Here is a 57,671-nt window from a genome sequence, read left to right as displayed (position 1 = left end):
GTCGGTGATGCACAGGGGCTCGGTGAGCAGGTCGTCGCTCATGTCGAGGAAGTTCGAGAGCTCGCCGGGGCGCCGGGACGTGAGCTCGTAGGCCGAGCCGAACGCGACCGTGCACAGCGAGCCGAGCTGGCCGTCGATCTGGTTGCCCATCACGACTTCCAGGCCGAGGCCTTCGGCGAGGTGGTGGGTGCGCTGCGAGCGGGTGAAGCCGGTGCGGGCGGTTTTGATGCTGATCGCGGTGGCGGATCCGCCGAGGACCTCGCGGGTGACGTCCGCCGGGGTCACCGCGGATTCGTCGGCGATGAACGGCACGTCGATCTGCCGGACGAGCCAACGCCGGCCGAGGACGTCATCGGCGGGGCACAGTTCCTCGGCGAAGAGCAGGTCGAGGTCGGCCATTTCCCGCATCGCGCGGGCGGATTCGGCGGCGGTCCAGCCGCGATTGCCGTCGATGTAGAGGTCGACGCTGTCGCCGAAATGCTCTCGCAACGCGCGTACGACGGCGGTGTCGAGCGAGGCCGGGCGGCGGCCGACCTTGACCTTGAACGTGGTGATGCCGTGGGTTTCGCGCATCCGCTGGGCCTCGGTCACCATCGCGGCGGGCTCGTCGAAGCCGAGCATGTGCGACACGCGCATCCGGTCGGTGTAGCCGCCCAGCAGTTCCGTCACCGACACGTCGAGGCTGCGCCCGAGGGCGTCCCAGATCGCCATGTCCACCGCCGATTTCGCGGTCGGGTTGCCGACCGTGCGGGCGAGCCGGGTGTGTACCGTTTCGCGATCGAGCAGGCTCAGCCCGACGACCTGCGGCGCGAACAGGGAGTCGATCACCGCGACGATCCCGGCCTGGGTCTCGCCGTAGGTGAACGGCCGCGGGGGAGCCTCGGCGACGCCGACGACGCCGTTGTCGGCGTGCACCCGCACGAGGACGTGCTCGGCGGCGTCCACCTCACCCGAAGCGAACCTCAGCGGTTTTCGGTAGGGGATGGCGAACGGAATCGCTTCGACGTGCGTGATCTTCATCAGGTGGCCCCTGTGGGTACTCGAACGGAAGGAAAGACGTCCTCGAGTTCGGTGAGGACGGTCGCGACCAGCGGGGACGGGCTCTCGCGGTGCCAAGCCAGGGCCAGCTCCACGGTCGCCGCGCCGGCGAGGTCCCGGAACACGACGCCTGCCAAGGGGAGTGCGCGGGCCGAGGCGGGCACCACGCCGACTCCCAGTCCACCCGCGACCAGCGCGAGCAATACCGCTGTTCCGGGCGCTTCGTGCAGCTGGTGAGGCGTGAGACCCGCTTCCCGGCAGCTGCGCGCGACGGCCTCGTACACGACCGAGTTGCGCCGGTCGTAGGTCACGAGCGGCTCGGCCCGCAGATCCGTCATCGCGACGACGGGCTCGACAGCCAGCCGATGGTCGGCGGGGACGGCGAGTACCAGCGGTTCGCTCTCGATCACCCGGAAGTCGATGTCGTCCCCGGTCACCGGGGGCCGGAGCACTCCGATCCCGAGCGTTCCGGTGCGCAGGTGCTCGCACTGCTCGGCGGTCAGGAGATCGGCGCGGACCTCCAGTTCCACCCGCGGCACCCGCTGGGCGAGCGCCCTGGCGAGATGAGGCAGGTGGGAGAACGCCGCCGTGCCGGTGAACCCGATCCTGAGCAGGCCCAGCTTGCCCTCACCGATCCGCCGGACTCCCCGCACGCCGACGTCCAGTCCCGCGAGCACACGTCGCGCTTCGGCCAGGAAGAACTCGCCCGCGGGTGTCACCCGGACCTGCCGGGTCGTCCGGGCCAGCAGGACGACGCCGAGTTCGTCCTCCAGCTGCCGGATGGTGTGCGAGAGCGCCGGCTGCGCGACGTGCAGCTGCTCGGCGGCCCTGCCGAAATGGCAGGTCTCGGCGACGGTGACGAAGTACCGCAGGTGTCGAAGTTCCATGAGACGCCTCCTTCCTTGTCCCTGTCGCCGATCTCCTCACGGTAGGAAGTGAAATCATCGAAGACAAAGACTTGATTCACCCTGATTGATAAACAGCGCTTATCAATAGCACCCTAGGTCAGGTCTAGGCAGATGTCGGGTGTGACCGGCGGCACCGCCTGTCAGGGTTCTTGGTCATGCCACGGCGAAACGAGTCGCAGGTGGCCGATCCGCGCCGCTGGAGGATCCATGACCGAGATGCTGGAGCACGTGTCCGCCGTCGTCGCCGACGCCGAGGCGGGCGTCTACCGCGCGAACCGGCGGCTCTTCGAACCCCGTCATGCGCTTGGTGGCGCGGGGTATGTCGAACAAGGAGGTCGCCGTGGAACTGTTCTTGTCCGGCAAGATCGTCCAGTACCCGCCTGACCGTTGAGGGGAGGGCCGAACGGATGCTTCAGCTGTAGGAGGGCGCGGCGGCGCCCAAGTACTCCAGGTACAGGTCCAGCGCCGCTTCGAGATGGTCCGCTGAGCCGGTGGACATCAGGATGGTGACGCCGCCCTGGATCGCGGCGATCAACGCGGCCGAGGCGCGGACCGGGTCGACGTCACGGCTGATGAACCCGTTCTCCCGCATGTGCTCGATGCCCGTCTGGACCTGCCGCTGCCACTGCTCCAGCAGTTGCCTGGTCACCGCCTGCGCGGCGGGCGTGTGCCTGCCGATCTCGGTGATCAGCACCCCGAGCGGGCAGTGCACACCTTGCCGCCGGTACCGCTCGACCACGACGTCACGCCACTGGCGCCACGCGTCCCACGAGGTCAGTTGCCCGAGATACGGCTGCTGGTCCTCGATGACCTGACCGGCCTCCCATTCGGCCACGGCCATCAGCAGCTGTTCCTTGCCCTCCGGGAAGTAGTGGAAGAGCTGGCTTTTGCCCGTTCCGCTCCGGCGGCCGATGTCGTCGAGGGTCGCCGCCCCCACGCCGCGGTCGCGGATCTCGTCGGCCGCGGCGTCGATGATCCGCTGCCGTGTCGCGGCGCCCTTCTTCGTGAGCATCAGGACCTCCCGAATGTACTTGCGGGTCCATTGTCGCAAGTCCGGCGATCGGGCGTGGCCATGGTTCCCGCTCAGCTCGATCGACGGCGCACCTGATAGCGCACGTGAAGGACCCGGTCGCCCTGAATCACCTCAGGATCCTCCAACAGATGCTGCGCGCGGACCGACCCGAAGTAGCGCTTGCCGGACCCGAACACGACCGGCACGACGTCCATGCGCACCTCGTCGACCAGGCCCGCGGCGAGCACCTGGCCACCGACGTCGCCGGCGGCGACCTCGACCACGCGGTCACCGGCGAGCTCCCGCGCCTTGGCCACGGCTGCTTCGACGCCGTCGACGAAGTGGAACGGCGCCGAGGGGTCCCAGCCCTCGGGCGCAGGCCGGTGCGTCACGACGACCACGTGGTCGATCCCGCTCGGGGGCTTCCCGTCCCAGCCGTCAGTCAGGTCGAAGACGTGGCGGCCGGCGATCGTCACCCCGATCCGATCCCAGTACGCCCGGGTGTAGTCGTAGGACGCCTGCGACACCTTGAGCGCTCCGCTCTCGTCCAACGGGACCTCGCCGCCGGACAACCAGTCGAACAGCGGTCCGGGCTGGTCATGCTCGTCCGCGATGAAGCCGTCCACCGACACCGAGCTGTACATGACCACCGTGCTCACGGGCACTCCTCTGCTTGGGGGTGTCCAAATTAGCGCGTCGTGAGCTTTCGCTCTTGTAAGAAATCAATCGGCGGGCAGCGGCCAGCCGTCCAGCGTGTGGCCGGGATGTTCGCGCAGGAACCGCCGCCGGACCTCGACGTACCGGGTCGGTGTGAGGCCGGTGAACGCCCGGAATTCGTGGCCGAAGTGGGCCTGGTCGAAGTAGCCTGCGCGACCGGCGAGGTCGCTCCAGTCGATCGGTTCGGCCGGGTCGATCGCGAACACGGTGGCGGCGAAGCGGTAGGTGCGGGCCAGCCGCTTCGGCGTGACGCCGACGAGTTCCTTGAACCGCCGCGCCAGATGAGTGCTGCTGACACCGGCTGCCGCGCCGAGGTCGCCGATCGCCACAGCTCCGCCGGCCGCCGTGATGACACCGCTCGTGTGGCGGACCAGCCCCAGGCCGGCGGTCTCGCGCAGGCGTCGCATGAGCTCGTCCTCCAGCAGCGTCAGCATCGCGTGCGGTCCGTCCGCCGTGGCCAGCCGGTCTCGCAGCTCGGCAACGGCGGCCCTGCCCCAGACCTGCTCCATCGTCACCGGCCGGTCGCACAGCTCGGCCGCGGGCATCGGCAGGAACGGCGCCGGCCCCCACGGCTTGAAGTGCACGCCGACGGACCGGGTCCGGGGCGGGTAGCCGAACTCGTACGCGCGGGTGGGCATGGTGATCACGCAGCCGTCGGCGTACTCGGCTGTCTCGATGTCGGTGGCCGCACGGATGCGGAACGGCTCCCCGAGGTTGACGATGAGCAGCGCCGACGGCCCCGGCGGCAGCGTCAGCCGGGCGTACGGCGGCGCGCCCTCCAGGTAGTAGAGGTCGTCGATCAGCCCGTCCAGGGGCGGTCGCGGCACTCGGGACACGTACTCCACGCGCACAGCATCGCCGACGCCCCGCCTGGATCGCACGCCGGCGGGCGCAAAGGCCCCGGGCACGGAATGTACTTGCGGGTACATTTTTCGCTCGGCATGCTCGGTCGAGCCAAGCGAATTCGGCCGTGTGAAGGGAAAACGATGGACGACCTCGCCCGCCTGGTGGCGACGGAGGACGTGCGGCGCGTGATGGCCCGCTACGTCCACAGCGCCGATCACCACCGATGGGACGATCTCGCGGCGCTCTTCCTGCCCGACGCGCCTTTCATCGCGTCCACAATGGACGGATCGGTGCAGGCGCGGATGACCGGCCGCGCCCAGATCGCGGATCAGCTCAAAGCGCGTAACCACCCGGATTCCGTGCTGGTACACCACTTGTTCTCCAGTGAGATCGACTTCGAGTCGGAGGATTCGGCCACCGGCGTCTGGGCCATGGAGGACATCGTCACCCGGCCGGCCGCCGAAGGCACCGGGATGCACGGCTACGGCCACTACCGGGTGCGCTTCACCCGTCTCGACGGGCGCTGGCTGATCGCCGAACTCCGCATCTCCAGGCTCCGTCTGGACCCGACCCGCTGAACCCCAAGGAGCATTGACATGACCGACACCCTCGAACCATTCGTCATCAACGTCGAGCAGGAGGTCCTCGACGACCTCCGCGCACGGCTGAAGGCGACCCGGTTCGCGCCCGATCTGGACAACGAAGACGAGGCTTTCGGGTTGAGTACCGCCTATCTCAGGCCGATCGTGGAGTACTGGGCCGACGGGTTCGACTGGCGGGCTGTCGAAGCCCGGCTGAACGGCTACTCACACCATCGCGTCGACGTCGGCGGCACGCCGGTGCACTTCATCCGCGAGCCGGGCAAGGGACCCGCGCCGATCCCGCTGCTGCTCATGCACGGCTGGCCGTGGACCTTTTGGGACTGGAGCAAGGTCATCCGCCCGCTCGCCGACCCGGGCGCGTACGGCGGCGACCCGGCTGACGCCTTCGACGTCATCGTGCCCTCGTTGCCCGGATTCGCCTTCTCCACTCCGCTGACCAACGGCAAGGAGAACTTCGTCAGCATGGCGGACCGGTTCCACACGCTGATGACCGACGTGCTCGGCCATCAGCGCTTCGGCGTCGGCGCGGCCGACTACGGCGCGCTCGTCGGGGCGCAACTCGGTCACAAGTACGCCGACTCGCTCCACGGTCTCCACCTCGGGAACGAGATGCTGCTGACGATCTTCCAGTGCGATCGCCACTGGGATCTGACCGGCGGCGCGCCGATCGACCGGCTGCCCGCCGGGGAGCGCGCCGACATGGTCGACTTCGTGAACACCTACGTGTCCCACGTCGCGGTGCACATGCTCGACGGACAGACGATCACGCACGGCCTGAACGATTCCCCGATCGGGATGCTCGCCTGGATCCTGAAGCGGTGGAAGAAATGGAGCGACCAGAACGGCGTGTTCGAGGACTCGTATCCGGTGGACCACATCCTCACCAACGCGACGATCTACTGGGTCAACCAAGCCATCGGGTCGTCGATCCGCGCTTACAAGAACGTCAACCGGCACCCGTGGCAGCCGTCGCACGACCGGACCCCGGCCGTCGAGGCGCCCACCGGATTCACCTTCCACCTGGGCGACGCGGCGCCTCCGGGAGCCCACGACCACGACCAGCGCGTCGCCGCGTTCAAGGAAGCCGCCGGTCACTTCTACGCCGACGTGCGTCAGGTGAACGTCCACGAGAAGGGCGGTCACTTCGGTCCGTGGGAGAACCCGGAGGCGTGGATCGACGATCTGCGCACCACGTTCCGCCCACTGCGCTGAGATCGGTCCGTGTCACGCCAGGCGGAGCTTCGCAGGGACCAAGGTCCCCGGCCGAGTGATCCGAAGATCCCTTGGTGCCGCACTTCGTTCCCGGCAGTATCGGAAACAGATCGGTCGTGGCCGTATCAGTGCCTTCGCGAGGACCGGTCTTCTTCCCGAAGAAGGAGAATTCCTTGCTGTCACCAGCCTCCGCCGCGGTGGTTCGTGCCACCTTGCCCGTCGTACGAGCGCACGCCGTGGAGATCACCGGTGAGTTCTACTCGTCGATGTTCTCCGCGCATCCGGAACTGCTCGATCTGTTCAACCAGGGCAATCAGGCCGATGGCAGGCAGCAGCTCGCGCTGGCCTCGGCCGTGGTCGGCTTCGCCGAATGCCTGATCGGTGACGAAGGGGCGCCGTTCGAGCGAGTCGCCGAGCGGATCGTCCACAAGCACGTTTCGCTGGGTATCCGGGCCGAGCAGTACCCGATCGTCGGTCACCACCTGCTCACCGCCGTCGGGACCGTACTCGGCGCAGCGGTCACGCCTGACGTCTTCGCGGCGTGGCACGAGGTGTACTGGCTGCTCGCTTGCCGGCTGATCGCGGCCGAAGCCCGCCTCTACCAGCGTGGCGACCTCGACCCCGCCGACCTCTGGCGCCGCTGGCGCGTGGCCAAACGCCTGGACGAAGCCGTCGATGCGGTCTCGTTCACCCTGGTGCCCGATGACGGCGCGGCCGTGCCGCATTTCCTGCCGGGTCAGTACGTGTCGGTCATGGTCGAGCTGCCTGATGGCCGTCGTCAGCCTCGCCAGTACTCGCTGTCGCACGGTCCCGGGCGGGGTTCGCTGCGGATCACCGTCCGCCGGGTTCGCGGCCACGAGGGTTCCCCGGCAGGCGCGGTGTCCAACCACCTCCACGATCACGTGACCGAGGACGACGTTCTGCTGCTCGGGCCGCCCGCGGGGGAGACGACGCTCGACACCGGTGACGGACCGGTGCTCCTGGTCAGTGCCGGCATCGGGATCACGCCGATGGCGGCCATGCTCGACCATCTCGCGCGCACCCAGCCGACCCGGCGGATCGTGCTCGCCCACGCCGACCGTTCACCGGCTCACCACGCGTTCCGCCGTGAATGTGCCCAGACGGCGACCGGTCTGGGCGAGGTGGACGAACTGTACTGGTACGAAAGTGACCACGACGACGACTCGCGACCTGGGCGGATGGACGTCGACGCGCTGCCGTTACAGCCGGACTCCATCGCCTACCTGTGCGGCCCTTTGCCGTTCATGCAAGGCATCCGAGCCGGGCTGATCCGTCGCGGTCTGCCTGCCGACCGCGTCCGCTACGAGGTCTTCGGCCCCGGGATGCTCGACCGGGACTGACCGCTCGACTAGAGCGGGGAGCGGAACGGCTCTGCTCCGGTGGGCGTGGGGATACTCAGGATCCCCACGCCCGTGCGAGCTACGGCTTGATGTAGAGGTCCCACGACCAGGTCGACGCGGAGCAGAAGTAAGCCGACCAGCGACCGTTCTGCTGGCCGGAGTAACCGTTGATCCGGCAGTCGCCCTCTGTCGACCAGCTGGACTCGTAGTGATACCTCGGGTCGACGCCCGCGCTGGCAGGCTGCGCGAACGCGATCGTCGACGCCAGCGCGCCCACGACTGCGGCTGTTGCCGCGATCTTCGTCTTCACTTGTGTATCCCCAGTTCTCTCTTGAAACACGTGCACGCACAAACAACCACGAAACGGACATGCTTGTCCTGCGAACGGCTGAATTCGACGTGTCGCCGACGACTCGGGGAGGCCTAGTCGTCCGGTCCGCGCAAGGTCAGGACGACCCGGAGGACGTGCTCGACCGCGGCGGGGAAGGCGGCTCCGCGTAGTTCACCGCGGCTGGCGAGAGTGAGACCGGCGAAGTCCAGCATCCGGTCTTCGCCGAGGCGTCGGACGGTCAGGGTGGCCACTTCCTCGAGGTCGAGGCCGGGATTGTCCAGGCGGGTCAACGCGAACTCGATGAGCAGCTGTTCGTCCGTCACGTCACCACCTCCCGTCCGGTCCAGAGTACGGGGAGCCCTTGCACGTGCATCCATGACGGAGCCGTGGAGTGAAGAAACCTTGCAAAGAGCGAGCAGAAGTCCCGTGTCCCGCAGAACTCCCCATCACGAACGTTTTGCGGATCGAAGGGATTTCAGAATGCTGCCCTGGTTCTTCGGCGGATTCGCCGTGTTCTTCGCCGTGCTGATCGGCTGTGCGACTCACGGCGCACTGTTCCGGCCGGATGAGCGGCACCGCGCGGATGCTTTCCGCGTGCTCAGGTTCGTCTGGGGTACCGCGACCGGCGGCTTCGTCGCGCTCGCGATCCAGCTCAGGAATCTCGGGGTCATCTAGCACGTCGACACTGGTTGCGTCGGCCCGAGGCCCTGCCGGTCGCGCCTCACATCCGGCAGGGCCACGTCGTCGTGGTGGCGAGACCGAACACCCCACCCCCGCGAGGAGTTCCACCATGACGGCCATGACCACCTTCACCGAACTGACCGGTGACTACCGGCTGGACGTCGCCCGGACGACGCTCGGCTTCGTCGCGCGGCACACCATGGCCAGCCGGGTGACCGGCCATTTCGACGAGGTCGAAGGCAGCGTCCGCCTCGACGGCGGCGAACCGTCGAGGTCCGGTGTCCGGTTCACCGTGAAGGCCGCGAGCATCGACACCGGGAACGCGCGACGCGACGGTCAACTCCGCAAGGCGTTTCTCGACGCGGAGAGCCACCCGACGATCACCTTCGTCTCGACCGGGATCCGGCACCTCGGCGGCACCCGGTTCGAGGTCGCCGGGGACTTGGCCATTCGAGGTGTGACCAACCCCGTTCGCGGCATCGTCGTCGAACTGGTCGACACCGCCGCGTCCCGGGTGGCCTTCGCGGGCAGCGTCACGGTCGATCGTCATCAGTGGGGCGTGAACCAGAACTTCGCGACCAGGCTCATGGTCAGCTCGAAGGTGACGCTGCGGTTCACCGTCGCGGTGACGATCGGCCGCTGACCGGACATCGCCTCATCGCGCGACGGCCGCGTACTCCTTCAAGACCAGGGCGTTCGCGGCTTCGCGGACCGGGCGGGCCATTTGTTCGAGGACCCGGTTGCGGCCGGGGAGGTACGGCATGAGCTTGATCAGCCGGGTGTTGATCCACGCGAACATCCGCGATCGCGGGATGATCCCGCGCAATGCCGTCTCGGCCAAGGCCTGGTTCTTCTCGATGTAGGGCCGCATCTCGGTCTCGTACCGGGAGAACGCCACCGGGAAGTCCCCTGACGCGGCCGCGAGTTCGCCTGCCAGGACGTAGGCGCCGGCCAGGGCGAGGCTCGTGCCCTGGCCCGATGCCGGGGACGCGCAGTAACCCGCGTCGCCGACGAGAGTGACGCGGCCTGTCGAAAGACGGTCCAGGTGGATCTGGCAGACCGGGTCGAAGTAGAAGTCGTCGGCTTGACGCATCGAGTCGAGCAGTTCCGGGATTTCCCAGCCCAGGTCGGCGAACTGCGCGCCCACGAAGTCCTTCTGGCTTTCGACGTCCCGGTGGTCGCAGGTCAGCGGCGCGCTGAACCAGAACGCGGCCTTCGCGTCGTCGGCGCGGGCGGTGCTGTAGACGTTGACCATCTTGCCCGCCGCCGCCGAGTGAAGCAGCTCCCAGCGGTCCAGCGTGAACGTGTTGGGCACGGTCGAGATCGAGATGTAGGCGTCGAATCGGCGCAGGTAGTCCTCTTCCGGGCCGAACGCCAGCGCGCGGACCCCGGAATGCAGGCCGTCCGCGCCGACGACCAGATCGAACCGGCGCGGCTCGCCGTGGGCGAAGGTCACCAGCACCCCGTCGTCCCGGTGGTCGAGGCCGGTGATCCAGTCACCGAAGAGGTATTCGGTGTCGTCGCGGGTGTGCTCGTACAGGATCTTCGCGAGGTCACCGCGCAGGATCTCGGTGTCGTCGCCGTGTCGGAAGCCGAAGGTGTCGGCGTCCAGCGTCGCGATCTCCTTGCCGCGCTTGTTCACGAACGCCGCTCCCCGCATGTCGGTGCTCGTCGCCTGCACGCGTTCGAGCAGACCCATCCGGCGGACCACGTCGACGGCGACACCGCGGATGTCGACCTTGTAGCCACCCTCGCGCAGGCTCGGGGCCCGTTCGACGATGGTCGGGCGGAAGCCGTGATGGTTCAGCCACCAGGCGAGGGCGGGGCCGGCGACACTGGCGCCGGAGATGAGGATTTCGCGGTTCGTCGTCATGTCCGGCAGCGTGGACGACGCCGCTGACCGATCACGAACCGAGCGTGAACCGCCGCTGACCGGTCGTCCGGATCGCCTGTTCAGGGGGTGTTTCGCGACCGCGTTCGAAGGCCTCGGCGTACTTGTCCGTGCCGATGCGCGCCTGCACCCGTGTCGTGACGGCGTCGACCTCGGGGTTCCCGATGACCGGCGCTCCGCGCAGGCCGACGGCGACGCCGAGCAGGAACGCGGCCCGCTCGTCTTCGCCCCGTTCCGCGAGGACCCCGGCCAGTCCGTCGATCGCCTGGGCCGCACCCGGCAGGTTCGCGTACTCGATCGCGGTGGCGAGCGCCTCCTGGTGCAGCTCGGTCGCCTCGTCGAGGTTCCCCTCGGCCGCCGCTGTCCAGCCGAAGCCGGTGTACAGGTGGATCCGTGTTTCCCCACCGGTCACCGGATCGACGGTCAGGCCGAGCGCGGAGCCGTACCACCGCCGGGCCGCGTCGAGGTCGCCGGAATACCGGGCGATCTCGCCCAGCCCGCCCCGGGCCCGTGCGAGCGTCAAGGGTGTCCCTGCGACGCGGGCCTGCACGGCGGCGGCTTCGTAGTCGGTCCTGGCTGCTTCGACGTCCCCGGCCCGAAGCACGCCCTCGGCGCGGCGGCAGAGCAGGTCGGCGGTGTCTTCGACGGCGCCGAGTGCGTCGGCCAGCCGGATCGACTCGTCCATCAGATCGCGGAACCGTGAGTGGTCGCCGCGCCAATCCGCGAACTCCGCGAGCTTCTCCAGTGCGCTCGCCTGGCCCCAACGGTCGCCCAAATCGCGGAATCCGTCCCTCGCCGCAGAAAAGTGGGACTCGGCTTCGGTGATCCGCCCGCGGTACTGCGCGCCGAGGCCGTCACCTATCCGTGCGAACGCCTGCGACCAGGCGTCGGGGCCGATCCGCGCGGCGAGCCGTCCGCCTTCCTTCGCCTTGGTGCGTGGCGAAAACGCCCACAGCAGGAAGAGATACGGGTGGCGCAGCGGTTCGTCGGACGACCGCAGGATCGGTTCGATGTCCACGTCCGTGGCCGACGCGTGGATCAGGCAGAGGACGTACTCCTCGGCCAGCCCCGGCGGCGGTTCCGGGCCGAGGGCGGCGAGAACGGCGTCCGCGAACGGGGTCGCTTGGTTCCGCAGCCCGCGCAGCCACCAGTACCAGGTCAAGGACGCGATGAGGCGTAGCGCGGTTTCCGGCGCTTCGGTGACGCTCCAGCTCAGCGCGGCCTGGAGGTCGGCGTGCTCGGCGGCCAGCTCCGCCAACGTCTTCACCTGGTCCGCGCCGCGCAGTTTCGGCTCGGCCGCGCGGGCGAGATCGAGGAAGTACTTCGCGTGCGCCGCACGCCGGTCTTCGCCCTGTTCGCCGCAGAACGCCCGGATGGTCTCCAACATCCGGTAGCGGCCACCGTCGAATTCGACGAGGGACTTCTCGACGAGTCCGGCGAGCAGACCATCTGTGTCAGGGATCGAGCAGACTCGCTCGACCGCCGTGAGCCGGGCCCCGCCCGCGAACACCGCGAACCGGCCGGCCAGCAGCCGTTCCTCGGGCTCCAGGAGGTTCCAGCTCCATTCGACGACACCACGCAGTGTCCGGTGCCGCGGCTCGGCGGTCCGTTCGCCGCGGGACAGCAGCCGGAAACGGTCGTCGAGCCGGTCGGCGACGTCGTCCGCGGACATCGAACGCAGGCGTCCGGCGGCGAGCTCGATCGCCAGGGGCAGGCCGTCGAGTGCGGCGCAGATCCGCTTGACCGCGGCCGGGGCCGGAACGGCATCAGGTGCCACCGCCGCGGCCCTTTCGGCGAAGAGCCGCTCGGCCTGTTCGGTGGCCAGCGCGCCGACCGGTATCAGCGCCTCGCCGGTCAAGCCCAGTGCCTCGCGGCTGGTGGCGAGCACGCGCAGGCCCGCGCACTCGCCGAGGAGCCGCCGGACCAACCCCGCGACCTCGGCGACGACGTGTTCGCAGTTGTCGAGAATCAGGAGCAGCGGTCTGTCGGCGAGCCCTGCGGCCAGGCGATCGGCAGGCTCCGGTGCCGCGCCCGGCACGAATACGCCTTGTTCGCGCAGCCCCAGGGCGGAGAGCGCCGCACGCGCCACCTCGGTCGTCGTCGCCAGCTCGACGAAGCACACTTCGCCCGACACTCGTGCCGAGGCTGCGACAGCCAATCGTGTCTTGCCCGCGCCACCCGGGCCGGTGAGCGTGACCAGCCGGGAATCACGCAAGGCTTCCGCGAGCCGGCCGAGTTCTCCGTCGCGGCCGACCAGGCCGGTGAGCGGTACCGGCACCCGCCGGACCGGAGCAGGCGTGGCGCCGCGAAGGGCGGCCATGTGCGCGTCCGCGAGTTCCGCCCCTGGTTCGGCGCCGAGCTCGTCGCCGAGGCGTTCGCGGATCTCGGCGAACACCGCCAACGCCTCGGCGGAACGGCCGCTGCCGTTCAACGCTCGCATGAGCTGCCCGGTGAGCCGCTCACGTAGCGGGTGTTCACGGGTGAGCTCGCGAAGTTCAGCGACGAGCCGTTCGTGGTGACCGAGCGTCAACCGCACCTCGGCGTGGTCCTCCAGGGCTGCCAGACGCGCCTCGGCCAGCCGGGCCGCGCTCGGCGTGTCCGCGAGCCCGTCGAGCGCGGGTCCCCGCCAGAGCGCCGACGCCTCGGCGAACAACGCGTGCGCGACAGCCGGATCCGCGGTCTCCCGCGCCCGGCCGGTGAGCCGTTCGAACCGGTGGACATCGACGTCCTGGGGATCGACGGCCAGCCGGTACCCGGCGGGGGTGAATTCGATCAGGCCGTCGCGTGCGCCGCCGTCCCGCAGGCGACGTCGAAGCCGCGAGATCTGGGACTGGAGCGCCTCGGCGGCGCCCTCGGGCGGACTATCCCCGTACAGCCCGTCTATCAGCCGCTCGGCGGAGACGACACGAGCGGCGTCCAGAGCGAGGAGCGCGAGCAACCCGCGAAGCTGAGGACCGCCGAGAGCCACCAGGCTCCCGTCAGGACGGCGGGCTTCGATCGGCCCGAGAATGGCGAACTGCACGCAGCAGATTCTGCTGTAAGCCGAGTCGGAAGCCACCGGGTCTCCCTCACCGGCCGTCCGGGTTCTGTCGGACCGCTGGAATATGGTGCCGCTCATCGAAGGATGGGGGTGTTCATGAACGGCACAAGGCCGGGCGAGACGGTCTTCGAGATCGACGAAGCGCTGCACGCGCACGTCCACGTCCGCCGCGGCGGGCGGGTCCGAACGCCCGTGACCCTCGATCCCGACGCCGCGGGTCTGCTGAGATCGGCTGCCGGCCGCGGGACGGGGGTCGCGGCGGAGTTGCTGGCCGAGCCCACGTCGGCGCCGTTGGCCGTCGAGGCAGGCCGGGCGTACCTGGCGGGCGAGGTGACGCCACTGGGCGCGGCGGTGCTGGCCGATTCGCTGGAGTTCGAGGCACTGGTGAGTTCCGGCGCCGCCGCGATCCCGTTCGACAAGATCGATCGGATCGCCGACGCCTGGGTCGTCGAGCATGGGCTGTCGTTCGTGGTCCAGGCGGCGGTGGAGCTCTCCCGGCTGAGTGTGCACCGGTCGCATTCGCCTACCCGCTCGGCGCCGTCCGTGGCCTCGCTTGTTCTCGCGAGCGGGGGCTCCTCTCACCAGCAGCTGAACGGCTACAACCTCCTTCGTCGGCTCAGGACGATCCTCGCCGAGGCAACGGATGAGGATCACGCGACGGTGGCCGAAGCCGTCGCCTCGTACCGGACGAACCTTTCCGCGAAGCTCGTCGTCTCGTACCTCATGCCGACGCGGCTCGACTGGGTTGGCGAACTGCTCGACGATTGGGCGAACCGGCCGTCCGGTCATGGCGACGACAGGGCGCTCTTGCTCATCGTCAGCACCATCGAACAGGTGGAAGCCCTCGGCTCGAATCTGGCGTGGCGGCTGAGCGACGATCAGGTACGAGGCACGTTGCTGGACGTGCTGGGCACCTCGATCGCTCCGGCGCTCGCACGAGCCCTCGACGACGACCCGCAAGGCGGTGACAGCCGCAGACTGGTGCTCGGCATCCTCGCGGGGCTGCCCACGGACGAGGCGATGGAGCTGCTGGTGGACCGGCTCGGGCGGAAGTTCGTCCACGGGACGGTCGTCGCCGTGGCGAAGCGGTATCCAGCCCGTGCCCTGCGAGTTCTTTCCGCGGCCGCGAGCAGCGGCTCGGAACACGCAGGACTGCTGCTGAGGGCACATGCCGCGGCCCATCCGGATCTGCCGGGGGACCTCGCGGCGGAACTCTCGTCCGACCAGGTCGCGGCGATCGAGCAGGCCACTTCCAACGCCGGGCTGCTCCCGGAAGCCCCCGCCGCCACCTTGCCGAAGCCGCTGGCCGAGCCTCCCTGGACGGGTCAGCGAGTGACAGCGAAGCAGGTCGTCCTCAAAGGACTAGAGCCGCCGTCGATCCGGTCGATCGTCTGGTCCGGTGAGGACGAACGCGCACGATGGGCGGGCAGGCGGCGCGTCGTGGAGCAGGACTGGTCCAGGACCGTGGGGTGGTTCCGCCGCGGCGACCTCCGCTCCTGGAACGAGCAGAAGCTCTTCCTCGACGGACCGGAGGAGGTGGTCCGGCCGTTGCTCGCCGACTGGCGGCCCGCCGATGCCTGGGGAGAGGACGGCTGGCTCAAGGCCCTGGTGGCCCGTTTCGAACTCGACGCTCTCCCCGTCGTCCTGCACGTCGCCCGGACGAACCCGGCACAAGCAGGCGAAGCGCTGCTCCCGTTCGTCGACCAGCGAGTCGCCGAGTTGATGGCCGATTGGCATCTTCGCCTCAAATCGGTCCACGCGATCGCCTCGGCCTGGCTCGAAAGGCACGCCGAAAACGCGATCGGGCTGCTCATCCCGTCGGCTCTCGGTCAACGCGGTGCGGCGCGCCTCGCCGCCGAGTCGGCGTTGCGCTCCCTGATGGCCCGGCACGGCGATCATCTCCGGGAGACGGCTGATGGCTACGGCCCACGCGCCCGCGAAGCGATCGACGCTCTCATCGCGACCGACCCGCTCGACATCCTCCCGGCGAAGGTGCCGGTACCCGGCTCGTGGGCGGATCCGGTGCTGCTCCCGCAAATCCGGATCCGTGGCACCGAGCAGGCGTTGCCCGCCGTCGCGGTGAACCACGTCCTCACCATGTTCGCACTGTCCAAACCGGACGATTTCTACGCCGGTGTCCCGATCGTGCGGGAGTTCTGCGACCCACGCTCGCTGACGGACTTCGCCTGGGACCTGTTCGAACTGTGGCAGCTGGCTGACTTCCCGCCGAACGACGGCTGGGTGCTCACGATGTCGGGGTTGCTGGGCGACGACCGGGTGGCCCGCGGGCTCGCCGTGAAGATCCGGGACTGGCCGGGGGACGGCGGGCACGCCCGCGCGGTGGCCGGGCTCGACGTGCTGGCGGCGATCGCCTCCGACGTCTCGCTGATGCAGCTGAACTCGATCGCCCAGAAGGTGAAGTTCAAAGGCCTCAAGCAGCGCGCCCAGGAGAAGATCGGTGCGCTGGCCGCCGAACTCGGTCTGAGCGCCGAGCAGCTCGCGGACAGGTTGGTGCCGGCGTTCGGGCTCGACGAAGCGGCGACGGCCGTCATCGACTACGGCATACGGCGGTTCGTGATCGGTTTCGACGAGCAACTCAAGCCCTTCGTGACCGACGAGGGCGGGAAACCGCTGAAGGCACTGCCGAAACCCGGCGCCCACGACGATTCCGAGCTCGCTCCCGCCGAGTACAAGCGGTTCGGCGCGTTGAAGAAGGACGTCCGGACGGTGGCGGTGGACGAGATCGCCCGGCTCGAAAGGGCGATGGTGGCCGGGCGCAGGTGGAACGCGACCGAGTTCCACGAGCTCATCCTCGGGCATCCGTTGCTGTGGCACCTGGCCCGGCGCCTGGTCTGGCGGACTTCGGCGGGAGAGGGGTTCCGAGCGGCCGAGGACCGCTCGTTCACCGACGCGGCGGGCGATGTCTTCGTCCTGCCCGACGACGTCGAGGTCGGTGTCGCCCATCCGTTGGAGCTCGCGGAAGACCTCACCATCTGGACCGAGATCTTCGCCGCCCACGAGATCGTCCAGCCGTTCCCTCAGCTCGCCCGCCCGACGTACAGCCTCGATGACGGTGAGCGGACGGAGACCAGGCTGAAGCGTTTCGAGGGCGTGACGGTGCCGGTCGGCAAACTGCTCGGCCTCACCAAACGCACCTGGGAGCGATGCCCGCCGCAGGACAACGGTGCCGAGCCGTGGCTGATCCGGCGGGTGCCCGGAGGCGGCTCGGTCTGTGTGGGGCTGGAGCCGGGAATCATGGTCGGCATGGTCGCCGAGGAACCGGAGCAGACCTTGACGGAGATCTGGCTTTCCGAGACCGAAGACGGATTCTGGCGGCCAAGAGATACCAGGGTCTTCGGCGAACTGGATTCGATCACCGCTTCCGAACTGCTCGCCGAACTCGCCGAGCTGATGCCCTGACGGCCAGGGCTTCAGGGGGCTTTCAAGCCTTCGTGGATCTGATTCGGTCGGTGGCCGGGGTTCGGTGGATTCTGATCGGAGAAGTATTCGGGGCGCCTTCTTCGAAATGCGTATAAGAGGTGAGGGTCGGTCGATAGAAAAACAGATCAAAAGGGGTCCGCGCGCTCACTCGAACGGTGGTACCTGAGCCCAGGAGGCGCTGTTCTACTGGTGTGGTTCCGGTCAAGGTCCAGGGGGTACGACGGAACCTGGGGAGAAGTCAACGGGGGAGAATACCTCTGCAGTTCGTCATTGGTTGAGCTGCGCGCTTTGCTCACCTTTCGCGCGACGGCGGTGCATGCCCGCCGGTTGACGCACGGCCGGATTCGAATGGCCCGAGTTTCCCGCGCACGACACTTTCTCGTCCTGTGATAAACGAAAGCGTGTGCGACTCGGGCTCACGGCACCGAGGAGAGGATCCAAAGCACATGATGATGAAGAAATTCGGTACAGTGGCCGCGGCGACCGCCGCAGCCGCGGCGTTGTCGCTCGGGACGGCGGCTCCCGCGATGGCCTGGTTGCATCCCGGCGAGTCCACGCAACATCCGTCCGACGGCGGCACTTGGCGGTACGGTTTCTGGAACGCTCACGTCCGGTCGTACTACCTTCACCCGTCCAGATGTCACGGGTCGACCGTCGAGTACAACGGTTCGCGGGTGAGAAGCATCGACACGGCGGGCGGCTCGACGTCGATCGCCGAGAAGTTCGCGCTCAACACCCCGGGTGCGTCCGATCGCTACTGGTACCGCACCTGCTGACGAAGTCGTCGGCGAGCCGGAGACGGCGGCACCGCCGTCTCCGGCTCTCGTACCTCGTTCCCGCGGAGAAAGAAGCATGACGCAGCGTGTCGTTCTGGGAGCATCGGCGGTACTTTTCTGCCTGCTCGCCCTGATGACCCACCTCATGGTCGACATCCACGACCGCGCGTTCCCCGTGGGGTTGAACCCGTCGAGTCTGGTGAACCTCGATTTCAGTGAAGCCACGCTCAAGGACGATGCCGCCACGAGCGCGCTGCGGTCGTGGGATTCGCGAGCGGGGCTCGGTCTGCTGAAGGAGACGGCGGACCTCGACGGTGATCTGCGGGGCAAGGTCTTCATCGCGTTGAACGACTCCTCGACGCTGCCCGCCGTGGTCGAGTGGTACGGCGACGAGCCGGGCGCGAAGGTCGTCGAATCAGCCGCGCTCGACCACGTATTGCCGAGCGGCACCTACCTGGTGACGGGCCGGACGGACCAGCTGTCCGAGGTCATCGACGACCTCCGCGGGCACCAGGTCTCGGTCACCCGGACCGATCCGACCCTCTTCGAGGACCTGTCAGGGCTGTATTTCCTGCAGAGTCTCACCATCGCGCTCGTCACCGGTTGCGTCTTGCTGGTCACCTTGGTGCTGTACTGGTTCGCCGCGAAATCCCGTGGCCGGGCGTTGCGAGTGCTGACCGGGACGCCGATCGCGCGCATCCAGCTCGTAGACGTCACGCGGTTCCTCTTCCTGCTCACGCTGGCGTGGGCGGCCACGACGGCCACCGCGGTCCTGGTGGTCGGACTGTGGAAGGGGTGGAGCTACACGGGCTTGTTCGCCTCGAGAATGGGCGCGCTCGGCGCGATGGTCTTGCTGCTGGTGATCGTGGCCGCAGGGGTGATCAGCGCGATGTCGGCACCGTCGCCGGAATCGATCGCGCGGCGCAAGCCGGCGTCACTGGGCGTCCGGCGGGCCGCGGGCGGGATCAAAGTGATCGCGTTCGGGTTCGCGCTGCTCGCGATCGGGCCTGCTTGGGCGGGCATCGCGACCGCGAACGAAAGTGCCGCGGAGCTCGGCCAGTGGGACAAACTGGCGAATCAGGTCAGAACGACGTTCCAGGGCACCAGCGAAGACGACTTTCAGCGTCTCATGCCCCCGTTCGGCGCCGTGGTGCGCACCGCCGCATCGTCGAACACCGCCGCGTTGTCCTACCTCACCACCGATCAGCCGGGAGTTCCCGATGCGACCCAGTGGGCGGCGGCACTCGGCCGCTGGTCGAGTTTCGCACTGGTGAATCAGCGCTGGCTGGACCTCATGCGGCCGGAGGGCGGGAAGGTTCCGCTGACGGAGGTGCCCGCGGCAGCGGTGCCCCCGCGGTTCCTGGCCGCGCTGACACTTCAAGTCGAGGTATGGAAACGGTCGCCGGAACCGGCATCGACGGTCATGGACGGGTTTCGCTATCTGACGCCGGACGGCGGTCCGGTCCCGTTCGCGGCTCCCGGCGGTGAGCTCGAATTCCACGACGACACTCTCGTCATCGTGGTACCCGATCTGTGGAAGACGTTCAACGACAGCTTCCTGGTGAGTACTGCGTCCTCCGGGAACCTGCTCTTCACCGGGCTCGGTCCCACGCAGGAACTGATCGCGGCACAGCACATCGACAAGGAGATCAAGGTGCGGTACGCCGCCGCGGACGGAATCCTGCGTGCCCAGTTCGCGGCCTACGACGCGTGGCTCGGCGTGGTGTCCGTGATCGGCCTCGCGGTCGCGCTGATGGTGGCGGCCGCGATCAGCGCTTATCTTTCGGCGTTGCTCGAAGCCAGGAACGATTTCGCGCGAAGGCTCGCCGGCTACGCGTGGCCGAAGGTACTCGCCAGACGGCTCGTTCCCGAGATCGTCACCGGCACGATCCTGGCGGTGCTGATCGCGCTGGTGCAGGCGGAACACGCGCCTGTCGTGCTCGTGGCCACTGTGCTGCTGCTCGGATCGGCGCCGGTGGCCCATGTTTTCGCGGCCCGGCGGGCCTTCGCCGACGTCAGCGCGCGACGCTTGTGAAAGGAGACCGATGAAGATCGACGCGGTGAACGTGGGTGTGCGGATCGACGGCCGCCAGATCGTGGCGGACGAATCGCTGAGCTGTGCCCCGGGCACCATGACGGCGCTGGTCGGGCCGAGCGGGTGCGGGAAGACCACGCTGCTGCACTGCCTCGGGCTGCTGCACCACCCCGACAGCGGGCAGGTGTTCGTCGACGGGACGAGCACCGGATCGTGGAAGGCCAAGCACATTCGCCGCTTTTGGGCGCGGAGCGCGGCTTTCGTGATCCAGGACTACGGAATCGTCGACGACGAATCGGTCGCCTACAACGTCGCGATGTCGGCGGGCGTCTTCTCGAATCGGGTTCAGGCCGACCAGCGCCGCTTGTCGGCCGCGCTCGACCGAACAGGGCTGGCTGGCCGCGGTGACGATCGTGCTTCCCATCTGAGTGGCGGTGAAAAGCAGCGCCTCGCCATCGCCCGTGCCATTTACAAGGACGCCGCGGTGATCTTCGTGGACGAACCCACCGCGTCACTGGACAGCGTCAATCGCTCCCTGGTCGTCGAATTGTTTCTCGACCGCGCGGAGGCGGGCTGCACCGTGATCGTCGCGACGCACGACGACGAAATGATGCGTGCCTGCGGAACACTGCACGCGGTGAATACCGCTCATAGTCCCACTACCGACGTTATGGCGGATTGAGTGAAGAACAAACCAGCCTTGCTCATCGTCGCCGCGGTGGCCCTGGTATGCGCCATCGCCGCGATCACGTTTGTGGTCACCGGCTTTCCCCAAAGCCTTTTCGGGGGCGGCAAGTACGCGATCCCGCCATGCGAGCAACTGCCGAGCAGAGCGGCCGTGACCCAGGCGATCGCCCGGAACGCGAAGCTGACCGACCAGCTCACCCGTGCCGGAAGCGGCGTCCGGATCGACGCGGGCAGCCCCTGCTCGGGTCAGGACAAGTCGATCGTGACCGTGCACGTGACGTCTGACGCCGAAGAGAACGCGGTCAACGACATTCTTGGCAAGAGCGAGGGTTTCGGGGTTCCGGCGACGATCGAAAAGTCCTAGCGGTCTGGCCGCTGCGCGGCAGCGTTCCGGCTTGGATACTCGACACCCTCCAGGAACGCCGTGGACGCTCGTAACGGATAGGTAACGCCCGTCAAATCTTGGCAACTCCGTGCGGTTCGCGGCGATCTTCCGGATGAAGATCAAACTTCTGACTGGAGGGACCCATGGGGTTGAGGTTTCGAGCACGGCTTGCGAGAGCGGCGGTCGTCGGCGTGGTCATCGCCGGAGGAGGGATCGTGGCGTCGTCGCCGGTCCTTGCCCAGGAGCGAGCTGAGGATCAGTGCGCCTGGACGCCGTCGTATCTCCCGCTGCCCGCGGGTGTGACGAGCGGTTCGGTGAGCGCCGCGGGCTCGAACGGCTACTTGGCAGGCCAGGCGCCTGACGGAAGGTTGCTGCTCTGGCACAACGGCCAACCCGTCGCCGTGAACGCTCCGGTCAGCACGTCCATCAGCGTTTCCGGGGTCAATGGCAGCGGCGAGATCGTCGGGTACGACGGGCGTTCAAGCTCGGCTTTCGTGTACCGCGACGGTTCGTTCCAGACGCTTCCCACCCCTGCCGGGACCGTCGTGTCCGCCAAGGCCATCAACGACTCGGGTGACGTCGTCGGTAGCGCCTACGCCTTTCCGGATCCCTATCGCAGCGTCGTGTGGAAGCGGAACCAGCCGGGCACCTACCAGATCGTCGCCGACGATGTGGCGATCGGCATCGACAACGCGGGCAACGTCGTGACCGAGAAGGGTTCGGTGTGGTCGCCGGACGGCACCACCCGCCCGCTCGCCGGTTCGCCCAACCTCCAGGTCCGGGTCTTCCAGGGTGGTTACGCGCTCGGCCAGGCGTTCGGGGACTACGCCGGCCTGCACAAGTGGGACACCACGGGGACCTTGGTACATCGGTACGAGGCTCAGGATCGCCCCAGCCCGAGGAGCGTCAACTCCCACGGGCTCATGGTCGCCTCGTACACCCCGGTCGGTGGCACCGAGCGGGAGCTGGGTGTGTGGCGCGGCGTCACGTTCGCCGGCAACATCACCGCCGAGTACGGGGTTCGAGTCGTGACGGAGACCGACGAGCTCGCCGGGCAGCGCGCTTCGGCGGACGGTCAGACCTCGCTGCCGGCCACTTGGAAATGCTCCTGACGAGCCAGGTTCGCGAGGAATCTCATGATGCTGGGGCTGGGGAGAGCACCGGCCCCAGCCCCGGGCACCTCAGCAGAGCTCACTGAAGATCCGCGGCGAGGACTCCCGCCAGGTCCGCCGGAGACGGGTAAGCGAAGACGAGGGCGACCGAAACCTCGATGCCCAAGGTGTCCTGCAGGCCCGCGGTGATCTGGAAGGCCGCCAGCGAGTCCCCATTGGACTCGAAGAAGTCGCTGTCGGCGTCCAAGGTGTCGTCGCCGAGGGACTCGCGGTACAGCGACACGATCAGCTCGGGGAGGTCGCGGGTCGTGGTCATCGTGATCCGTTCTCGTCGGTACTGGTCAGTACGGCTCGGTCGATCTTGCCGCTGTGGGTGGTCGGTACCCGGGTGATGCGGACGAACCGGCGCGGCATCATGTGCGGCGGCAGGGTTTCGGCCAGGTGCGCGCGCAGGGCGGCGTCCGCGACGTCGGCCAGTTCGCCCACGACATGTGCGCTGAGAGAGATCCGGCCCCGTTCGTCCCTGTCCGCGGTGAGGACCGCGCCGGTCACGGCCGGATGGGTCAGCAGCGCGCCTTCGATCTCGGCGGGATCGACGCGATGGCCGCGGATCTTGAGCTGACGGTCCATCCGCCCCAGGTACACCAGGGTTCCGTCGGCGAGCCGCCGGGCCAGGTCCCCGGTTCGGTACAGCCGCGCTCCTGGTGGGCCGAACGGATCCGGGACGAACCGCTCGGCGGTCAACGCGGGACGTCCGCCGTAGCCGCGGGCGACGCCGACACCACCGATGTGGACCTCGCCGGTGGCCCCGTCGGGGACCGGCCGGTGATCCGGACCGAGCAGCCACACCGACACGCCGTCGATCGGCGCGCCGATCAGGTCGGCCGTCGTCACCGGTTCGGACGGTACCGGGTATCGGGTCGAGGTCATGGTGCATTCGGTCGGGCCGTACTGGTTGACCAGCCTGCCCGGCACCAGCCGCCTGCCGCCCGAGGTCAGGAACGGCAACAGCGACTCCCCGCTCGACACGACCAGCTCGACCGTCCGCAGCGCAGCCGTGGCGGCCTCGTGTCCGGTCAGGAAACCGAGGAAGGTCGGCGTCACGCTGAGCAGGGTGGTGACACCGAAAGCGCGCACGGTATCGGCGAACTCGGCCGGGCGCAGCAGCCTGGCGCGGGGAACCAGGACCACGCAGCCACCGGCGACGAGCGGAGCGAACACGTCGCGGATCGACGCGTCGTAGCCGATCGGGGCCACCTGCGCGGCGACCGTGCCCGGCCCCAGCCCGTTGTCCGTGCCGATGGCGCGCAGGTAGGACCGCAGACCGCAGTGTTCGATCAGCACGGCGTTCGGCGTGCCCGTCGACCCGGACGTGTGGCTGACGTAGGCGAGCGTGCGTGGCGTGACCTCGGGCAAACGCGTCACCGCAGCGGGCGGCGCCGGACGGTCGATCAGGACGACCGGACCGGTCAGGGGCAACGCGAGCCGTTCGGCGAGCGCCGTCGTCGTCACCAGCATCCACGCGCCGCCGGTGCGGCACATGGCTTCGAGCCGTGCGTGCGGGAGACCGGGGTCGAGGGCGAGGAACGCGCCGCCCGCCCGCGCCACGGCGGCCATCGCGATCACAGCGTCCACACCCTGGTCGACGGCGATGGCGCAGACCCGTTCCGCCTCCAGCCCGCGGCCCGCCAGAGTCCGGGCGAGCCGCTCGATCCGGTCGGTCAGCTCCCCGTAGCTCAGCCCGCCGTCCGGGGTTCGGATCGCGGGCGCCCCGGCAGGATGGGCGAAAAGGTCGTCGACGAAGGTCATGTCGGCTCGCCGGCCAGCAATTCCGCCACCTCGGCGTCGGAGAGTCCGGCGATCTCGTCTTCGAGCGCCTGGGTCACCGCCGTGGCCAACGCGGCGACCGTGGTGGCCTCGAACAGGCGGCGCAGCGGAAGCTCCACGGCGAACGCGCTCCGCAACTCGGCGAGAACCCGCGTGGCCAGCAGAGAATGCCCGCCCAGCGCGAAGAAATCGTCGGTCACCCCGATCCGGTCCACCCCGAGCACCTCACGCCAGATGTCGGCGATGAGCTGCTCGGCCGGGCCACTGGGCGCCTCGGCCGGTCCGGTGCCGGACGCGGTCAGCTCCGCCGCGGGCAAGGCCTTCCGGTCGACCTTCCCGCTCGCCGTCAGCGGCAGGGCGGACAGTTTCGCCCAGCGTGCTGGGACCATGTACTCCGGCAGCAGCGCGCGCAGGTGTTCGCGCAGCGTGTCCGCCTCCGGCTCACCGACCACGTAGGCCGCCAGCAGTGGGTCACCAGACGGGTCCGCCGCGATGACCACCACGGCCGCGTCCACGCCGGGATGCCGCAGCAGGGCCGCATCGACCTCCCCGAGTTCGATGCGCAAGCCTCGGATCTTGACCTGGTGGTCGATGCGCCCGAGGAACTCGATCGTCCCGTCCGGACGGTGCCGCACCAGATCTCCTGTGCGGTAGAGCCGTCCTCCCGGCGGGCCGAACGGATCCGGCACGAACCGCTCGGCGGTGCGGGCGGCGTCGTGGTGGTAGCCGCGGGCCAGCCGGACCCCGCCGAGGCACAACTCGCCCGGTACCCCGGTCGGAACCAGGCGGAGTTCGGTGTCCACGACGTAGGCACGGGTGCCCGCGACCGTCCGGCCGAGCGGCATGGCCGCGCCCGCGGGCTGGCCGCCGAGGTCGCCCGTCACCGGGTGCAGCAGCGAGCAGACGGTCGCCTCCGTCGGTCCGTAGCTGCACAGGAACCGTCCGGGCAGGCCGGATTCCGCCCACTTCCGGGCGTCGTCCACCGTGACCACGTCGGCGCCGACGTTCATCAAGCGCAGGCTGGCCAGCAGATCCGGGCCGTAACGCATCGCCTCGCGGTAGTAGGCGGGAGTGGTGTCGATGATCGTCACGCCGTACTCGGCGAGCCTGGCGGGCAGTTCGGCCGGGGCCCAGAACATCGGGTCGCTCACCACGATCGTCGCACCGGCGAGCAGGGTCGCGCCGATCTGGTCCATGGACACGTCGAAGGTGAGCGCTGACAGCAGAACCACCCGGTCGTCGGAGCCGATCGTGTAGGCGTCCGCGATCACGCGGCAGTGATGGGCGTAGGACCGGTGTTCGGTCATGACGCCCTTGGGCCGCCCTGTCGAGCCGGAGGTGTAGATGATGTACGCCAGTGAGCGCGGATCCGGCCGGGGTCCCAGATCCGCGGCGTCACCGTCGGACCACTCGACGCCGTCGACGGCCAGTACGTCGCGGTCGCCGAAACGCCCGGCGAACTCCCGCGTGGTCACCACGAGCCGCGCGCCGGCGTCGGTGAGCATGAAGTCCAGCCGTTCCGCGGGGTGCCTCGGATCGAACGGGGCGTACACGCCGCCCGATTTGAGCACGCCCAGCAGGACGACCACCGCGTCGAGCGAACGCTCCAGGCAGACCCCGACGACGGTTTCCGGTCCGGCCCCCTGCGACCGCAGCAGCCGCGCGAACCGGTTGGCCCGTGCGTTCAGCTCGGCATAGCTCAGCTGCTGGTCGCCGAAGACCACCGCCACGGCGTCGGGACGGCGTGCCGCCTGCCTCTCTACCAGTTCGGGTACGCACAAGGGATGTTCACCGACCGGGTCCAGAGTGGACAGTCGCCGGTGATCCGGATCGGCCCAGTCGTGCAGCAGACGACGGCGTTCGTCGTCGCCGATGACGTCGAGCTCGGCCAGTTCGCAGTCCGGAGCGGAGCCGATGTCGGCCAGCAGGCGCAGGTAGTGCCCGGCCATCCGCTCGATGGTCGAGCGGTCGAACAGGCTGGTCGCGTACTCGAAGACACAACGCAGTTCGCCGCCGTCGCGTTGCTGGACGGACACGGTGAGGTCGAACTTGGCGACCGAGGCGCCCGCCGGGATCGGCCGGACGGTGGTGCCGCACAAGGTGTCCGGCCGGTTCTCCAGGTTCTCCAGCTCGAACATGATCTGGAACAGCGGGTTGCGGGACAGGTCCCGATCCGGCTGCAGCGCGTCGACGAGATGCTCGAACGGCAGGTCCTGGTGGGCGAACGCGTCGGTGCAGTCGCGCCGCACCTGATCGAGCAGCTCGGTGAAGGTCGGCGAGCCCGACAGATCGGCCCGCAGTACCAGGGTGTTGGTGAAGAGACCCAGCAGTTCTTCGGTCTCCTGCCGGGTCCGGCCGGCCACCGGCGTGCCGACCGAGACGTCCGTGCGTCCGGTGTAGCGCCCGAGCAGCACGTGGAACGCGGCCAGCATGGTCATGAACGGTGTCGCGCCCTGCCGGGCGGCCAGCTCGGTCACCGCACGGGCGACCGGGATCGGGACGGTGACCGAAACGGTGTCCCCGCGCGGGTCGCGCTGTGCCGGACGCGGCCGGTCGGTGGTCAGCTCGACCGGGGTGAGCCCGGCGAGCCTGCCCCGCCAGTACCGGAGCTGGCCTGCCATGTCCTCGGCGGACCGCTCGGATCGCTGCCACGCGGCGAAGTCCGCGTACTGGACGGGCAGCGGCTCGGCGTGGATCTCGTTCAGGTCGCGGAACAGGACGGCCATCGACCAGGCGTCGAAGGCGATGTGGTGCAGGGTCAGCGCGACCAGGTGCTCGTCTTCGCCCACCCGGATCACGGTGACGCGCAGCGGATGTTCGCGTTCGAGGTCGAACGGACGGTTCGACACCTGGCGTAGCAGCTCGTGGGCCGTCGAGGGCTCGCCGGTCAGGTCGACGAGACGGAACGCGACCGGCCCCGGCGGGTCGACGATCTGCGCGGGTTCACCGTCCTGGTCGACGTAACGGGTGCGCAGCACCTCGTGCCGGGCGGCGAGGCGGTCCAGCGCCTGCTGGAACGTCGTGACGGAAAGCGGGCCGGACAGCCGCAGCGCCAACGGGATGAGGTACTCGACGCTGCCCGGATCGAGCTGGTCGAGGAACCACATCCGCTGCTGCGCGAACGACAACGGCAGGCCGTGGTCAGGCGGGACCGGCTGGATCGCCGAGGCGGCGCCGGTGGCGCTCGCGTCGAGCCGGGCGGCGAGGCGTTCGACGGTCCGGTCGTCGAACAGTTCGCCGACCGTCAGCTCGGCGCCGAACTCGCGCCGGAGTTTCAGCACGAGCCGGATGGCGAGGAGCGAATGGCCGCCGAGGGCGAAGAAGTCGGCTCGGACCCCGACGTGCTCGACGCCGAGCAGCTCGGCCATGGTCGCGGCGACGAACTCCTCCGTCGGCGTGCCCGGAGCCGTGTGATCGTCCGAAGTGGGCTCGGGGGCGCCGTCCGGTGCGGGCAGGGCGGCGCGGTCGAGTTTGCCGTTGGGACCGAGCGGGAGCGCGTCCAGGGCGTGGACGGCCGGAGGGATCATGGGCGAGGGCAGCCGGGCGGCCAGGTGTTCGCGCAGATCAGCGGGCAATGCACCGTCGGCGGGTACCGCGTAGGCGACGAGAGTGCTGTCCCCGGCCGGTGTCCGTTGGGGGACGACGGCGGCCGCCGAGACGCCCGGATGCGCGCACAACGCGGCCTCGATCTCGGCGGGCTCGATCCGCACGCCGTTGATCTTGACCTGATCGTCGACGCGGCCGACGAACTCCAGCACCCCGTCCCGCCGCCAGCGCACCAGATCGCCGGTGCGGTACCAGCGTTCGCCGGGAACCGAGGGATAGGGATGCGGGGTGAACTGCCGGGCCGTCTGCTGTGGACGATCGACGTAACCGCGGGCGAGGCCGGCTCCGCTGACGCACAGTTCGCCCGGCACGCCGATCGGCACGAGCCGGTCCGAGGCGTCCACGACGAACACCCGTGTCCCGGACAAGGGCGTGCCGATGGGCACGGTGCCGTCCTGGTCGTCGCGCCGGTACCGCCACGCGGTCACGTCGATGGCGCATTCCGTCGGGCCGTAGGTGTTCTCGACCGCCACGTCGAGCAGGCCGGTCAGACGACGGCACAGGGACACCGGCAGTGCCTCGCCCGCCGAGCAGATCAGGCGCAGCGACGCGCACTCGGCGAAGGCGGGCTCGTCGAGCAGCAGCCGCAGGACCGACGGGACGAGTTGCAGGACCGTGGCGCCGTGCCGGACGATCGCCCCGGCCATCGCGGCGGGATCGCGGTGGGCGCCGGGCGGCGCCATGACCAGGGTGGCACCGGCGGCGAACGGCGTCAGCAGCTCCCACAGCGAGGCGTCGAAGCCGGTCGTCGTCTTCTGCAGGACCCGGTCCGCGGCGGTGAGCTGGGTGCGGACCGACCACAGGACCCGGTTGCGGATGCCGTCGTGGGTGACGGCGACTCCCTTGGGCCTGCCTGTCGAACCCGACGTGTGCACGACGTAGGCGATCTGCGCGCCGTGGACGGCCGGCCGCTCGGTCAGAGCGTGACCGGCGATGGCGTCCCGATGCTCGTCGAGATCGATCCGGCCGAGGGTGTCGGGCAAGGTTATGTCCACTGTGGACCGCGACAGCACCAGCGTGGCGCCGGTGTCGGCGACGACCTGGCGGAGGCGTTCGGCCGGATGATCGGGCGGCAGGGGGACATAGGTGCCGCCGGCGGTGAGGATCGCCAGCAGCGCGACGACCAGGTCTGCGCCGCGGTCCAGCGCGACGCCGACGGGGGTCTCCGTGCCGACGCCCCGCTGGCGCAGGTATCCGGCCAAGGCGCTGACCCGCTCAGCGAGTTCGCCGTAGCTCACTTCGTCCACGTCGGACACGACGGCCACCGACTCCGGGGATCGTGCCGCCTGGTCGAAGAACAGCTCCGGCAAGGACTGCCCGGCCGCCACGGCCGTGGCCGTGCCGAAGGAACGCAGCCGGTCCTGTTCGGGCTCGGCGACCAGTTCGAGCAGCGGCGCCGGGCTTTCCGGGGCGGCGGTGATCTCTTCGAGCAGCCGCAGGTAGTTGGCGGCCATCCGGTCGATCCGGTCGCGGTCGAACAGGCTCTTCGGATGGATGAGCTGGCCTTGCACCGAGCCGTCGGTGAACTGCGCCAGGTGCAGCGACAGGTCGAAAGCCGAGGCGGCCCACAGCGGCGGGCACAGCGAGACGTCGAGGCCGGGCAGCCGATACGGCTGACGACGCGCGTCGTACCAGGCGATACCGGCCTGGAAGACCGGATTCCGGGACGGGTCGCGCTCCGGCTCCAGCCGGGCGATGACCTGGTCGAACGGCACGTCCTGGTGCGCGTACGCCTCGAGGGCGGTCTTCCTCGCCTGTCCCAGCAGGTCTGCGAAGGACGGTTCACCGGACAGGTCGCCCCGCAGCACCAGCGTGTTGAGGAACATCCCGATCAGGGACAGCTCGTCCGGGCGCCTGGTGGAGACGGAGACCCCCACCGCGATGTCGTCCTGACCCGAATAACGAGCGAGCAGGAGCTGGTACGCGGCGAGGTACACCATGAACGGCGTCGCGCGGTGTGCGCGGCCGAGTTCTCGCAGCCTCCCGGCCAGGTCCGGCGGCACGATGAAGTCGACGCTGTCGCCCTCGGCCTCCCACCGAGCAGGCCTGGGCCGGTCGGCGGGAAGTTCGAGCGGTGCGAGTCCGGCGAGCCGGCCCGTCCAGTACGTGAGACCGCCGTCGTCGGCCTTCCGCTCGCGGCGGTTCAGCGCGTCGTGGTGCTGAAGACCCGGTTCCGGCAGCTCCGCCGCCCCGTAGAACGCGTCGAGTTCCCTGGCCAGCACGCTCCAGGACAGTCCGTCGAAGGCGATGTGGTGCACGGCGATCAGCAGGATCGCCTCGTCTTCGGCCTGCCGGACCAGCGTGACCCGCCACGGCGGTTCGGTGCGCAGGTCGATCGGGGTGCGCAGATCACGCAGCCGGATCTCCCGCAGGCTCGCTTCCCGCTCGGCGGGCGGAAGGCCCGTGAGGTCCACACTGGACGGTTCGACCGGCGCCGGATCCATGACGATCCGCACCGCGGTGCCGTTCACCGTGTCGAACCGGGACCGCAGCACCGCGTGCCGGGCCGCGATCTCCGTCAACGCAGCCGTCAGGGCCCCGACGTCGAGGTCACCGCGCAGCCGCAAGGTCGCGGACAGCAGATGCTCGATGGCCGCGCCGGAACGCAGCTGGTCGATGAACCACAGCTGTTCCTGCGCCGACGACAACGGGTGGACGTCACCGCTTGCCACGATGGTCAGCCTTTCGTGCCGTTTTCGCCGGTTGAAGGTTCGGCCATGGCCACGGCGATCTTCCGGGGGCCGGTGAACGGTTCACGGCCGTGCGAGGAGAGCATGTTGTCGACCATCAGTACGTCGCCGAGCTGCCAGTCGAAGCGCCGGGACGCGGCCCGGTAGCACTCCCGCAGGTGGGCCACGACGTCGTCGGGGATGGTGCCGCCGTCGCCGTAGTAGGTGTTGGTCGGCAAGTCTTCCTCGGCGAGCATCGCGCGCAACCCGGCGCAGACGTCCTCGGCCAGCGTGGTCACGTGGAAGAACGTGAGATGGTTGAACCACACGGCCTCACCCGTGACCGGGTGCCGGTGCACGGCCTGGCGCCGGGCCCTGGTGCGCAATCCGTTCCGGTCGAGCCATTCGGTCTCGACACCGTTGCGCGCGCAGTAGGCCGTGACCTCGTCGCGGTCGGTGGTGTTGAACGTCTGCTGCCACGGCAACCCGAACGAGTCGGTGAAGTTCCGCGTCACCATCCAGCCCCTGGCCTCGAACTCCGCCCGCACGGCGGGATCGATCGACGCCAGGATCCGCCGGGTGTCGGCGAGCGGTGTCGCGCCGAGGGTGTCCGGCGGCCGCACACAGTAGAAGAACAGGCTCAGCGGCCACGCCGCCTGGTAGGAGTTCTCGTTGTGCAGGAAGATCTCCTCGGCTTCCGGATAGTCCGTCGAGGTGTACACCTGCCCTTTGATCGTGCTGCGGGGCGAGGACCGCTCCTGGTAGGTCAGCGGCGGGCCAGCCAGCGTCCGGACGGCGGTGTCGAACCCGTCGACGTCGTCGATGTCGAACCCGCGCAGCAACACCGCGCCGTGTTCGAGCAGCCGATCCCTGATCGCGGTGCGACGGTCCGGTAGCGAGGCGGTGTCCTTGGCCTCGCCCTGGCCGGGAGTCACCACGAAGGGCAGGGCGCGCTCCTGTCCGGACGAATCGTTTGCCGAGGAGACGGACGGTACAGCGGTCATGTCCGCCATCGTGTCCGTTCGGCCCGTGCCCCAGAAGAGAATGACGGGTAACGCGGATTCCGCCGCCGTGCCGGAGGTTCTGCGTGTTCTTCTCTGCACCCGCGCACGCCCTCGCGGGCAGGCTCGGCCCACCGGTGAACCGACAACCGGGTGCGCCAGTGACTTCAGGAGAGACACCCATGCGCGAGGAGCAGACCGACCAGCGTGCTTACCTGGTCGTGGTCAACGACGAGGAGCAGTACTCGATCTGGCCGTCAGACCGTGACGTGCCGGCGGGTTGGCGCGCCGAGGGGACACGGGGCGGACGCGAGGAGTGTCTCGCCCACATCGAAACGGTGTGGACCGACATGCGGCCACTGAGCCTGCGGCGGCAACTCGATCCGACAGCGGGCTGAGCCGGCGAATCCATGGACCTGACTGAGGATGAACCGGCGGGCGTGCTCGCCACGATCGGCGCGACGCCGCTGGTCGAACTGACCAGGCTCTACCCTGCGGCGGGGTTCCGGCTCTTCGCCAAACTGGAGGGCCACAATCCCGGCGGCAGCAGCAAGGACCGCGCGGCGCTGTCGATGCTGTCCGGCGAGATCAGGGCGGGGCGGCTCGTCGCGGGGCGTTCGGTGGTGGTCGAGTCCAGCTCGGGCAACCTGGGGATCGGGATGGCCCAGGTGTGCCGGTACCACGGGATCCGCTTCATCTGCGTGGTGGATCCCCGGACCAGCAAGCAGAATCTCGCGATCATGCGCGCGCTGGGCGCGGAGATCGAAATGATCGAGCACGCCGATCCGGTCACCGGCGACTACCTGCCCGTCCGCCTCCGCCGCATTCGCGAGCTGACCGAGCGTCTCGAACACGCCTACTGGCCGAACCAGTACGCCAACCCGGGCAACCCTGCCGCGCACCGGAACACCATGCGCGAGATCGTCGGGCAGGTGCCGGGCGACCTCGACTTCCTGTTCTGCGCCACCAGTTCCTGCGGGACCCTGCGCGGCTGTGCCGAGTACGCGCGGGCCAACGACCTGCCGGTGACGATCGTGGCGGTCGACGCCGCGGGCAGCGCCATCTTCGCCGACACCCCCGGCCCGCGGCTGATCCCGGGACACGGCGCGGCCGTCCGCCCCGGTCATCACGCGGACGACCTGGCCGACCTGGTCGTGCACGTCGCCGATGTGGACAGCGTGCGCGGTTGCCGTCGGCTCGCCGCCCGCGAAGCGATCCTCGCGGGCGGCTCGTCCGGCGCGGTGGTCGCGGCCGTGCACAGCGTGCGAGACCTCGTGCCGCGCGGCGCCAACTGCGCGATCGTCCTGCCCGATCGGGGCGAGCGGTACCTCGACACGATCTACGACGACGACTGGGTCACGACGCACTTCGGCGGTGTCCCGTCGGACGAACCAGAGCGGGTCCTGACGCGTTATTGAGGGCGTCGATGTCCGTGAAGGGGGCCTTGAGGGACCCAGAGTCCCTCAAGGAGGCCTTCACGGACATCGCGGCGTGAAGGGGGCCTTCACAACGCTGCTAACGCTTCGTCGGCGTCGGCAGGGGAGTGTCCACCAGCGTCGGCGCCGACCGGACCGCCGGGCTGATCACGGTCGTCAGGGCGAGCGCCCCCATCCAGAGGGTGAACAGCCACACCGTCGTGGTGGCGCCGACCTTGCTCAGCAGGACACCGCCGATCAGCGAGCCGAGCGGCACGGCCCCGAAGGCGATCATGCCGGCGGCGGCGAGCACCCGGCCCCGGATGTGGTCCGGGGTGATGTCGAGCTGGTAGGCCGAGATCGCCACGTTCCACAGTGGACCGACGAACGCCATCGCCGCGAACACCGTGCCGAGCAGAAGCGGGGCCTGCACCAGCGCCAGCAGCGGGACCAGCAGCAGCCAGACCCAGTTCGCCCCGATCACGACCGTCTTCAGCGACAGCCGTTTGGCCGCCGCGGGCGCGAGCAGTGAGCCGAGCACGCCGCCGACCGCGATGATGCCGAGCATGACACCGATGATCGACGGCGAGGCACCATGGTCGTTCGCGATCACGATCACGGCCAGGAACAGCGCCTGGAACACCAGGTTGCTGCCGGCGATCAGGAACGTGGTCGTCCGGAGGAACGGCTGCCGCCACAACCAGACGGCGCCCTCCGTGAACTCGGCTCCCTTCGACCGCCGGTCGGTGGTGTCGCGCTGGACCTGGAAGTCCTTGCGGATCAGCCCGAGGGTCACCACCGAAACCAGGTAGCTGACGACGTCGAACACGAACGGCGCCGAGCGACTGAGGCCGAACAGCATCCCGCCGAGCGGTTTGCCCAGCATGGCCGCACCCCGGCGGCGGGCCTCGTTGTGGGCCAGTGCCTGCGCGACCTGTGACGCGTCGACCACGTTGGGCACGGCGGCCGCGGCGGCCAAGCGGTAACACACCGCGAAGGTGCCTTCGAGGAAGCCGACCACGAGGATGTGCGGCAGGGTCAGCCGTCCGAACAGCAGAGCCGCCACGACGGTGCTCAGCGCCAGGGCGCACAGGAGATCGCAGTAGATCATCGTCCGCTTGCGATCGAACCGGTCGACCAGTGCGCCCGCGGGCATCTGGAAGAGCAATTGTGGCAGCAGGGAGACGAATCCGGTGAGGCCGGCGTCGGCCGCCGAACCGGTCAGGGCGAGTACCAGCAGCGGGTAGGCCACGTTGGACACGTTCGAGCCCAGGATCGATACCGCCGATCCGGTCCACAGCAGAACGAAGTCGCGGTTTCGGTGCAACGGCGGCGCCTGGGCATCCATGCTCCCGATGCTCGCGGCCACCGGCGTGCGCGCACAGGGAAGGATCGGTACTCCGGCGCGCGATCGGCTGCGTGAACGCGCGCCACCTTCACCCTGCCGTATACCCGCGCGTTCCGGGCATCCTCGACCGATCAGGGACAGGAAGGCGGCTCATGGACACCCGAGGCAACCCCCGCGCCGAACTGCTGCGACGACGGCTGCGAGGTGCCGGCACCCCGGAGACGGGCGGCGGGATCGTCCCGGTGCCCCGGGACAGGCCGCTGCCGTTGTCGTTCGCGCAGCGCGGGTTGTGGTTGCTCGACCAGACCAGGCCGGGCGGCGCCGACTACCTGATGCCGGTGCGGCTGCGACTGCGCGGCGAGGTGGACGTCCCGGCGCTGCGCCGGGCCCTGGACGAGGTCGTCGCCAGACACGAGGTGCTGCGTACCCGATACCTGGCCGACGGTCCCGGCGGCGAGCCCGTGCAGGTGGTCGACGAGCCGGGCCCGGTGCCGTTCGAACGGCACGACCTCGCGGACCGGCCGGAGTCACTCGACGAGGTACTGGCCGGCGCCGGTGCCCGCCCGCTCGATCTGTCCGGAGAATGGGCGCTGCGGGCCTTGCTGGTCCGGGTGTCCGATGTGGACCATGTGCTCCTCCTGTCCGTGCACCACATCGCGTCGGACGGGCTGTCCGAGACGATCATACTGTCCGAATTGGACAGACTGTACGGCGCGTTCGCCGCCGGACGCCCGTCTCCGCTCGAACCGCTCGCCGTGCAGTACGGCGACTTCGCCGTCTGGCAGCGTGATCGCCTCGCCGGCGGCCGTCTCACCGAGAAGATCGAGTACTGGCGCAAGCAACTGGACGGGATCACCCCGCTCGAACTCCCGGCCGATCGGCCGCGGGGCCCGGTGCGCGACAGCGCGGGCGCCACCGTGCCGGTCTCCGTACCCGGTCCGCTGGCCGAGGCCCTGGCCCGCCTCGGCCGGGAACACGGCGCGACGCCGTACATGGTGCTGCTCGCGGCGTTCCAGGTGCTGCTCGGCCGCTACAGCGGACAGACCGACGTGGTCGTGGGCAGCCCGGTCGCCGGTCGAGAGCAGGACCGGACCGAGGGCCTGGTCGGGATGTTCGTGAACATGATCGCCCAGCGTGCCGACCTGTCCGCGGACCTGTCGTTCACGGAATTCCTGTCGCGGGTGCGCGCGACCGCGCTCGACGCCTACACCCATCAGGACACGCCTTTCGATCTGGTGGTCGACGAGCTCGTGGGGGAGCGTGACCCGTCCCGCACGCCGCTCTTCCAGGTGGTGTTCCAACTCGGTGACGAAGGCGGGCCGCAGCGGCTGCCCGGACTCGGCGCCGAACCGGAATCCCCGGGCTGGGACGTGGCGAAATACGATCTGGACCTCACCCTCTCCACCCGGCCGGACGGTTCGATCACCGGGCTCCTGGGGTATGCCACGGCCCTGTTCGACGCCGCGACCGCGAGCCGGATGTCCGGTCACTTCGTGCGCCTGCTGGAGAGCATCGCGGCCGAGCCGACAAGCCGTGTCCACGGGCTCGCCATGCTGACCGATGACGAGCGCGAAGGGTTGCTGGCCGCCGGGAACGGCCCGGATCTGACCTTCCCCGCCGACGAGAGCCTGACCGAGGTGTTCGCGGCCCGGCTCGCCGAGGATCCGGCGGCCATCGCCGCGACCTGTGGCGGCGAGCAGCTGACCTACGCCGAGCTCGACACGCGGGCCAACCGGCTCGCCCACCGGCTTCGTTCGCTCGGCGCGGCGCCGGGACGGCTGGTCGGCGTCTCCCTCGACCGGGGGCTCGACCTCGTGGTCGCCCTGCTGGGCGTGCTGAAATCCGGCGCGGGCTACGTCCCGCTCGATCCGGCCCTGCCCGATGGCCGTCTCGCGATGATGCGCGCCGACTCCGAGGTCGGCATCGTGGTCAGCCGAGGCGAACTGGCCGGATGGCTCGCGGAAGAGCCGGTCACCGCGGTGCTGCTCGACGAGCCCGGCCCCGAGTGGCCGGAGACGGACCCGGAGCCCTTGGCCGGGCCTGGCGACGTGGCGTACGTGATCTACACGTCCGGATCCACCGGACGACCGAAAGGCGTCCCGGTCACGCACGCGAACGTCCTGCGGCTGCTGCGGTCCAGCGCCGCCGAGTTCGGCTTCGGCCCCTCCGACGTCTGGACCCTGTTCCACTCCTACGCTTTCGACTTCTCGGTGTGGGAGCTGTGGGGCGCGTTGCTGCACGGCGGGCGTGTCGTCGTCGTGCCGTTCGAGATCTCCCGGTCGCCGTGGGACTTCCTCGACCTGCTGATCACCGAGGGCGTCACCGTGCTGAACCAGACCCCGTCGGCCTTCCGGCGGCTGGTCGACGCGGTCGCCGAGGCGGAGACCCGGCCGGAGTCGCTGGCGCTGCGTGCCGTGGTGTTCGGTGGCGAGGCCCTCGACGTGGCCGACGTCGCGCCGTGGTTCTCCCGCTTCGGCGACGAGCGGCCCGCCCTGGTCAACATGTACGGGATCACCGAGACGACGGTGCACGTGACCTACCGCAGGTTGCGGGCCGAGGACACCTCGGCGGGTTTGCGCAGCCCCCTCGGCAGGCCGCTGCCCGATCTGCGCGTGTACCTGCTCGACGGCAACCTCGACCCGGTGCCGGTCGGGGTGCCCGGCGAGCTCTACGTGTCCGGGCCGGGCCTCGCGCTCGGCTATCTCGGCCATCCGGCACTGACGGCGGACCGGTTCGGTCCCGATCCGTACGCGCCGCGTCCGGGCGCCCGGATGTACCGCACCGGCGACCTCGCCCGCCGCACCGCCGACGGTGAGCTGGAGTTCGCGGGCCGGGCCGACGACCAGGTGAAGATCCGTGGCCACCGGATCGAGCCGGGCGAGGTCGAGTCGGCCCTCGCGGGCCACGCGTCGGTGTCCCGCGCCGTGGTGCTCGCCCGCCGCCGTCCGGGCGAAGCGGAACAACGCCTCGTCGCCTACGCCGTACCGGTCGCGGGCCATCGGCTCGCCGCGGCGGACCTGCGTGACCATCTGATCCGGCTGCTTCCTTCCTACATGGTGCCCGCGGCGTTCGTACCGCTGGACCGTTTCCCCTTGACCTCCAACGGAAAGATCGACCGGGCCGCGCTGCCAGAACCGGCCGTGGACCACGCCACACCCGCCGGGCCCGTCGCTCCCCGCGATCCGGCCGAACGGGCCATGGCCGAAGTGTGGGGTACCGCACTCGGTGTCGGCTCGGTCGGTGTGCACGACAACTTCTTCGCACTGGGCGGTGACTCGATCCGGGCGATCCGGGTGGTGGGCCTGCTGCGCAAGCGCGGCCTCCCGGTGACCGTTCAGGATCTGCTGCTGCATCAGACCGTCGAGAGCCTGACTCGGTTCACCGGCACGGCCGCCGGTCCGGTGGAGGACCGGCGGGTCGCCCCGTTCGAGCTGCTCGGGGACGCCGACCGGAGGGCGCTGCCGGAGGACCTCGCCGACGCCTATCCGATGTCCATGGGCCAGACCGCGATGGTCTACGAAATGGTGGCCGACAAGGAAGTCAGCCTCTACCACAACATCACGCTGTTCCCGATCGTCGACGACGCCCCGTTCTCGCTGTCCGCGCTGCGGGAAGCGGCGGCGCTGCTGGTGCGGCGGCACGAGATCCTGCGCACCAGCTTCGATCTGACCACCTACCGGACACCCACGCAGCTCGTGCACCGGACCGCCCCGATGGACGTCGACCACGACGACCTGCGCGGCATCCCCGAGACACGGGCGGACGAGATCCTCGCGGCGTTCGTCACCGACACCCGCCGCAGCCCCCTCGACGTCACGACCGCGCCGCTGGTGCGCTTCCATGTGCACCAGACCGACGAGCGCCGCTGGACGCTGTCGTTCATCGAATGCCACGCCGTCCTCGACGGCTGGAGTCACCACTCCCTGCTCGAAGAGCTCCTGGACACCTACCGCAGCCTCCGGGACGGGCTCACACCGACGTTCCCCGAGCAGGCGCCGGTGCGGTTCGCCGACTTCATCGCGCACGAGAAACGCTCGCTTGAGTCCACTGTGGACAGAGAGTTCTGGCGCGATCGGCTGGACCGCTACGACCCGGTCACCCTGCCGCCCGGGTGGGCCGCGGCGCCGAGCGCGGACGGTCTGCCCCATCAGGTCAGCGTGCGCTACGCCGATCTGGAACCCCGGTTGCGGGCGCTGGCCGCCGCGGCGGGCGCCTCGCTGAAGACCGTGCTGTTCGCCGCGCACCTCAAGGTGCTGAGCACGATCAGCGGGTCGAACCGGTTCCACACCGGTCTGGTGCACAACGGCAGGCTGGAGGAACCCGGCGGCGAACTCGCCAGGGGCATGCACCTCAACCCGCTCCCGGTGTGCGTCGACCTGACCGCGAAGACCTGGACCGGGCTGGTCCGGCAGGTGTTCGCCGAGGAGGTGGCGGTCTGGCCGCACCGGCGGTTCCCGCTCGGCGAGCTGCAGCGGCACTGGGGCGCCGGCCGTCCGCTGGTGGACATCTCGTTCGCCTACCTGGACTTCCACGTCTTCGACACCCAGCGGGTGGAGACGGCGAAGATCGTGGACGAGAGCTACAACGGGTTCGGCGTGGACGTTTGGAGCTTCCCCGGCGTCCTGCACTTCCGTGCTCAGGCTGACCGGATCTCCCCGGACCACGTGGACGCCCTCGCCCCGATGTACCGGCGGGTGCTCGAAGCGATGGCCGCCGATCCGGACGGCGAAGTCCGCGGCGCCGCGATCGCGCCTGCCGAGATCGACCGGCTGATGGAGTTCGCGGACGGCTCGGTGGCCAAGTATCCGGACGCCTGTGTGCACGAGCTGTTCGAACGCCAGGTCGCCCGTACGCCGGACGCGAGCGCGCTTCGTTGCGCGGACGGGACCACGGTCACCTACGCCGCACTCAACGCTCGCGCCAACAAGCTGGCGCGACATCTGCGTGAGCAGGGCGCGGGCCCGGAAGCTGTCGTCGGCGTGCTGCTGCGCCGCGGTCCGGAGCTGGTCACCACGCTGCTGGCGGTCCTCAAGTCCGGTGCGGCCTATCTGCCGCTCGACCCGGGTCACCCGGCGAAGCGGCTGGCCACGGTCCTGAGCGAGGCGGACGTGACCACGGTGGTCACCGAAACCGCTCTGGCCGACCGGGTGCCTGACACCGCGAAGGTCCTGGTCGGCGACCCGGCCATCGGCACCCACCCTGACGATGATCTGGGCCGGACCGCGAGGCCGTCGACACTCGCGTACGTCATCTACACGTCCGGTTCGACGGGGACTCCGAAGGGAGTCATGGTCGAGCACCGCAACCTGGTCAACTACCTGTGCTGGCGGGCAGGCTCGGCGGGCTCACCGCTGTACTCCTCGATGGCCTTCGACCTGCCGGTGACCTCGCTGTTCCCGGCGCTGCTGTCCGGCGGAACGGTCACCCTCACCCCCGACGACGGCACACCGGCGATCGAGGCGCTGGTCTCGGCGCTGTCCAAAGGCGGCTTCGACCTGGTCAAGCTCACGCCGTCGCATCTGGTGGCGCTCAACCAGATGCTGCCCGCCGAGGCGTTCGCCGGCGCGGCGTCCCGGCTCGTCGTGGGCGGCGAGGAACTGACCAGGGACATGCTCACCGCTTGGACCGGGAACGCCCCGGACACCCTTGTGGACAACGAATACGGACCGACCGAGGCCACCGTCGGCTGCACGTCGCAGGTGAGCAGGGCCGGTGACCTCGACGCGGGGCCGGTGCCGATCGGCAGGCCCGGACCCAACACCGTGCTGCGCGTACTGGACGCCGACCTCGAACCGGTTCCGGTCGGCGTGCTCGGCGAGCTGTACATCGGCGGCGCCCAGCTCGCCCGCGGCTACCGCGGCCGCCCCGGCCTGACCGCGGACCGGTTCGTGCCGGACCCGTACGCCGACGGACGGCGGCTGTACCGCACCGGAGACCTGGCCCGATACCGGCTCGACGGCGTGCTGGAGTTCGCCGGGCGGGCGGACGACCAGGTGAAGATCCGCGGGTACCGCGTCGAGCTGGGCGAAGTGGAGGCGGTGCTGCGAGCACACGCCGAGCTGCGCGACGTCGCCGTGCGCGCCCGCCGGACCGCCCGCGGCGACCAAGAACTGGTCGCGTACCTCGTACCCGCCCGTGACGGGCTCGATCCGGCCACGCTGCCCGGCATGCTGGCCGGGGCCGTGCCGGACTACCTGATCCCGTCCGCGTGGGTGGTGCTGGCCGAGCTGCCCACCACCCCCAGCGGCAAACTCGACACCAAGGCCCTGCCCGAACCGACGGCCACCGCCCGGGCCGCGATGGCTCCGCGCACCGCGGTGGAGAACATCATCGCCACCGCGCTGGCCAAGGGCCTGGGCATCGACCAGGTGGGGGTCGACGTCCCGTTCAGCGATCTGGGCCTGCACTCGCTGCTGATCATCCGCGTGCTGGTCGAACTCCGCGAAGAGCACGGCCTGCCGGTCGAGCTGCGGGACTTCTACGAGCACCGCACGGTGATCGACCTCGCCGCGGCGGTGGACCCGGCCAGTAAGGGCGGCTTCCCTCCCACCGAGGCCGCGGCGATGGAAACGGCCGACAGCTGGGCGAAGCAGGCCATCGTCTGGCTGCGGCGTACAGGGTCGAAGCCGCCGCTGTTCTGCATGTACCCGGGTGGAGGCCTCTGGTACGTGCGGCTGGCCGAGCACATCAGCGCCGACCGCCCGGTGGCCGCGCTGGAATGGCCCGGCCTGCACCGGGACACGCCGTCGCCGCAGAGCATCGCGAGCGTGGCCGCCCTGTTCGTGGAGCAGATCCGCGCGGTGTATCCGGAGGGGCCGTATCACCTGCTCGGCTGGTGCGGCGGGGGACTGGTCACCGGCGAGATGGCCCGCATCCTGCATCGCGACGGCGACCGGCTCACGCTGATGCTCCTCGATCCGGCACAGGACTTCTACAAGCGGGAGAACATGTGGGAGGAGACCGCCATGTTCGTCCGCGGCGAGAAGCTCCTGGAAGAGCTGAACTCCACGACCGATCCCGACGAGCTCGCCGAGATCCACCGCCAGTTCGCGGAGGTGCTCGACTACATCATCGACGAGGGCACCAAGGAACCACCGGTGCCCGGTGACCCGTTCTGGCCACGCCGGATCCGGGTGTGGCGAGAGCTCACCCAGGCGATGCTCGGCTATCGCCAGCGCCCGTATCCGGGCCGGACCCACCTGCTGGTGGGCGACGAGCTGGCCGACGGCCTGCACGAGACGAACTTCGGGCAGAGCTACGCGCAGTACCGGGACCGCTGGGTCAAGCTGGCCCCGGGCGGGCTCAAGGTCCACCGTGTCGGCGGCGACCACATGGGCGTGCTGCGCCCACCGCATGTGTCGGGCTTGGCCGGATTGCTGACCACGCTGATGGAGGCCACGGAGGAGACGTCGTCGTGAACGCGCACCTGTCCACGCAGTCACCGGCCGAAAGCCCCACGCTCGCGGGGATCGACCTCGAACGGGCCACCATCCCGGAACTGCGGAGCGCGATGGACTCCGGCTCGCTGACCTCGGTGGACCTCACGGCGTTCTATCTCGACCGCATCCGCCTGCTCGACCCGCGACTGCACTCGGTCATCACGACCAACCCGGACGCGCTGAGGCTCGCGGAGGCGAGTGACGACCGCCGGCGTGCGGGCCGGGCTCGGGGTCTCCTGGACGGCATCCCAGTGCTGCTCAAGGACAACATCGACACCGCGGACCGGCAGCGGACGACGGCGGGCTCGTTCGCGCTGGCCGGATCCCGGCCAGCTGCCGACGCCCATCTGGTCAAGCGGCTGCGCGAGGCCGGAGCGGTGATCCTCGGCAAGACGAACCTGTCGGAGTGGGCGAACTTCCGGGATCGTCGCTCGTCCAGTGGCTGGAGCGCCGTCGGCGGGCAGAGCGCCAACCCGTACGTCCTCGACCGCAACACCTGCGGCTCGTCGAGCGGCTCCAGCGCGGCGGTCGCCGCGAACCTGGCCACCGTCGCGGTCGGCACGGAGACCAACGGCTCGATCGTCTGCGCGGCGGGCGCGAACGGCGTCGTCGGCGTCAAACCGAGCATCGGCCTGGTGAGCCGCCACGGCCTGGTGCCGATCTCCGGGGTGCAGGACAGCGCGGGACCGCTGGCCCGCACCGTGACGGACGCGGCCGTCCTGCTCGGCGTCCTCAACGGCCTGGACGCCGGTGACCCGGCCACGGACGGCGGCCCGGCCCGGACAGACTACCTGCGTTTCCTGGAACCGGACGCGTTGCGAGGCAAGAGGATCGGCTTCTGGGACGCCACCGGCGGCACCAGCCCGGACACCGTGGCGGTGTTCACCCGTGCCGTCGAGCAGCTGGCGTCCCTGGGCGCGACCACGGTCGAAGTGACGATCCCCGGGCTGGACGTGGTGGGCCGCTCCGAACTGCCGTCGATGCTGTACGAGTTCAAACACGGCATCAACGAGTACCTGGCGGCGACCCCCGGCGACCATCCCGCGGACCTGGCGGGACTGATCGAGTTCAACAAGTCCAACGCGGACGCCGAGATGGGCCATTTCGGACAGGAGCTGTTCGAAGAAGCCCAGGCCACGAGCGGTGACCTGACCGATCCGGAGTACCTGCGCCTGCGCGCGGAGGCGACCGGGGCGGCGCGGCGCGGGCTCGACGACACGCTCCGCGCACACCGCCTGGACGCGATCGTGGCGCCGACGAACGGACCGGCGTGGAAGACCACGCTGGGCAAGGGCGACGCCTACCCGTTCGGCTCGTCCACACCCGCCGCCGTGTCCGGCTACGCGAACGTGACCGTCCCCATGGGGTTCGTCGGTCCGCTTCCGGTCGGGCTGTCGATCATGGCCGGCCGGTACAGCGAGCCGACGATCCTCGCACTCGCGTACGCGTTCGAGCAGGCCACCCGCGTGCGACGGCCGCCGCGGTTCCTGCCGACCAGCTGACCGGCCCGGCGGTCAGATCAGCCCGGCACGGACCGCGTGCGCGACCGCGTGGGCCCGGTTGCGGACCTGAAGCCGCGCCATCAGCTCGTAGATGACGTTCTTCACGGTGTGCTCCGAACAGGACAGCTTCCGCGCGATGTCGGCGTTGCCGTGCCCGTCCGCCATCAACGTGAGCACCGTGAGCTGCCGTTCGGTCAAGGGTGCGACCGGGTGGACACCGATGGGAAGGGACAGTTCGGCGCCACCGCTGAGCAGCCGCACCAGCAGCCCGTAAGGCAGCCGGCTTTCCCCGTGCATGGCCGAGTGCACGGCGGCGCTGAACTGGGCCGGTGTCGTTTCGGGAGTCTGCAACAGGATCCGCGCCCCCGCCCGGAAGGCGCGAAGCACACCGCCCGGGTTGAGCGTGTCCGCCGCGACGATCAACCGATCCCCGGCCGCGCGGAGAGTGGCGGGACAGGCGGTCAACGCCTCGTCGATCGTGCCGCCGGCGGCCACCACCACGGTGTCCGCCGCGGCCGCGACGAGGATTCCCGCCTGCCGCAGCTTCGCGGCCACGGCTTCCCGGACCATCGCGCCCGCCGCGTAGACCTGCACACTGATCACAGCAGCCTGGCCCGTAACGCGTAGGCGACGGCGTGCGCCCGGTTGCGCAGCCTGAACCGCTGCGTGATGTCGTGCACGACGGCCGTCACGGTGCGCGCCGAATAGGACAGCCGCCGGGCGATCTCGTCGGTCTCGTAGCCCTCGGCGACGAGACGCAGCACCGCGTGTTCGCGTTCGTTCAGCCCGCCGCGTGCCCACGCCTGCGGCGCGGCGGGCGTCTGGTTCTCCATGCCCTGTTCGAGCACCCGGTCGATCAGGTCCGGTGGCATGGTGCAGTCGCCGACGACGGCGGCGAGCACGGCCCGGGAAAGCCGGCTCGCGCTGGCCTCCCGGCGGCGCAGCAGACCGTGCGCACCCGCAGCGATCGCGTGCAGCGCCTCACCGGGCGACAGTTCGGTGGCCAGCAGGACGATCTCGGGCCGATGCGGTTGGTTCCGGATGGAGTGCACCACGTCGAGGACCTTGTCGTCCACGAGGTCGACGACCACGACCGTGGCGTCCGATTCCTCACCGTTCGTCACCACGGTGAGGTCCGGGCTGCCGTTGAGTGTGCAGCCGATACCCGCTTCGAGTACCGGATCCGCCGCGTCCACACTCACCCTTGCGGGCTCACCCATCCTTTTCCCCTTCCCCACACAACCGCCGTCCATTTTCATCGGGTGGCAGGCCGGTTGTCTTCCTCACTAAGCATGAAATCGAGATTTTCCGCGATGCGTCATTGCTCACTTCGCGTGAATTTCACCGTAGTCACGGCGGCGTTCGGAGACGCAGGGACAAACGCGCAGCCGGTGCCCACCCGGATGCTGCCGCTCTTTCCCTGCCGTGCCAACACCTCCGACACCAGGCTGAAGCGAGCACACCTCGGAGGTTGTCATGGCCGGACCGGCGCGCCGCCACCTGATTTCACTCAATGATCTCGACGACGAAGACCTGCGATGGATCGTCGGTCGCGGAGTCGAGTACGCACTCGGCCACCGGACGGGCGAACAGCCGTTACGCGATTTGGTCGCGGGTATTTTGTTTCGCAAAACCTCGACCAGAACCCGGACGTCCTTTTCCGCGGGCGCACTCAGGCTCGGCGCGAAGCTGATCAATTACGGTCCCGGTGATCTTCAGGAGAACACCGGTGAGACCATCGAGGACACCGCCGCCGTGTTGTCGGGCATGCTCGACCTGCTCGTGGTGCGGACCTCCGGCAGCGAGGCCGAACTTCGTGCCTACGCCGTGGGCAAGCGGATGGCCGTGATCAACGCGATGTGCGCGGACGAGCACCCCACCCAGGCCCTCGCCGACCTCACCACGCTCACCCAGCGGTTCGGCCGGGTCGACGGTCTGCGCGTGCTCTACGTCGGCGAGGGCAACAACACCGCGTCGGCGCTGGCTCTGGCGTTGTCCCGCTACCGCGACACGGCCCTCTACTTGCGTACGCCGACGGGCTATGGCCTCGAACAGCGTTTTCTGGACCAGGCCGAGCTCAACGCGAAACGCAGCGGCGCACTGGTGGAGGAGCGGCACGACATGGCCGCGCTCCCGGTCGTCGACGCCGTCTATACCACGAGGTGGCAGACCACCGGAACGGTCAAACACACCGAGGACTGGCGTGAGGTGTTCGCCCCGTTCCACGTAGACGCGGCGGTGATGGCCGAGTCCGGTGCGAAGGTGTTCCTCCACGACCTTCCCGCGCATCGCGGGGAGGAAGTCGCGGCGGAAGTCCTCGACGGACCGGCGAGTCTCGCGTTCACCTTGGCGGAGAACAAGTACCACAGCGCCCGGGCCGTACTCGAATGGTGCGCGGGTCCGGTGCGCGATGCCTGACGAAGTCCTCCTGCCGGGCGGCGAATGGCGGCTGTGGCGGGAGTTCGCCCTGCGTGGGCCGGGATTCCCCGCCGCCGGGGTGCTGCGGCTGGCGCCGTTCGGACTCGCCGAGGCGGCGGACCGGCTCGCCGACACCGCGGGCCCCGAGTGGCCGGCGTTCGAGGAATTGTTCGCCGGCGCGATGGTGGACAACGTCAAGGAACTGCAGGAAATCGCCGCTTTGCCGGATTTCCAGGCCGCGGTGGCTTGGCAGAACCCGGCGCTTCTTCAGCGCGGCATCGGCTTGTTCCTGGCGTGGGATCCCTCGGTGGACGGACGCACGAGCAAGCGCCGTGAACGCGAAGAGCTGGTGGCGCACTACTGGCAGCGGTTCTGCGTGAAGAACGACACGATCGGTTTCTTCGGCCCGGTGGGCTGGGGCCGATGGGACGAGTCGGCCGAAGGTGTCGTCGTGGAACCGGGATCCGGCCTGGTCGCCGAGTCGAACGTCTACTTTTCCAGCTGGGCGGTGGACGCGGTCGCCCGCACGGTCGGTGCCGATCCTCGGCTGCGGGCCTGGATCGCGCCGCGCCGGGTGTCGTTCGTCCGGCTCACCGGTGACCTGGTGCGGATGCCCGGACGGAGCCCGCACCGGCTTCAGCCGCTGGAGCGGGAGGTTCTCGCGCACTGCGACGGAACCCGCCGTCCCGCGGAGATCGCGGCGGAACTCGGACACGGGACGACCGAAGACGCCGTCATGTCCCTTCTGGACGAATTGGTGCGGCGTCGCCTGATCGTCTGGCGGCTGGAGGTCCCTACCTGCGCGTATCCCGAACAGCACCTGCGTTCCGTCCTGGAGCGGATCACGGACCCGGAGCTGCGAGAGGCCGGGCTGTCCAAAGTGGCGGTCCTCGAACACGGCAGGGACCGGATCAAGGCGGCGGGCGCCGACGCCACCGCGTTGTCCGCGGCGTTCACCGCGCTGGAGAACGAGTTCGAGGCGCTGACCCAGGTCTCGGCCCAACGCGCCAAGGGCACGCGCACGGCACCGTGCCGGGCTCTGATCTACGCCGACTGCCGCCGGTCCGCCACGGTCCGGATCGGCGACACGATCCGCGACGAGCTGACCCCGCTCGCCCTGTGCCTCACCGCCGCGCGCTGGATGACCGGCCGGTTCGCCCAGTCCGTCGGGGATCGGATCCGGCAGGCGTACGACCGCCTGCGCGAACGGGACGGGAGCGTGGACCTCGCGTCGTTGTGGATGGAGTGCCTGCCCGCCCCGCACGGCGGATCGATCGACGACATCGACCGCGTCCAGGGCGAGCTGCGGGACCGCTGGGCGCGGATCCTGCGGGTCCCGGCCGATGCCCGGCGTGTCCGATTGTCCAGTGCGGACATCGCGGACCGGGTGCGGGACGAGTTCGGGGAGACCGGTCCGAGCTGGCCGCAGGCCCGCTACATCAGCCCGGACGTCCTGGTCGTGGCCGACGACGCCGCCGAGGTGGCGCGCGGGAACTTCGAGCTGGTCCTCGGCGAACTGCACGTCGCGATGAACACCGCCAGCACGTCGTTGTGGGTGATGCAGCATCCGGACGCCGGACGGCTGTTCGCCGAGACCGCGGTCGACTTCCCCGGCCCGCGTCTGCTGCCGATGCTGCCGAAGGAACAGCCGCCACGATGGTCGGCGCGCAGCCGGATCTCCCTGGACCGGCCCGAGGACTACTACGTTGGCTTGGTGGACCACACGGTCGATCCGGAGCGGGGGCGAACGGCGCTGAGCGCGGACGTCCGGGTGGAAGAGCGGGACGAGGGGCTGGTCGCCGTGCTGCCCGACGGCGCGGAGTTCGACCTGCTCGACGTGTTCAGCAACGCGATGACCAACCGCGTCATGGACCGGTTCGCGTTACGGCCCCTCGCCGGTCATTCGCCCCGGGTGACGGTGGACAAGCTGGTGGTGGCCCGGGAGTCGTGGTCGGTGCCGGTGGAATCCCTGGGGTTCGTGTCGGAGAAGTCGGAGGCGCGGCGGTTCGTGCTGGCACGCCGGTGGCGCGAGGAGCTGGGTCTTCCGCGGTTCGTGTTCGTGGTTTCGCCGGGGGAGCCGCGTCCGTTCTATGTGGACTTCGACGCTCCTGTGTTCGTGAACATCTTCGCGAAGGCTGTGCGCCGGCTGGCCCGTCAGGATCCGGCGGGCCGGTTGTCGATCACGGAGATGCTGCCGTCACCGGAACAGGCGTGGCTGACCGACGACAGGGGCAATCGGTACACCTCAGAATTGCGCTTCGTCGCGGTCGACCAGTCCGTCCGATGACCGTCGAAGCGCCCCGGCTCGGCTCGGCCGACGTGGTGATGGCGGCGCGGCGGACCGCGGGCCGGATCCGGCACACGCCGCTGCTGGCGGCGGACGGCCTGCCGGGGATCCTGCTCAAAGCCGAACATCTGCAGCACGGCGGCTCGTTCAAGACCCGCGGCGCGGCGAACGCGATGCTCGACCTGGCCACCGCCCACGTCGTGACCGGCTCGTCGGGCAATCACGGGATCGCGGTCGCCCGGCTCGGCGCGGAGATGGGTGTCGAGGTGACGGTCGTCGTCGCCGGTGGAGCGCGGGCCGACAAAGCCGCCATCATCGGCAGGCTCGGCGCGCGGGTGATCGAGGTACCCGGAGGGGTGGCTCAACGGGACCGGTACGCACGCGAGCACGCCGCCCGCATCGGTGCGGCCTTCGTACCGTCCTCGGACCACCGCTCGGTGGTCGCCGGAGCGGGCACGGTCGGGCTGGAAGTGTTCGAAGCGATACCGGATCTCGACGCGATCTTCGTGCCGACCGGCGGCGGTGGCCTGCTGGCGGGCGTGTGCCTGGCCGCCGAGGGATTACGCGGAGCACCGCGGATCGTCGGCGTGGAGCCGTCGACGGCCCGGCGCTACGCCCGGTCGTTGGAGGCCGGCTGCCCGGTCGAGCTGCCGCCGTCCGGCACGGTGGCCGACGGGCTGCGTGGCCAGCGGCCGGGTGAGATCCCGTTCCCGATCATCCGGCGCCGGGTCGACGAGCTGATCGAGGTCACCGACGAAGAGATCCTGGCGGCGATGGATCTGCTGCGTCGCGACGGGGTCGAGGCCGAACCGAGCGGGAGCGTCGCCCTCGCCGGTGCCTTGCGGACGCGGTTCACCGGCCGCGCCGTCGCCATCGTGTCCGGTGGGAACACCCCCCGGCGCTGCCGCGCCGATGTCCGATAGCCCCGAGGAGCGTTGCCGACATGGTCTGGTTGAGCGGGAAATGGCGGCTGTGGGACCAGTTCGCGGTGCGGGGCGCGGGTTTCCCCGCGGCGGGCGTGCTGAGGCTCGCGGAGGAAGGACTGGCGGCGGCCGCGGACCGGCTCGACGCCGGGCTGTCCGGGCCGGGGTGGGACGTGTTCGAGAAACAGTTCGCGACCACGGCGGTGGAAACGGCTGTGGAGCTCCAGGGGATCGCGTCCGCGCCGGAATTCCGGGCCGCGGTCGAGTGGCAGAACTCCACCATCTGGCGAACCGGCGTCGAGTCCTTCCTCACGTGGGAGCCGTCGGTGTCGGGCCGGACCAGCAAACCCCGCCAGCGTGAGGAAGTGGTCGCGCAGTACTGGCAGCGGTTCTGCGTGAAGAACGACACGATCGGTTTCTTCGGCCCGGTGGGCTGGGGCCGATGGGACGAGTCGGCGAACGGGATCGAGGTCGATCCCGGGTCCGGGCTGATCACGACGTCGAACGTCTACTTCGCCGGCTGGGCTGTCGACGCGGTCGCCCGCGCGATCGGCGACGATCCGCGGACGCGGAACTGGGTGGCGCCCCGCCGGGTGCCCTTCGTCCGGGTGACCGGCGACCTGGCTCACCTGCCGGGCAGGCCGCCCCAGGTGATTCCCGCGGAACTCCGCCCTGTTCTCGAACTGTGCGACGGGGTCCGTTCGGCGCGGCGGATCCAGCGGGAACTGGGCCCGGCGATCGACGTGGCCGCCGCGGTGACGGAGCTGGTGCGGCTCAAGGTGGTCGTCTGGCGTCTGGACGTCCCGGCGAGCGCGCATCCCGAACGGTTCCTGCGAAGCTGGCTGGCATCCGTCGGTGAATCCGGGCTGAGGGAGCAGTGGCTCACCCGGCTGGACGAGCTGGAACGCGGTCGTGATCGGGTCCGGACGTCGACCGCCGGGGAACTCCCGGCCGGACTGGCCGCGCTGGAGAGCGACTTCACGGCCGCGACCGGCTCGGCGGCCACTCGCGCCAAGGGCGCGAACACCGCCCCCTGCCGCGGCCTGGTCTACTCGGACTGTGTCCGGGCGGCGCGAGCGCGGCTCGGTACCGGCCTGATGGCCGAGCTCGCCCCGCTCGACCTGCTGCTGACCAGCGCGACCTGGCTGACAGCGCGGCTCGCCGACACGGTGCTGAGCCACGCGCGGAAGGTCCACACCGGCCTCGCGGCCGCCGGGCCCGTCGACCTGGCCTCGTTCTGGTTCGCGTGCATGCCGATCCTGCACGGTTCAGCGGTGGCCGAGGCCGCATCCCTTCGCCGGGAGCTGGCCGGCCGGTGGGCGCGCATCCTCGACATCCCCGACGGGGCCCGGCGCGTCCGGGTGTCCGGTGTGGACATCGCGGACCGGGTGCGGGACGAGTTCGGCGACCCGGCCCCCGGCTGGGCCATGGCCCGCTACCTCAGTCCCGACGTGTTCGTCGTCCCCGGCGCCGATCCCGGCTGGGTGCTCGGCGAACTGCACGTCGCGTCGAACACCCTCGGCGCTTCGCTCTTCGTCCACCAGCACCCGGCACGCGGCGAACTGCTCGACGAGACAGCCGCCGACTTCCCCGGCCCGCGTCTGCTGCCGATGCTGCCCAAGGAACACAAGTCCCGGCTCTCCGCCAGGATCCGCTATTCGCTGGACCGGCACGAGGATTACTGCGTGGCCTTGGTGGACCATACAATCGCTCCGGAGCGGGACCGGGCGGTGCTGAGCGCCGACGTCCGGGTGGAAGCACACGGCGAGCGGCTGATCGCCGTGTTACCCGACGGCGCGGAGTTCGACGTACTCGACGCGTTCGGCCACGTGCTGACCACATTGGCGATGGACCTGTTCCGGATCATGCCCGACGCGGACCATTCGCCCCGGGTGACGGTGGACAAGCTGGTGGTGGCCCGGGAGTCGTGGTCGGTTCCGGTGGCAAGGTTGGGCTTCGGGGCTGAGAAGTCCGAGGCGCGGCGATTCGTGCTGGCACGCCGATGGCGCGCAGAACTGGGACTTCCGCGGTTCGTCTTCGTGGTTTCGCCAGGGGAGCCGCGTCCGTTCTATGTGGACTTCGACGCTCCGGTGTACGTGAACATCTTCGCCAAAGCGGTGCGGCGATTGGCCCGTCAGGATCCGGACGGCCGGGTGTCGATCACGGAGATGCTGCCGTCTCCCGAACAAGCGTGGCTGACCGACGACAAAGGGAATCGGTACACCTCCGAACTGCGTTTCGTCGGTGTGCACCGCTGACGATCCGGAGAATCCCGGCCGGGTTTTCTGCGCTTTCTTCCCTCCGAAACCCGGCCGCCGCCCGTCAGGCTGGACGGCATGCTGATCCTGTCCCATGGCGATGTCCGGCGGATCCTCGACGGCGCGGAGCAAGAAGTGCTGGCGGCCGTGCGCAAGGCCTATGTCCTGCACACCCAAGGCCGTTCCGCCGTTCCGCACTCGGTGTTCCTGCGCTTTCCCGGCGACGAACGCAACCGGATCATCGCGCTGCCCGCGTACCTGGAGACGCCCGAAGCGCCGGTCGCCGGCGTCAAGTGGGTGTCGTCGTTTCCCGGCAACGTCGAAGCCGGGATGGACCGGGCGTCGGCGGCGATCATCCTCAATTCGATGCGGACCGGCCATCCCGAGGTGTTCCTCGAAGGGGCCACCATCTCGGCACGGCGCACCGCGGCGAGCGCGGCGGTCGCCGCGGCCACCCTCGGCGCGACCGGCTCCGGGGTGTCGCTCATCGGGGCAGGCGTGATCAACTTCGAGGTCTTGACTTTCCTGCGCGCCCTGTACGCCGAACTGGACTCGGTCACGGTGTTCGACCTTGACCAGGCGCGGGCGGGCGCTTTCGCGGAGCGGTGCACCACCCGCTGGCCGGAGATGAAGGTCGACGTCGTCACCAGGGTCGAGGACGCCGTCGCCGCGCATCCGCTGGTGTGCCTGGCGACCAGTGCCACGGTCCCGCACCTGGACGGCTCGCGCTGTCAGCCGGGGGCGTTGATCCTGCACCTGTCGTTGCGCGACCTCACCCCGGAGACGATCCTGGCGAGCACCAACGTCGTCGACGACGCCGACCACGTCTGCCGGGCCGCCACGTCACTGCATCTCGCGGAGCAGCGGGCGGGCGATCGCGGCTTCATCGCCCACTCGCTCGGCGAACTCCTCCTCGACGGCGATCGCTACCGGCGTGACCCGGACACCCTCACCGTCTTCTCGCCTTTCGGCCTCGGCGCGCTGGACCTCGCCCTCGCGGATCTCGTCCACCGGCGCGCCCGCGAAAGCGGTCTGGGCACAAACGTTCCCGACTTCCTCGGTTCCTGATCACCCGAGAAGTTCTCTCGCATCCGCGCCAGCACGGACTCGCGGCCGACGAACCGGGGATTCCTCGGCGGCACCGCGTACCAGATCGCGGGCGGGCCGTCCCTCACCACCTGTTCGCCGCCGTGAGTCACTCTTCTCCCACCTCACCGATCGGGTTCCGGACCGATCCCTGGATGAGTCGATCGGCGTGACCGGATCATTACGACTTCGGGAATCGTCTCGGCTACGGCGAACACCCGTTCGCATGCCGAACTGCTCGAAGCATAGCTTTTGGCGCATGGTTAATCGTTGTCGAGCGCATTCCCCGTGAATGGCGACACTTCGATTCCCGCCCAGGTCGGACGCCAAAGCCGGGACCGCCTCGCCGATCGGGGAGCGTGGGTGGATCCCTGACCTCGAAGGGAATGCGGGAGACGTTCGGAAGTCGTGACCGAACTGTCGTTCTCCGTCGCTCGACGGCGGTCGGTTCCGCATCGTGGGCGACTCACCGTTCGTGTGAAGCTGTTACTGTAAGTTGGCGGCGCTGACTCTCTGTTGATACTCTTCTCTGCGAGATGCCCGCACTTACTATCGAAATCCGGTGACCGGGTTAACGTAATTCCTGAACCAGAAACAAGCCGTTTGAATTAACGTCGTCGGCGTTCGACGGGGATTTTTCGGCAGCCCGGTCGTCCCTGAGACGACGGTGGGCACTGTTCCGCGGTCACCTCCGCGGCGTGCCTTGGATTGGCATTTCCCGGCTCCTGTGGCACTGGCATGCCGCCTGAGTCAAGTAATCAAATCATGATCGGAAGGATAGCGAGATGAACCACAGCCCGCCAGGGTTTTCACCGAGAACGCTGACGAAGTGCACCCTGACTCATCTTGCCCAGTCGGCTGACCTCAACCACCAGGGAGATGTCAGCGGTTTCGTCATTTTCCGGCTGATCGACCACGCGGCTTGGGTGGCCACTCTCGAGCACAGCAACGGCCCGACAGCCACCCGTGCGGTGAAGCGGATGGAGTTCCTGAACCGGGTCAAGGAAGGCGCGCTGCTGCATGCCTACGCTCGGATCGAACAGGTCAACAACACCTCGATCGAAGTCTGCGTGAAGGTCACCGCCACCTACTGGACGGGGTGGGCCGACAGCCCTGAAGACGTCCCGGAGCCCCCGACACCAGTGGCTTCGGCGGATCTGGTGTTCGTGGCCATCGACTCCACCGGAACACCGCGGCCCGCGACCCCGGTGCCTGCGACCCGGTCGTCATCCGAAGACCTGCATCGGCAGCGGAGCACCGTTTCCGGGTAACGGTCCCCGTCGACTCCTGAGCTGAACGCGACGAGGTCATGTCGAGCATGGCCGCCTCGCCGTCGAGCAGACGGTGAGGCGGCCATGCGGCATGCCCTGGCCACGTACCCGCTCCGGCCGCCGGGGCATGAGATTCACCGGTGGAGACGGACTTTAATGATCGTCACGTCCGGCCGGACGGGTGTTCATGGCCAGCGGGACGGCGTCGCGGTCGCGTGGTCCGTCCACAGTGGATTCCGCAGGACGGGAAGGCGTCAGGCGGAACAGGGCCATCGCGCTGATCATGCTGACGCCGCAGATCGCGACCAGATACCAGGTGATGCCGGTGGTCTCGCCGGTGGCGTTGAGCACCGCGGTGGCGATCATCGGGGCGAGCCCGCCGCCGAGGATCGCGCCGCCCTGCAGCAGCAGCGACATCCCGGAGAACCGGACGTTGACCGGGAAGGTGTCCGCGATGATCGCGCCCTGGACGCAGTGGGTGATCGGGACGACCAGTCCCATGCCCGCCAGTGCGAGCAACGCGAGCCCGGTGTCGCCGGTGTTCAGCAACGGGAAGAACGCGAGGCACCACAGCAGGAGCGCGGCGGATCCGGCGACGAACATGGTGCGCCTGCCGTGGCGGTCGGCGATCCGGGTCCAGATCGGAATGGTGGCGAACCACAGCGCCGCCGATCCGGTCACCGACAGGATCAGGAACTGCCGGTCGTAGTGGAGGTTCTGGGTTCCGTAGGACAGGGTGAAGACCATGAACACGTAGGCGACCGCCGAGTTCGCCACGCCGACCAGCAGGGTCAGCGCGAGCCTGCCGACGCCGACCTTGAGCGCCGCGCCGAGCGGGAACCGGACCACCTGGTCGTTCCGGGTCATCCGCGCGAACGACGGCGATTCGGTGATCCGCAGCCGGATCATCAGGCCGATCGCGACCAGCACGAAGCTCAGCAGGAACGGGATCCGCCAGCCCCACGTGGCGAACGCGCTCGCGGGCATCACCGCGCTGCTGCCGAGGAACAGCAGGTTCGCCAGCACCAGGCCGGCCGGGGTGCCCATCTGCGGGAACCCGGCGTACCGGTTCCGTTGATCGGCGGGTGCGTGTTCCATCGACATCAGGGTCGCTCCCGCCCCTTCTCCGCCGAGTCCGATGCCCTGCACGATCCGCATCGCGACCAGCAGGATCGGCGCCCAGATGCCGATCGCCTGGTAGTTCGGGATCAACCCGATCAACGTGGAGCCGATACCCATCAGCATCAGCGACACCACGAGGGTGGACTTGCGTCCGATCCGATCACCGAAGTGGCCGAACACCAGGCCGCCGAGCGGGCGGGCGATGAACCCGACGGCGAAGGTGCTGAACGCGGCGAGGGTGCCGACCGTCGGGCTCAGCGAGGGGAAGAACTGCTTGTTGAAGATCAGCGCGGACGCGGTGCCGTAGAGGAAGAAGTCGTACCACTCAAGGGTGGTCCCGGCGAGCGTGGCGGCGGCGATCCTGCGGGGCGCGGGTGCGTTCATCTGCGAAAACCCAATCGACTCTGGCGACAGCCGACCGCGGCTGCTGGCGATTGGGCAGAAGCCTGACACCGTGAGGCATAGGCCACAAATGCCGAATTGCCGTTCTGATATGCCCAAACAGGTATGCCTCCGCGCGCAGCGCGGAAGGCGATATGCCCTTTCGGGTATAGCTGGCGAGCAGATGCGCATTTGTTCCGCATGGCGCGGCCGGTCAGAGTGAACGGCATGACGCAGTCAGCGCGGTGGATCCGCAACTTCGTGGACGGTGAGTTCGCCGAGCCGGACGGACCGGGGTTCCCGGCGGTCGATCCGGCGACCGGCACGGAGTTCGCCAGGGTGCACGAGGCCGGCCGGGAGCTGGTGCACCGCGCGGTAGTCGGCGCACGCGCCGCGTTGCACGATGGCTGGGCGGACACTCCGGTGCGGGAGCGGACCGCGTTACTGCGCCGGGCGGCCGATCGGATCGAGGACCGGTTCGAGGAGTTCGTGGCGGCCGAGGTCGCTGACACCGGAAAGCCGGTCACCCAGGCCCGCGAACTGGACGTGGCCCGTGCGGTGGCGAACTTCCGTACGTTCGCCGACGTGATCGCGGCCGCCGGCCAGGAATCGTTCGTCACCGATCTGCCCGGTGGGGCCCAGGCGCTGAACTACGCGGTGCGCAAGCCGCTGGGCGTGGTCGCGGTGATCGTGCCGTGGAACCTGCCGCTGCTGTTGCTGACCTGGAAAGTCGCACCCGCGCTCGGCTGCGGCAACGCGGTCGTGGTCAAGCCGAGCGACCAGACCCCGTCCACCGCGACCCTGTTGGCCGAGGTGCTGGCCGAAGTCGGATTGCCCGCGGGCGCCTACAACGTGGTGCACGGGTTCGGGGGTGACTCGGCGGGGCAGTACCTGACCGAGCATCCCGGCATCGACGGGGTGACGTTCACCGGCTCGTCGGCCACGGGAACCCAGGTGATGCGCACGGTCGCGCCACGGGTCCGGCCGGTGTCGTTCGAACTCGGCGGGAAGAACGCCGCCATCGTGTTCGACGACGCGGACCTCGACGAGACGCTCGCCGGGCTTACCCGGTCCGTGTTCGCGAACACCGGGCAGGTGTGCCTGTGCACCGAGCGGGTGTACGTGCAGCGTCCGGTCTTCGAAGAGGTGGCGGGCGGATTGGTGGAACGGGCGCGCGGCCTGCGGCTCGGCGACCCGTCGGCTGAGCGGACGACCACCGGCCCGCTCATCTCTCCGGAGCACCGGCTCAAAGTGCTGGACTACCTCGCACTGGCGCGAGAGGCCGGCGCCGAAACCCTGACCGGCGGCGGCATCCCCGAGATGGGCCCGGGATTCGACGGCGGCTCGTGGCTGGAGCCGACTCTGTGGACCGGCCTGACCAACAAGGACCGGCCGGTGCGGGAGGAGATCTTCGGCCCGGTGGCCGCGCTGATCCCGTTCGACACCGAAGACGAGGCTGTCGCGTTGGCCAACGACACCGAATACGGGCTGGCTTCCTCGGTGTGGACACAGGATCTGCGTCGGGGACACCGCGTCGCACAGGCCATGCACGTCGGCATGTCCTGGGTGAACACCTGGTTCCTGCGCGACCTGCGCTCGCCGTTCGGCGGGATGGGGCTTTCCGGGATCGGCAGGGAGGGCGGCGCCTCTTCGCTGCACTTCTACACCGAGCCGACGAATGTGTGCGTGCGGCTGTGACCGCGCCGATCGAAGAGGAGGCTCAATGACAGCAGAACGTCGTACTCGACCTGGCGCAGGGAGCGGCACATGACGGCCATCGCGGAGATCTCGGCGCTCGCCGATCGGCTGGACACCGCACAGACCACCTGCGCGGACATCCCGAGCCTCGCCGACGATCACGAGCTGGACATCGCCGACGCGTACGCCGTCCAGGCCGCGCTGGTGGCCCGCCGGGAGAGTCGTGGCGAGCGGGTGCTCGGGATCAAGCTGGGGTTGACCAGCAAGGCGAAGATGGCGCAGATGGGCGTGTCCGAAGTGATCGCCGGCAGGCTCACCGGCGCGATGCGGATCGCCGACGGCGGCGAGGTCTCGTTGGCGGGCTTCATCCATCCCAAGGTGGAGCCGGAGGTCGCCTACCGGCTGGCTCGCGACGTCGACCTCACCGACCCCGCGTTCGACGTGGAGTCCGCGGTGGACGCGATGGCCCCGGCGATCGAGATCATCGACTCCCGGTACCGGGATTTCCGGTTCACCCACACCGATGTGGTCGCGGACAACACCTCGGCCGCCGGGTTCGTGCTCGGCCCTTGGCGCGCGTTCGGCGAAGTGGCTGACCGGGCGGTGCGGATCCGTTCCGGGGAACGCGAGGTGATCGGCTCGACGGCGGCGATCCTCGGCGATCCGGTGCGCGCGCTGCACGCGCTGGTCGAGCTCTGCCGGAAGCGGGACATCCCGTTGCGAGCCGGGCAGGTGGTGCTGGCCGGAGCGGCGACCGAAGCGGTGCCGTTCGCGCCCGGCGTCGCCGAGGCGGACATCGCCGGACTCGGCCGGGTTTCGGTGCGGGGGCTGGCATGAGCGGGCTCGTGATTCCCGGACGGGCGAAACCGAGGGGCCGGTTTCCGCATGTGAAGGTCGCGGGAGACCTGATCTTCGTGTCCGGCACCAGCTCTCGCCGCCCGGACAACACGTTCGCCGGCGTCGAGGTGGACGAACTCGGCACCACGAACCTGGACATCCGGGCGCAGACCCGCGCGGTGATCGACAACCTCCGCGGCATCCTGCGCGAGGTCGGCGCCGATCTCTCCGACATCACTCAGATCACCACTTTCCTGGTATCGATGAACGATTTCGGCGGCTACAACGAGATCTACGGCGAGTACTTCGATGAAACCGGCCCTGCCCGCACGACGGTCGCGGTCCACCAGTTGCCGCATCCGCATCTGCTGATCGAAATCCAGGCAATCGCTCATCTACCCAAAGACACGGAGGTTCCGCGATGACCGGTATTCCCGAGGTCGTCAATTTCCAGGCCTGGATCGCCGAGCACGAGCATCTGCTCAAGCCGCCGGTGAACAACCGGACC

The 57,671-nt window shown here is 69.4% G+C and carries 43 protein-coding genes (2 of these 43 cut by a window edge); 26 read left to right on the top strand and 17 right to left on the bottom strand.

What is annotated here, in order from left to right:
- Together AB0N89_RS01460 and AB0N89_RS01455 are read right to left on the bottom strand one after the other, a co-directional pair.
- Positions 1-1,020: the 5' portion of an enolase C-terminal domain-like protein gene (locus AB0N89_RS01460; RefSeq protein WP_364199001.1), read on the bottom strand. The gene continues 84 nt to the left of window position 1, outside the view; 1,020 of the gene's 1,104 nt are visible here — the first part of the coding sequence; its start codon is at positions 1,018-1,020; its stop codon lies off the left edge, out of view.
- Positions 1,020-1,925, bottom strand: a complete 906-nt coding sequence (locus AB0N89_RS01455; RefSeq protein ID WP_364198999.1) for a LysR substrate-binding domain-containing protein — start codon at positions 1,923-1,925, stop codon at positions 1,020-1,022. Before AB0N89_RS01455 ends, AB0N89_RS01460 begins: the two co-directional genes overlap by 1 nt.
- A 319-nt stretch (positions 1,926-2,244) precedes the next feature.
- Between AB0N89_RS01455 and AB0N89_RS01450 the strand changes: the two genes are divergently transcribed.
- Positions 2,245-2,337: a hypothetical protein gene (locus tag AB0N89_RS01450; protein WP_364198997.1), complete on the top strand. Its 93-nt coding sequence runs from the start codon at positions 2,245-2,247 to the stop codon at positions 2,335-2,337.
- 21 nt (positions 2,338-2,358) lie between these two features.
- Here AB0N89_RS01450 and AB0N89_RS01445 read toward each other — a convergent pair whose 3' ends face one another.
- The 3 genes from AB0N89_RS01445 to AB0N89_RS01435 all read right to left on the bottom strand — a co-directional run bounded on the left by AB0N89_RS01445 (position 2,359) and on the right by AB0N89_RS01435 (position 4,502).
- The gene (locus tag AB0N89_RS01445) at positions 2,359-2,958 is read right to left on the bottom strand and encodes a TetR/AcrR family transcriptional regulator (RefSeq protein WP_364198996.1); all 600 of its coding nucleotides are present in this window, start codon (positions 2,956-2,958) and stop codon (positions 2,359-2,361) included.
- A 71-nt stretch (positions 2,959-3,029) separates the two neighbouring features.
- The gene (locus AB0N89_RS01440; protein WP_364198994.1) at positions 3,030-3,617 is read right to left on the bottom strand and encodes a dihydrofolate reductase family protein; all 588 of its coding nucleotides are present in this window, start codon (positions 3,615-3,617) and stop codon (positions 3,030-3,032) included.
- Between the two features lie 63 nt (positions 3,618-3,680).
- Positions 3,681-4,502 (bottom strand): helix-turn-helix domain-containing protein, encoded by an 822-nt coding sequence (locus tag AB0N89_RS01435; protein ID WP_364198992.1) that lies wholly within the window; start codon positions 4,500-4,502, stop codon positions 3,681-3,683.
- A 159-nt stretch (positions 4,503-4,661) separates the two neighbouring features.
- On the opposite strand from AB0N89_RS01435, the gene AB0N89_RS01430 reads away from it, so the two are divergent.
- The 3 genes from AB0N89_RS01430 to AB0N89_RS01420 all read left to right on the top strand — a co-directional run bounded on the left by AB0N89_RS01430 (position 4,662) and on the right by AB0N89_RS01420 (position 7,696).
- Complete coding sequence (locus AB0N89_RS01430; protein ID WP_364198990.1) at positions 4,662-5,099, top strand: nuclear transport factor 2 family protein; 438 nt, start codon at positions 4,662-4,664, stop codon at positions 5,097-5,099.
- Between the two features lie 18 nt (positions 5,100-5,117).
- Positions 5,118-6,335 carry an epoxide hydrolase family protein gene (locus AB0N89_RS01425; RefSeq protein ID WP_364198988.1) on the top strand — a complete coding sequence of 406 codons (1,218 nt, stop codon included), beginning with the start codon at positions 5,118-5,120 and terminating at the stop codon, positions 6,333-6,335.
- A gap of 173 nt (positions 6,336-6,508) precedes the next feature.
- On the top strand, positions 6,509-7,696 hold the full coding sequence (locus AB0N89_RS01420; RefSeq protein ID WP_364198986.1) for a globin domain-containing protein: 1,188 nt from the start codon (positions 6,509-6,511) through the stop codon (positions 7,694-7,696).
- A gap of 79 nt (positions 7,697-7,775) precedes the next feature.
- Here AB0N89_RS01420 and AB0N89_RS01415 read toward each other — a convergent pair whose 3' ends face one another.
- Together AB0N89_RS01415 and AB0N89_RS01410 are read right to left on the bottom strand one after the other, a co-directional pair.
- Complete coding sequence (locus tag AB0N89_RS01415) at positions 7,776-8,006, bottom strand: hypothetical protein (RefSeq protein WP_364198984.1); 231 nt, start codon at positions 8,004-8,006, stop codon at positions 7,776-7,778.
- Between the two features lie 113 nt (positions 8,007-8,119).
- Positions 8,120-8,350 carry a hypothetical protein gene (locus AB0N89_RS01410; RefSeq protein ID WP_364198982.1) on the bottom strand — a complete coding sequence of 77 codons (231 nt, stop codon included), beginning with the start codon at positions 8,348-8,350 and terminating at the stop codon, positions 8,120-8,122.
- Between the two features lie 157 nt (positions 8,351-8,507).
- Between AB0N89_RS01410 and AB0N89_RS01405 the strand changes: the two genes are divergently transcribed.
- Positions 8,508-8,702 carry a hypothetical protein gene (locus AB0N89_RS01405; protein WP_364198980.1) on the top strand — a complete coding sequence of 65 codons (195 nt, stop codon included), beginning with the start codon at positions 8,508-8,510 and terminating at the stop codon, positions 8,700-8,702.
- A 115-nt stretch (positions 8,703-8,817) separates the two neighbouring features.
- The gene (locus tag AB0N89_RS01400; protein WP_364198978.1) at positions 8,818-9,351 is read left to right on the top strand and encodes a YceI family protein; all 534 of its coding nucleotides are present in this window, start codon (positions 8,818-8,820) and stop codon (positions 9,349-9,351) included.
- A 12-nt stretch (positions 9,352-9,363) separates the two neighbouring features.
- Here the strand turns inward: AB0N89_RS01400 and AB0N89_RS01395 are convergent, their stop codons facing one another.
- Together AB0N89_RS01395 and AB0N89_RS01390 are read right to left on the bottom strand one after the other, a co-directional pair.
- Entirely contained in the window at positions 9,364-10,581 is a 1,218-nt protein-coding gene (locus tag AB0N89_RS01395; protein ID WP_364198976.1) for an FAD-dependent monooxygenase, read from the bottom strand.
- Between the two features lie 31 nt (positions 10,582-10,612).
- The gene (locus AB0N89_RS01390) at positions 10,613-13,621 is read right to left on the bottom strand and encodes a BTAD domain-containing putative transcriptional regulator (protein WP_364198974.1); all 3,009 of its coding nucleotides are present in this window, start codon (positions 13,619-13,621) and stop codon (positions 10,613-10,615) included.
- A gap of 114 nt (positions 13,622-13,735) precedes the next feature.
- Between AB0N89_RS01390 and AB0N89_RS01385 the strand changes: the two genes are divergently transcribed.
- The 6 genes from AB0N89_RS01385 to AB0N89_RS01360 all read left to right on the top strand — a co-directional run bounded on the left by AB0N89_RS01385 (position 13,736) and on the right by AB0N89_RS01360 (position 22,075).
- The gene (locus tag AB0N89_RS01385) at positions 13,736-17,059 is read left to right on the top strand and encodes a DUF4132 domain-containing protein (protein WP_364198973.1); all 3,324 of its coding nucleotides are present in this window, start codon (positions 13,736-13,738) and stop codon (positions 17,057-17,059) included.
- A 467-nt stretch (positions 17,060-17,526) separates the two neighbouring features.
- Positions 17,527-17,856 (top strand): lactococcin 972 family bacteriocin, encoded by a 330-nt coding sequence (locus tag AB0N89_RS01380; protein ID WP_364198971.1) that lies wholly within the window; start codon positions 17,527-17,529, stop codon positions 17,854-17,856.
- Between the two features lie 76 nt (positions 17,857-17,932).
- Positions 17,933-19,891 (top strand): hypothetical protein, encoded by a 1,959-nt coding sequence (locus AB0N89_RS01375; protein ID WP_364198969.1) that lies wholly within the window; start codon positions 17,933-17,935, stop codon positions 19,889-19,891.
- Between the two features lie 10 nt (positions 19,892-19,901).
- Complete coding sequence (locus AB0N89_RS01370) at positions 19,902-20,573, top strand: ATP-binding cassette domain-containing protein (protein ID WP_364198968.1); 672 nt, start codon at positions 19,902-19,904, stop codon at positions 20,571-20,573.
- A gap of 18 nt (positions 20,574-20,591) precedes the next feature.
- Positions 20,592-20,942 carry a hypothetical protein gene (locus AB0N89_RS01365; RefSeq protein ID WP_364198966.1) on the top strand — a complete coding sequence of 117 codons (351 nt, stop codon included), beginning with the start codon at positions 20,592-20,594 and terminating at the stop codon, positions 20,940-20,942.
- Positions 20,943-21,178: 236 nt separating this feature from the next.
- Positions 21,179-22,075, top strand: a complete 897-nt coding sequence (locus AB0N89_RS01360; RefSeq protein ID WP_364198964.1) for a hypothetical protein — start codon at positions 21,179-21,181, stop codon at positions 22,073-22,075.
- A 79-nt stretch (positions 22,076-22,154) separates the two neighbouring features.
- Here AB0N89_RS01360 and AB0N89_RS01355 read toward each other — a convergent pair whose 3' ends face one another.
- From AB0N89_RS01355 to AB0N89_RS01340, 4 genes are read right to left on the bottom strand one after another with little or no spacing between them, the layout of a single operon-like run.
- On the bottom strand, positions 22,155-22,391 hold the full coding sequence (locus tag AB0N89_RS01355) for a phosphopantetheine-binding protein (protein WP_364198963.1): 237 nt from the start codon (positions 22,389-22,391) through the stop codon (positions 22,155-22,157).
- Positions 22,388-23,884 carry an amino acid adenylation domain-containing protein gene (locus AB0N89_RS01350; protein ID WP_364198961.1) on the bottom strand — a complete coding sequence of 499 codons (1,497 nt, stop codon included), beginning with the start codon at positions 23,882-23,884 and terminating at the stop codon, positions 22,388-22,390. The genes AB0N89_RS01355 and AB0N89_RS01350 overlap by 4 nt, the downstream gene beginning before the upstream one ends.
- Complete coding sequence (locus AB0N89_RS01345) at positions 23,881-30,180, bottom strand: amino acid adenylation domain-containing protein (protein WP_364198959.1); 6,300 nt, start codon at positions 30,178-30,180, stop codon at positions 23,881-23,883. Before AB0N89_RS01345 ends, AB0N89_RS01350 begins: the two co-directional genes overlap by 4 nt.
- 5 nt (positions 30,181-30,185) lie before the next feature.
- Complete coding sequence (locus AB0N89_RS01340; protein ID WP_364198958.1) at positions 30,186-31,181, bottom strand: TauD/TfdA family dioxygenase; 996 nt, start codon at positions 31,179-31,181, stop codon at positions 30,186-30,188.
- Positions 31,182-31,360: 179 nt separating this feature from the next.
- On the opposite strand from AB0N89_RS01340, the gene AB0N89_RS01335 reads away from it, so the two are divergent.
- Both AB0N89_RS01335 and sbnA read left to right on the top strand, forming a co-directional pair.
- Positions 31,361-31,576, top strand: coding sequence for an MbtH family NRPS accessory protein (locus tag AB0N89_RS01335; RefSeq protein WP_364198956.1), 216 nt, complete (start codon positions 31,361-31,363; stop codon positions 31,574-31,576).
- 12 nt (positions 31,577-31,588) lie between these two features.
- Complete coding sequence (gene sbnA / locus AB0N89_RS01330; RefSeq protein ID WP_364198954.1) at positions 31,589-32,596, top strand: 2,3-diaminopropionate biosynthesis protein SbnA; 1,008 nt, start codon at positions 31,589-31,591, stop codon at positions 32,594-32,596.
- A gap of 97 nt (positions 32,597-32,693) precedes the next feature.
- Here sbnA and AB0N89_RS01325 read toward each other — a convergent pair whose 3' ends face one another.
- On the bottom strand, positions 32,694-33,941 hold the full coding sequence (locus AB0N89_RS01325; RefSeq protein ID WP_364198952.1) for an MFS transporter: 1,248 nt from the start codon (positions 33,939-33,941) through the stop codon (positions 32,694-32,696).
- A gap of 152 nt (positions 33,942-34,093) precedes the next feature.
- Here AB0N89_RS01325 and AB0N89_RS01320 point away from each other — a divergent pair, with 152 nt between their 5' ends.
- Entirely contained in the window at positions 34,094-41,359 is a 7,266-nt protein-coding gene (locus tag AB0N89_RS01320; RefSeq protein ID WP_364198950.1) for an amino acid adenylation domain-containing protein, read from the top strand.
- Entirely contained in the window at positions 41,356-42,882 is a 1,527-nt protein-coding gene (locus AB0N89_RS01315) for an amidase (protein ID WP_364198948.1), read from the top strand. Before AB0N89_RS01320 ends, AB0N89_RS01315 begins: the two co-directional genes overlap by 4 nt.
- Before the next feature lie 12 nt (positions 42,883-42,894).
- On the opposite strand, the gene AB0N89_RS01310 is transcribed toward AB0N89_RS01315, so the two are convergent.
- Together AB0N89_RS01310 and AB0N89_RS01305 are read right to left on the bottom strand one after the other, a co-directional pair.
- Positions 42,895-43,485: a LuxR C-terminal-related transcriptional regulator gene (locus tag AB0N89_RS01310; protein WP_364198946.1), complete on the bottom strand. Its 591-nt coding sequence runs from the start codon at positions 43,483-43,485 to the stop codon at positions 42,895-42,897.
- Positions 43,482-44,102, bottom strand: a complete 621-nt coding sequence (locus AB0N89_RS01305) for a response regulator transcription factor (protein WP_364198944.1) — start codon at positions 44,100-44,102, stop codon at positions 43,482-43,484. The genes AB0N89_RS01310 and AB0N89_RS01305 overlap by 4 nt, the downstream gene beginning before the upstream one ends.
- A 256-nt stretch (positions 44,103-44,358) precedes the next feature.
- Here AB0N89_RS01305 and AB0N89_RS01300 point away from each other — a divergent pair, with 256 nt between their 5' ends.
- The 6 genes from AB0N89_RS01300 (at position 44,359) to AB0N89_RS01275 (ending at position 53,125) form a co-directional block, all read left to right on the top strand.
- Positions 44,359-45,300 carry an ornithine carbamoyltransferase gene (locus AB0N89_RS01300; protein WP_364198942.1) on the top strand — a complete coding sequence of 314 codons (942 nt, stop codon included), beginning with the start codon at positions 44,359-44,361 and terminating at the stop codon, positions 45,298-45,300.
- Positions 45,293-47,587 (top strand): lantibiotic dehydratase, encoded by a 2,295-nt coding sequence (locus tag AB0N89_RS01295; RefSeq protein ID WP_364198940.1) that lies wholly within the window; start codon positions 45,293-45,295, stop codon positions 47,585-47,587. The genes AB0N89_RS01300 and AB0N89_RS01295 overlap by 8 nt, the downstream gene beginning before the upstream one ends.
- On the top strand, positions 47,584-48,510 hold the full coding sequence (locus AB0N89_RS01290; RefSeq protein ID WP_364198938.1) for a pyridoxal-phosphate dependent enzyme: 927 nt from the start codon (positions 47,584-47,586) through the stop codon (positions 48,508-48,510). The genes AB0N89_RS01295 and AB0N89_RS01290 overlap by 4 nt, the downstream gene beginning before the upstream one ends.
- 20 nt (positions 48,511-48,530) lie before the next feature.
- Positions 48,531-50,768 (top strand): lantibiotic dehydratase, encoded by a 2,238-nt coding sequence (locus AB0N89_RS01285; RefSeq protein WP_364198937.1) that lies wholly within the window; start codon positions 48,531-48,533, stop codon positions 50,766-50,768.
- 78 nt (positions 50,769-50,846) lie between these two features.
- The gene (sbnB, locus tag AB0N89_RS01280; RefSeq protein WP_364198935.1) at positions 50,847-51,836 is read left to right on the top strand and encodes a 2,3-diaminopropionate biosynthesis protein SbnB; all 990 of its coding nucleotides are present in this window, start codon (positions 50,847-50,849) and stop codon (positions 51,834-51,836) included.
- A gap of 803 nt (positions 51,837-52,639) precedes the next feature.
- Positions 52,640-53,125 carry an acyl-CoA thioesterase gene (locus AB0N89_RS01275; RefSeq protein ID WP_364198933.1) on the top strand — a complete coding sequence of 162 codons (486 nt, stop codon included), beginning with the start codon at positions 52,640-52,642 and terminating at the stop codon, positions 53,123-53,125.
- A gap of 153 nt (positions 53,126-53,278) precedes the next feature.
- Here the strand turns inward: AB0N89_RS01275 and AB0N89_RS01270 are convergent, their stop codons facing one another.
- A complete protein-coding gene (locus AB0N89_RS01270) occupies positions 53,279-54,631 on the bottom strand; it encodes an MFS transporter (RefSeq protein WP_364198931.1) in 1,353 nt (450 codons plus the stop codon).
- Positions 54,632-54,856: 225 nt separating this feature from the next.
- Here AB0N89_RS01270 and AB0N89_RS01265 point away from each other — a divergent pair, with 225 nt between their 5' ends.
- The 4 genes from AB0N89_RS01265 to AB0N89_RS01250 form a co-directional block, all read left to right on the top strand.
- Positions 54,857-56,326: a 2-hydroxymuconic semialdehyde dehydrogenase gene (locus AB0N89_RS01265; protein ID WP_364198930.1), complete on the top strand. Its 1,470-nt coding sequence runs from the start codon at positions 54,857-54,859 to the stop codon at positions 56,324-56,326.
- A gap of 69 nt (positions 56,327-56,395) precedes the next feature.
- The gene (locus AB0N89_RS01260; protein ID WP_364198928.1) at positions 56,396-57,163 is read left to right on the top strand and encodes a 4-oxalocrotonate decarboxylase; all 768 of its coding nucleotides are present in this window, start codon (positions 56,396-56,398) and stop codon (positions 57,161-57,163) included.
- Positions 57,160-57,588, top strand: a complete 429-nt coding sequence (locus AB0N89_RS01255) for a RidA family protein (protein ID WP_364198926.1) — start codon at positions 57,160-57,162, stop codon at positions 57,586-57,588. Before AB0N89_RS01260 ends, AB0N89_RS01255 begins: the two co-directional genes overlap by 4 nt.
- Positions 57,585-57,671 carry the beginning of a 3-hydroxyanthranilate 3,4-dioxygenase gene (locus AB0N89_RS01250; RefSeq protein WP_364198924.1) on the top strand. Its footprint extends 435 nt past the window's final position, so the window shows 87 of its 522 coding nt (coding positions 1-87); its start codon is at positions 57,585-57,587; the stop codon falls past the right edge of the window. Before AB0N89_RS01255 ends, AB0N89_RS01250 begins: the two co-directional genes overlap by 4 nt.

Origin of the sequence: Amycolatopsis sp. NPDC089917 (assembly GCF_040684635.1) — a bacterium.
Lineage (GTDB): Bacteria > Actinomycetota > Actinomycetes > Mycobacteriales > Pseudonocardiaceae > Amycolatopsis.
Note: the sequence above shows the minus strand (reverse complement) of the source record. Positions and strands in the feature narration are given on the sequence as shown.

Excerpts from the sequence above, each read along its gene's own strand:
- AB0N89_RS01320 (WP_364198950.1), top strand. The coding sequence starts at position 34,094 with ATGGACACCCGAGGCAACCCCCGCGCCGAACTGCTGCGACGACGGCTG.
- AB0N89_RS01290 (WP_364198938.1), top strand. The coding sequence starts at position 47,584 with ATGACCGTCGAAGCGCCCCGGCTCGGCTCGGCCGACGTGGTGATGGCG.
- AB0N89_RS01260 (WP_364198928.1), top strand. The coding sequence starts at position 56,396 with ATGACGGCCATCGCGGAGATCTCGGCGCTCGCCGATCGGCTGGACACC.
- AB0N89_RS01425 (WP_364198988.1), top strand. The coding sequence starts at position 5,118 with ATGACCGACACCCTCGAACCATTCGTCATCAACGTCGAGCAGGAGGTC.
- AB0N89_RS01305 (WP_364198944.1), bottom strand. The coding sequence starts at position 44,102 with ATGGGTGAGCCCGCAAGGGTGAGTGTGGACGCGGCGGATCCGGTACTC.
- AB0N89_RS01300 (WP_364198942.1), top strand. The coding sequence starts at position 44,359 with ATGGCCGGACCGGCGCGCCGCCACCTGATTTCACTCAATGATCTCGAC.
- AB0N89_RS01340 (WP_364198958.1), bottom strand. The coding sequence starts at position 31,181 with ATGACCGCTGTACCGTCCGTCTCCTCGGCAAACGATTCGTCCGGACAG.
- AB0N89_RS01350 (WP_364198961.1), bottom strand. The coding sequence starts at position 23,884 with ATGACCTTCGTCGACGACCTTTTCGCCCATCCTGCCGGGGCGCCCGCG.
- AB0N89_RS01430 (WP_364198990.1), top strand. The coding sequence starts at position 4,662 with ATGGACGACCTCGCCCGCCTGGTGGCGACGGAGGACGTGCGGCGCGTG.
- AB0N89_RS01325 (WP_364198952.1), bottom strand. The coding sequence starts at position 33,941 with ATGGATGCCCAGGCGCCGCCGTTGCACCGAAACCGCGACTTCGTTCTG.
- AB0N89_RS01275 (WP_364198933.1), top strand. The coding sequence starts at position 52,640 with ATGAACCACAGCCCGCCAGGGTTTTCACCGAGAACGCTGACGAAGTGC.
- AB0N89_RS01395 (WP_364198976.1), bottom strand. The coding sequence starts at position 10,581 with ATGACGACGAACCGCGAAATCCTCATCTCCGGCGCCAGTGTCGCCGGC.
- AB0N89_RS01445 (WP_364198996.1), bottom strand. The coding sequence starts at position 2,958 with ATGCTCACGAAGAAGGGCGCCGCGACACGGCAGCGGATCATCGACGCC.
- sbnA (WP_364198954.1), top strand. The coding sequence starts at position 31,589 with ATGGACCTGACTGAGGATGAACCGGCGGGCGTGCTCGCCACGATCGGC.
- AB0N89_RS01400 (WP_364198978.1), top strand. The coding sequence starts at position 8,818 with ATGACGGCCATGACCACCTTCACCGAACTGACCGGTGACTACCGGCTG.
- AB0N89_RS01255 (WP_364198926.1), top strand. The coding sequence starts at position 57,160 with ATGAGCGGGCTCGTGATTCCCGGACGGGCGAAACCGAGGGGCCGGTTT.
- AB0N89_RS01375 (WP_364198969.1), top strand. The coding sequence starts at position 17,933 with ATGACGCAGCGTGTCGTTCTGGGAGCATCGGCGGTACTTTTCTGCCTG.
- AB0N89_RS01295 (WP_364198940.1), top strand. The coding sequence starts at position 45,293 with ATGCCTGACGAAGTCCTCCTGCCGGGCGGCGAATGGCGGCTGTGGCGG.
- AB0N89_RS01455 (WP_364198999.1), bottom strand. The coding sequence starts at position 1,925 with ATGGAACTTCGACACCTGCGGTACTTCGTCACCGTCGCCGAGACCTGC.
- sbnB (WP_364198935.1), top strand. The coding sequence starts at position 50,847 with ATGCTGATCCTGTCCCATGGCGATGTCCGGCGGATCCTCGACGGCGCG.
- AB0N89_RS01385 (WP_364198973.1), top strand. The coding sequence starts at position 13,736 with ATGAACGGCACAAGGCCGGGCGAGACGGTCTTCGAGATCGACGAAGCG.
- AB0N89_RS01270 (WP_364198931.1), bottom strand. The coding sequence starts at position 54,631 with ATGAACGCACCCGCGCCCCGCAGGATCGCCGCCGCCACGCTCGCCGGG.
- AB0N89_RS01265 (WP_364198930.1), top strand. The coding sequence starts at position 54,857 with ATGACGCAGTCAGCGCGGTGGATCCGCAACTTCGTGGACGGTGAGTTC.
- AB0N89_RS01405 (WP_364198980.1), top strand. The coding sequence starts at position 8,508 with ATGCTGCCCTGGTTCTTCGGCGGATTCGCCGTGTTCTTCGCCGTGCTG.
- AB0N89_RS01450 (WP_364198997.1), top strand. The coding sequence starts at position 2,245 with ATGCGCTTGGTGGCGCGGGGTATGTCGAACAAGGAGGTCGCCGTGGAA.
- AB0N89_RS01355 (WP_364198963.1), bottom strand. The coding sequence starts at position 22,391 with ATGACCACGACCCGCGACCTCCCCGAGCTGATCGTGTCGCTGTACCGC.
- AB0N89_RS01335 (WP_364198956.1), top strand. The coding sequence starts at position 31,361 with ATGCGCGAGGAGCAGACCGACCAGCGTGCTTACCTGGTCGTGGTCAAC.
- AB0N89_RS01285 (WP_364198937.1), top strand. The coding sequence starts at position 48,531 with ATGGTCTGGTTGAGCGGGAAATGGCGGCTGTGGGACCAGTTCGCGGTG.
- AB0N89_RS01380 (WP_364198971.1), top strand. The coding sequence starts at position 17,527 with ATGATGATGAAGAAATTCGGTACAGTGGCCGCGGCGACCGCCGCAGCC.
- AB0N89_RS01370 (WP_364198968.1), top strand. The coding sequence starts at position 19,902 with ATGAAGATCGACGCGGTGAACGTGGGTGTGCGGATCGACGGCCGCCAG.